56 protein-coding genes and 1 riboswitch are annotated in these 55,279 nt (G+C 64.3%); of the genes, 23 read left to right on the forward strand and 33 right to left on the reverse strand.

All coding sequences use genetic code 11. The features are described from left to right. Positions 1-87: 87 nt before the first annotated feature. The 7 genes from G6P99_RS08300 to G6P99_RS08330 form a co-directional block, all read right to left on the reverse strand. Positions 88-1,452, reverse strand: coding sequence for a M16 family metallopeptidase (locus G6P99_RS08300; protein ID WP_051346420.1), 1,365 nt, complete (start codon positions 1,450-1,452; stop codon positions 88-90). Next, on the reverse strand, positions 1,449-2,837 hold the full coding sequence (locus tag G6P99_RS08305; protein ID WP_035977132.1) for a M16 family metallopeptidase: 1,389 nt from the start codon (positions 2,835-2,837) through the stop codon (positions 1,449-1,451). Before G6P99_RS08305 ends, G6P99_RS08300 begins: the two co-directional genes overlap by 4 nt. A gap of 168 nt (positions 2,838-3,005) precedes the next feature. Continuing rightward, on the reverse strand, positions 3,006-3,737 hold the full coding sequence (locus G6P99_RS08310; protein WP_029081929.1) for a hypothetical protein: 732 nt from the start codon (positions 3,735-3,737) through the stop codon (positions 3,006-3,008). 100 nt (positions 3,738-3,837) lie between these two features. Beyond that, positions 3,838-4,359, reverse strand: a complete 522-nt coding sequence (gene lspA, locus G6P99_RS08315; protein ID WP_035977133.1) for a signal peptidase II — start codon at positions 4,357-4,359, stop codon at positions 3,838-3,840. After that, positions 4,332-7,331: an isoleucine--tRNA ligase gene (gene ileS / locus G6P99_RS08320; protein ID WP_029081931.1), complete on the reverse strand. Its 3,000-nt coding sequence runs from the start codon at positions 7,329-7,331 to the stop codon at positions 4,332-4,334. Before ileS ends, lspA begins: the two co-directional genes overlap by 28 nt. Positions 7,332-7,544: 213 nt before the next feature. After that, a complete protein-coding gene (locus tag G6P99_RS08325; protein ID WP_029081932.1) occupies positions 7,545-8,096 on the reverse strand; it encodes a sugar O-acetyltransferase in 552 nt (183 codons plus the stop codon). Continuing rightward, complete coding sequence (locus G6P99_RS08330; protein WP_029081933.1) at positions 8,093-9,064, reverse strand: bifunctional riboflavin kinase/FAD synthetase; 972 nt, start codon at positions 9,062-9,064, stop codon at positions 8,093-8,095. Before G6P99_RS08330 ends, G6P99_RS08325 begins: the two co-directional genes overlap by 4 nt. A 213-nt stretch (positions 9,065-9,277) precedes the next feature. Between G6P99_RS08330 and G6P99_RS08335 the strand changes: the two genes are divergently transcribed. After that, entirely contained in the window at positions 9,278-9,673 is a 396-nt protein-coding gene (locus G6P99_RS08335; protein WP_016844467.1) for a response regulator, read from the forward strand. 258 nt (positions 9,674-9,931) lie between these two features. Here G6P99_RS08335 and G6P99_RS08340 read toward each other — a convergent pair whose 3' ends face one another. From G6P99_RS08340 to uvrC, 7 genes are all read right to left on the reverse strand, one after another. Continuing rightward, a complete protein-coding gene (locus G6P99_RS08340; RefSeq protein WP_029081934.1) occupies positions 9,932-10,783 on the reverse strand; it encodes a TIGR01459 family HAD-type hydrolase in 852 nt (283 codons plus the stop codon). A gap of 15 nt (positions 10,784-10,798) precedes the next feature. Continuing rightward, positions 10,799-12,211 carry an EAL domain-containing protein gene (locus tag G6P99_RS08345; RefSeq protein WP_165127752.1) on the reverse strand — a complete coding sequence of 471 codons (1,413 nt, stop codon included), beginning with the start codon at positions 12,209-12,211 and terminating at the stop codon, positions 10,799-10,801. 179 nt (positions 12,212-12,390) lie between these two features. After that, positions 12,391-13,350 carry a 50S ribosomal protein L3 N(5)-glutamine methyltransferase gene (gene prmB, locus G6P99_RS08350; protein WP_165127754.1) on the reverse strand — a complete coding sequence of 320 codons (960 nt, stop codon included), beginning with the start codon at positions 13,348-13,350 and terminating at the stop codon, positions 12,391-12,393. Next, positions 13,350-13,817 carry a molybdenum cofactor biosynthesis protein MoaE gene (locus G6P99_RS08355; RefSeq protein WP_029081937.1) on the reverse strand — a complete coding sequence of 156 codons (468 nt, stop codon included), beginning with the start codon at positions 13,815-13,817 and terminating at the stop codon, positions 13,350-13,352. Before G6P99_RS08355 ends, prmB begins: the two co-directional genes overlap by 1 nt. 8 nt (positions 13,818-13,825) lie before the next feature. Continuing rightward, positions 13,826-14,077 (reverse strand): molybdopterin converting factor subunit 1, encoded by a 252-nt coding sequence (gene moaD / locus G6P99_RS08360; RefSeq protein ID WP_029081938.1) that lies wholly within the window; start codon positions 14,075-14,077, stop codon positions 13,826-13,828. Then, positions 14,074-14,688, reverse strand: a complete 615-nt coding sequence (gene pgsA / locus G6P99_RS08365) for a CDP-diacylglycerol--glycerol-3-phosphate 3-phosphatidyltransferase (RefSeq protein WP_029081939.1) — start codon at positions 14,686-14,688, stop codon at positions 14,074-14,076. Before pgsA ends, moaD begins: the two co-directional genes overlap by 4 nt. Positions 14,689-14,894: 206 nt before the next feature. After that, positions 14,895-16,982 (reverse strand): excinuclease ABC subunit UvrC, encoded by a 2,088-nt coding sequence (gene uvrC, locus G6P99_RS08370; RefSeq protein ID WP_165127756.1) that lies wholly within the window; start codon positions 16,980-16,982, stop codon positions 14,895-14,897. A gap of 263 nt (positions 16,983-17,245) precedes the next feature. On the opposite strand from uvrC, the gene G6P99_RS08375 reads away from it, so the two are divergent. Then, positions 17,246-17,869, forward strand: a complete 624-nt coding sequence (locus G6P99_RS08375; RefSeq protein ID WP_029081941.1) for an outer membrane protein — start codon at positions 17,246-17,248, stop codon at positions 17,867-17,869. A gap of 272 nt (positions 17,870-18,141) precedes the next feature. Here the strand turns inward: G6P99_RS08375 and G6P99_RS08380 are convergent, their stop codons facing one another. The 4 genes from G6P99_RS08380 to G6P99_RS08395 all read right to left on the reverse strand — a co-directional run bounded on the left by G6P99_RS08380 (position 18,142) and on the right by G6P99_RS08395 (position 21,031). Continuing rightward, positions 18,142-18,354 (reverse strand): cold-shock protein, encoded by a 213-nt coding sequence (locus tag G6P99_RS08380; RefSeq protein WP_016844477.1) that lies wholly within the window; start codon positions 18,352-18,354, stop codon positions 18,142-18,144. Between the two features lie 260 nt (positions 18,355-18,614). Then, positions 18,615-19,475, reverse strand: a complete 861-nt coding sequence (locus G6P99_RS08385; RefSeq protein ID WP_029081942.1) for a 23S rRNA (adenine(2030)-N(6))-methyltransferase RlmJ — start codon at positions 19,473-19,475, stop codon at positions 18,615-18,617. A 260-nt stretch (positions 19,476-19,735) separates the two neighbouring features. Then, complete coding sequence (locus tag G6P99_RS08390; protein ID WP_051346421.1) at positions 19,736-20,422, reverse strand: ribonuclease T2 family protein; 687 nt, start codon at positions 20,420-20,422, stop codon at positions 19,736-19,738. Positions 20,423-20,536: 114 nt separating this feature from the next. Then, positions 20,537-21,031: a hypothetical protein gene (locus tag G6P99_RS08395; protein WP_029081944.1), complete on the reverse strand. Its 495-nt coding sequence runs from the start codon at positions 21,029-21,031 to the stop codon at positions 20,537-20,539. A gap of 164 nt (positions 21,032-21,195) precedes the next feature. On the opposite strand from G6P99_RS08395, the gene G6P99_RS08400 reads away from it, so the two are divergent. Both G6P99_RS08400 and G6P99_RS08405 read left to right on the forward strand, forming a co-directional pair. Beyond that, positions 21,196-21,495, forward strand: a complete 300-nt coding sequence (locus G6P99_RS08400) for a hypothetical protein (protein ID WP_029081945.1) — start codon at positions 21,196-21,198, stop codon at positions 21,493-21,495. 44 nt (positions 21,496-21,539) lie between these two features. Continuing rightward, positions 21,540-22,070, forward strand: coding sequence for a DUF3617 domain-containing protein (locus G6P99_RS08405; protein WP_029081946.1), 531 nt, complete (start codon positions 21,540-21,542; stop codon positions 22,068-22,070). On the opposite strand, the gene G6P99_RS08410 is transcribed toward G6P99_RS08405, so the two are convergent. After that, the gene (locus G6P99_RS08410; RefSeq protein ID WP_156928675.1) at positions 22,024-22,530 is read right to left on the reverse strand and encodes a hypothetical protein; all 507 of its coding nucleotides are present in this window, start codon (positions 22,528-22,530) and stop codon (positions 22,024-22,026) included. The two genes, G6P99_RS08405 and G6P99_RS08410, sit on opposite strands and share 47 nt — an antisense overlap. Before the next feature lie 489 nt (positions 22,531-23,019). Here G6P99_RS08410 and G6P99_RS08415 point away from each other — a divergent pair, with 489 nt between their 5' ends. Then, positions 23,020-24,999, forward strand: a complete 1,980-nt coding sequence (locus G6P99_RS08415; protein ID WP_246709472.1) for a TonB-dependent siderophore receptor — start codon at positions 23,020-23,022, stop codon at positions 24,997-24,999. A gap of 38 nt (positions 25,000-25,037) precedes the next feature. Here the strand turns inward: G6P99_RS08415 and G6P99_RS08420 are convergent, their stop codons facing one another. The 3 genes from G6P99_RS08420 to G6P99_RS08430 are packed head-to-tail and all read right to left on the reverse strand — an operon-like array spanning position 25,038 to position 27,706. Beyond that, entirely contained in the window at positions 25,038-26,423 is a 1,386-nt protein-coding gene (locus G6P99_RS08420; protein ID WP_029081948.1) for an ATP-binding protein, read from the reverse strand. 9 nt (positions 26,424-26,432) lie between these two features. Next, the gene (locus tag G6P99_RS08425) at positions 26,433-27,137 is read right to left on the reverse strand and encodes a response regulator (protein WP_371261187.1); all 705 of its coding nucleotides are present in this window, start codon (positions 27,135-27,137) and stop codon (positions 26,433-26,435) included. 20 nt (positions 27,138-27,157) lie between these two features. Continuing rightward, positions 27,158-27,706, reverse strand: coding sequence for a MarR family winged helix-turn-helix transcriptional regulator (locus tag G6P99_RS08430; RefSeq protein WP_035977134.1), 549 nt, complete (start codon positions 27,704-27,706; stop codon positions 27,158-27,160). A 331-nt stretch (positions 27,707-28,037) separates the two neighbouring features. Here G6P99_RS08430 and G6P99_RS08435 point away from each other — a divergent pair, with 331 nt between their 5' ends. The 4 genes from G6P99_RS08435 (at position 28,038) to G6P99_RS08450 (ending at position 31,770) form a co-directional block, all read left to right on the forward strand. Further along, a complete protein-coding gene (locus G6P99_RS08435; protein ID WP_165127760.1) occupies positions 28,038-29,117 on the forward strand; it encodes a branched-chain amino acid aminotransferase in 1,080 nt (359 codons plus the stop codon). Between the two features lie 145 nt (positions 29,118-29,262). Continuing rightward, a complete protein-coding gene (gene hisS, locus G6P99_RS08440) occupies positions 29,263-30,867 on the forward strand; it encodes a histidine--tRNA ligase (RefSeq protein ID WP_371261185.1) in 1,605 nt (534 codons plus the stop codon). Between the two features lie 113 nt (positions 30,868-30,980). After that, entirely contained in the window at positions 30,981-31,184 is a 204-nt protein-coding gene (locus tag G6P99_RS08445; protein ID WP_018269806.1) for a tautomerase family protein, read from the forward strand. Positions 31,185-31,359: 175 nt separating this feature from the next. Beyond that, positions 31,360-31,770: a thioesterase family protein gene (locus tag G6P99_RS08450; RefSeq protein ID WP_029081953.1), complete on the forward strand. Its 411-nt coding sequence runs from the start codon at positions 31,360-31,362 to the stop codon at positions 31,768-31,770. Positions 31,771-31,904: 134 nt separating this feature from the next. On the opposite strand, the gene proC is transcribed toward G6P99_RS08450, so the two are convergent. Then, positions 31,905-32,669 (reverse strand): pyrroline-5-carboxylate reductase, encoded by a 765-nt coding sequence (proC, locus tag G6P99_RS08455; RefSeq protein WP_245284722.1) that lies wholly within the window; start codon positions 32,667-32,669, stop codon positions 31,905-31,907. 255 nt (positions 32,670-32,924) lie between these two features. Next, positions 32,925-33,425, reverse strand: coding sequence for a YbjN domain-containing protein (locus G6P99_RS08460; RefSeq protein ID WP_029081955.1), 501 nt, complete (start codon positions 33,423-33,425; stop codon positions 32,925-32,927). A gap of 444 nt (positions 33,426-33,869) precedes the next feature. Next, a riboswitch (FMN riboswitch) is annotated at positions 33,870-34,023 on the forward strand. 78 nt (positions 34,024-34,101) lie between these two features. Here G6P99_RS08460 and G6P99_RS08465 point away from each other — a divergent pair. The 10 genes from G6P99_RS08465 to G6P99_RS08510 all read left to right on the forward strand — a co-directional run bounded on the left by G6P99_RS08465 (position 34,102) and on the right by G6P99_RS08510 (position 44,222). Beyond that, positions 34,102-34,683 carry a 6,7-dimethyl-8-ribityllumazine synthase gene (locus tag G6P99_RS08465; RefSeq protein WP_029081956.1) on the forward strand — a complete coding sequence of 194 codons (582 nt, stop codon included), beginning with the start codon at positions 34,102-34,104 and terminating at the stop codon, positions 34,681-34,683. 97 nt (positions 34,684-34,780) lie between these two features. Beyond that, positions 34,781-35,977: an MHYT domain-containing protein gene (locus tag G6P99_RS08470; protein WP_029081957.1), complete on the forward strand. Its 1,197-nt coding sequence runs from the start codon at positions 34,781-34,783 to the stop codon at positions 35,975-35,977. A gap of 175 nt (positions 35,978-36,152) precedes the next feature. After that, positions 36,153-37,016, forward strand: coding sequence for an FAD binding domain-containing protein (locus tag G6P99_RS08475; protein ID WP_029081958.1), 864 nt, complete (start codon positions 36,153-36,155; stop codon positions 37,014-37,016). Positions 37,017-37,027: 11 nt separating this feature from the next. Then, entirely contained in the window at positions 37,028-37,528 is a 501-nt protein-coding gene (locus G6P99_RS08480) for a (2Fe-2S)-binding protein (protein WP_029081959.1), read from the forward strand. Beyond that, positions 37,525-39,951: an aerobic carbon-monoxide dehydrogenase large subunit gene (locus G6P99_RS08485; RefSeq protein WP_029081960.1), complete on the forward strand. Its 2,427-nt coding sequence runs from the start codon at positions 37,525-37,527 to the stop codon at positions 39,949-39,951. The genes G6P99_RS08480 and G6P99_RS08485 overlap by 4 nt, the downstream gene beginning before the upstream one ends. Continuing rightward, complete coding sequence (locus G6P99_RS08490) at positions 39,948-40,820, forward strand: AAA family ATPase (RefSeq protein WP_029081961.1); 873 nt, start codon at positions 39,948-39,950, stop codon at positions 40,818-40,820. Before G6P99_RS08485 ends, G6P99_RS08490 begins: the two co-directional genes overlap by 4 nt. Beyond that, positions 40,817-42,028: a vWA domain-containing protein gene (locus G6P99_RS08495; RefSeq protein ID WP_029081962.1), complete on the forward strand. Its 1,212-nt coding sequence runs from the start codon at positions 40,817-40,819 to the stop codon at positions 42,026-42,028. The genes G6P99_RS08490 and G6P99_RS08495 overlap by 4 nt, the downstream gene beginning before the upstream one ends. Continuing rightward, positions 42,028-42,864: an XdhC family protein gene (locus tag G6P99_RS08500; RefSeq protein WP_029081963.1), complete on the forward strand. Its 837-nt coding sequence runs from the start codon at positions 42,028-42,030 to the stop codon at positions 42,862-42,864. The genes G6P99_RS08495 and G6P99_RS08500 overlap by 1 nt, the downstream gene beginning before the upstream one ends. An 8-nt stretch (positions 42,865-42,872) precedes the next feature. Further along, complete coding sequence (locus G6P99_RS08505; protein ID WP_029081964.1) at positions 42,873-43,334, forward strand: SRPBCC family protein; 462 nt, start codon at positions 42,873-42,875, stop codon at positions 43,332-43,334. Positions 43,335-43,415: 81 nt separating this feature from the next. Further along, positions 43,416-44,222, forward strand: a complete 807-nt coding sequence (locus G6P99_RS08510; RefSeq protein WP_029081965.1) for an SDR family NAD(P)-dependent oxidoreductase — start codon at positions 43,416-43,418, stop codon at positions 44,220-44,222. 162 nt (positions 44,223-44,384) lie between these two features. On the opposite strand, the gene G6P99_RS08515 is transcribed toward G6P99_RS08510, so the two are convergent. From G6P99_RS08515 to G6P99_RS08550, 8 genes are all read right to left on the reverse strand, one after another. Next, entirely contained in the window at positions 44,385-45,338 is a 954-nt protein-coding gene (locus G6P99_RS08515) for a ribose-phosphate pyrophosphokinase (protein ID WP_029081966.1), read from the reverse strand. 178 nt (positions 45,339-45,516) lie between these two features. Beyond that, positions 45,517-46,125, reverse strand: a complete 609-nt coding sequence (locus G6P99_RS08520) for a hypothetical protein (protein WP_165127762.1) — start codon at positions 46,123-46,125, stop codon at positions 45,517-45,519. Between the two features lie 102 nt (positions 46,126-46,227). Then, entirely contained in the window at positions 46,228-47,160 is a 933-nt protein-coding gene (locus G6P99_RS08525) for a MerR family transcriptional regulator (protein ID WP_029081968.1), read from the reverse strand. A 73-nt stretch (positions 47,161-47,233) separates the two neighbouring features. Continuing rightward, complete coding sequence (gene pgeF / locus G6P99_RS08530; RefSeq protein ID WP_165127764.1) at positions 47,234-48,001, reverse strand: peptidoglycan editing factor PgeF; 768 nt, start codon at positions 47,999-48,001, stop codon at positions 47,234-47,236. Further along, positions 47,998-49,056, reverse strand: a complete 1,059-nt coding sequence (locus tag G6P99_RS08535; RefSeq protein WP_051346430.1) for a class I SAM-dependent methyltransferase — start codon at positions 49,054-49,056, stop codon at positions 47,998-48,000. The genes pgeF and G6P99_RS08535 overlap by 4 nt, the downstream gene beginning before the upstream one ends. An 83-nt stretch (positions 49,057-49,139) precedes the next feature. Then, a complete protein-coding gene (gene lgt / locus G6P99_RS08540; RefSeq protein WP_029081971.1) occupies positions 49,140-49,982 on the reverse strand; it encodes a prolipoprotein diacylglyceryl transferase in 843 nt (280 codons plus the stop codon). A 5-nt stretch (positions 49,983-49,987) separates the two neighbouring features. Beyond that, positions 49,988-50,479 carry a GNAT family N-acetyltransferase gene (locus tag G6P99_RS08545; RefSeq protein WP_035977140.1) on the reverse strand — a complete coding sequence of 164 codons (492 nt, stop codon included), beginning with the start codon at positions 50,477-50,479 and terminating at the stop codon, positions 49,988-49,990. Between the two features lie 16 nt (positions 50,480-50,495). Beyond that, positions 50,496-51,227 carry a dienelactone hydrolase family protein gene (locus G6P99_RS08550; RefSeq protein ID WP_029081973.1) on the reverse strand — a complete coding sequence of 244 codons (732 nt, stop codon included), beginning with the start codon at positions 51,225-51,227 and terminating at the stop codon, positions 50,496-50,498. Positions 51,228-51,404: 177 nt separating this feature from the next. Between G6P99_RS08550 and G6P99_RS08555 the strand changes: the two genes are divergently transcribed. The 4 genes from G6P99_RS08555 to ychF all read left to right on the forward strand — a co-directional run bounded on the left by G6P99_RS08555 (position 51,405) and on the right by ychF (position 54,581). After that, a complete protein-coding gene (locus G6P99_RS08555) occupies positions 51,405-51,668 on the forward strand; it encodes an accessory factor UbiK family protein (protein ID WP_029081974.1) in 264 nt (87 codons plus the stop codon). A 294-nt stretch (positions 51,669-51,962) separates the two neighbouring features. Further along, a complete protein-coding gene (locus G6P99_RS08560) occupies positions 51,963-52,691 on the forward strand; it encodes a 50S ribosomal protein L25/general stress protein Ctc (RefSeq protein ID WP_029081975.1) in 729 nt (242 codons plus the stop codon). 55 nt (positions 52,692-52,746) lie between these two features. Next, positions 52,747-53,352, forward strand: a complete 606-nt coding sequence (pth, locus tag G6P99_RS08565) for an aminoacyl-tRNA hydrolase (RefSeq protein ID WP_029081976.1) — start codon at positions 52,747-52,749, stop codon at positions 53,350-53,352. A 131-nt stretch (positions 53,353-53,483) separates the two neighbouring features. Next, positions 53,484-54,581 carry a redox-regulated ATPase YchF gene (ychF, locus tag G6P99_RS08570; RefSeq protein ID WP_029081977.1) on the forward strand — a complete coding sequence of 366 codons (1,098 nt, stop codon included), beginning with the start codon at positions 53,484-53,486 and terminating at the stop codon, positions 54,579-54,581. 369 nt (positions 54,582-54,950) lie between these two features. Here the strand turns inward: ychF and G6P99_RS08575 are convergent, their stop codons facing one another. After that, entirely contained in the window at positions 54,951-55,226 is a 276-nt protein-coding gene (locus G6P99_RS08575) for a metal-sensitive transcriptional regulator (RefSeq protein ID WP_029081978.1), read from the reverse strand. Positions 55,227-55,279 lie beyond the last annotated feature (53 nt).

Raw genomic sequence — 55,279 nt, forward strand, 5'->3', positions numbered from 1 at the left:
GCTCCCTCCCCCCTTGCGGGGGAGGGTTGGGGGAGAGGGGTGGCCACAACGGAGGTGTGTGTAGAAGTCGGTACGTGCCGAAGCGCGTCAGTTCGCCTTCGGCGGCGCCGACGCCGGTTGCGCCGCGGCCTGCGGGGAGCGGCCGACGATCACGGTGAGCAGGCCGTTGCCCCAGAGCTTTTTGGCGACCCGCTTGGCGTCGTCGAGCGTCACCGCATCGACGATCGCGTTGCGCTTCTCGATGTAATCGATCGGCAGCTTGTCGAGCTGGTATTGCAGCATCGCCTGCGCGAGCTTGGAGGAGGTGTCGAGTGCCAGCATCTGCGAGCCCTTCAGATAGGACTTCGCCTCGTCCAGTTCCTTCTGCGTCGGGCCTTCCTCGGCGATGCGGCGGACTTCGGCATCGATCGCATCGACGGTCTCGCCGGCGCGATCGGCGCGGGTGCCGGTGTTGCCGATGAACAGCGCGGAGTGATCCATCCAGACCAGCGCTTCATAGATCGAATAGGCCAGCCCGCGCTTCTCGCGCACTTCCTTGTAGAGCCGCGACGACGACCCGCCGCCGCCGAGAATGTGGTTCACCACATAGGCCGGCATGAAATCCGGGTCGTGCCTATTGATGCCGGGGCCGCCGAAAGTGACGACAGTCTGCGGCACGTCGAGCGGGACGAAGGCGCGCTGCGGCGGCTTGGTCGCCACGACGTCGGCAATCGGCGTCAATTCGGCCTTCGCCGGCAGGCCGCCAAAGGTCTTGTCCAGGAGCTTGCCGAGCGTCTCAGGGTCGACGTCGCCGACCACGGCGATGCGCAGCGTATCCTTGGCGATGATGCGGCGGACATAGTCCTTCAGGTCAGCGATCTCGATGGTCGGCACGCTCTCGAGCGTGCCGGTGGCGGTCCTGGCATAGGGATGATCGCCGAATGCGAGCTCGAGGAACTTGCGGCCGGCTAGCGACGACGGATTGGTCGATTCGCGGCGCAGGTTCGAGATCGTCTGGGCGCGGATGCGCTCGACGTCCTTCGGCTCGAACCGCGCCGAGGTCAGCGCCATCCGCAACAAATCGTAGGCTTCGTCCTTGTTGTCCTTGAGCATGCGCAGCGAGCCGCGGAATTGATCGCGGTTCGACTGGAAGCTGAGCTCGATGGCGCGGCGCTCGAGCCGCTCATGATAGCTCTTGGAATCGAGATCGCCGGAGCCCTCGTCGAGCAGGTCGGCGACCAGATTGCCGACGCCGGGCTTGCCGGGCGGATCCTGGCTGGCGCCGCCGCTGAAGGAATACTCCATCGCGATCAGCGGTACGGTCGCATCTTGCACGAACCACGCCTCGATGCCGCCGGGCGACACCAGCCGCTGGATCTTGGCCGCGGCCTGCGAGGGCGCCGATGACAGCGAAAGCAGCGCGGCGCAGGCGCCGCCGATCAGCGCCGCACGGCGGGTCAGGGAATAGATCACGAGCGCTTCTCCTCGCGTTTCGGCGCAGTATCCTTGATCAGATAGCCGGTCACCGACCGCTTCTTGTCGAGCCAGGTAGCGGCTGCGGCACGCACCTGCTCGGCGGTGACGGCGCGAATGCGATCCGGCCAGCTCCTGATGTCGTCGATGCTGAGCCCGGTGGTCAGCGCCCCGCCATACCAGCGAGCCAGCGTCGCCTGATTGTCCTGGGCGTAGATCGCTTCCGCGATGAGCTGGGTCTTGACCCGTTCGAGGTCCTCGGCGCGGGCCGGGTTCTGCGCGAGGTCGGCGATCACCTTGTCGATCGCGTCCTCGATCTGTGCGAACTCGACGCCCGCCTTGGGCGTCACCGAGATCGAGAATTGCGACGGATCGAGCGAAGTGCCCTGGTAGCCGGCGCCGGCTGAGATCGCGAGGCCCTTGTCGATCACCAGCGAGCGATAGAGGTAGGAGTTGGCGCCGCCGCCCATCAATTGCGCGAGCACATCGAGCGCCTGGCTCTCACCCGATGCGGCTGTGGTCGCCGAGGGCACCAAATAATAGCGGCGAAGGCCCGGCTGTTCGACCCGCGGATCGGACAGCGTCACGGTGCGCGGTGCGGCCGGCGTCGGCTCCTGCGGCCGGACGCGCTTCTCGGGGATCGCCTTCTGCGCCGCGATCGGGCCGAAATTCTTCTCGACCAGCGGGCGGATATCCTTGACGTCGACGTCGCCGGCGATGACCAGGATCGCGTTGTTCGGCGCGTAGAAGCGCCGGTAGAAGGCGAGCGCATCCTCGCGGTCGAGCTTCTCGATCTCCTGGTGCCAGCCGATCACCGGCCGGCCGTAGGGATGGTTGAGATAGAGCGCGGCCATGATCTGCTCGGTGAGCCGGGCGTCCGGGTTGTTGGCAACCCGCATGTTGTACTCTTCGAGCACGACGTCGCGCTCGGGCAGCACATTCTCGTCCTTCAGGATCAGGCCGGTCATGCGGTCGGCCTCGAACTCCATCATGGAGGCGAGCTGCTCGCGCGGCACGCGCTGGAAGTAGCCGGTATAGTCAACCGAGGTGAAGGCGTTCTCGTTGCCGCCGACCCGCAGCACGGTCTTCGAGAACTCGCCCTCCGGATGCTTGGCGGTGCCCTTGAACATCAGATGCTCGAGGAAATGCGCCAGCCCTGATTTGCCGGGCGTCTCGTCGGCGGAGCCCACCTTGTACCAGATCATCTGCGTCACGACCGGCGTGCGGCGATCGGGGATCACCACGACCTGCAGGCCGTTGTCGAGCGTGAAGCTGGCGGGGCGTTCCGAGGTGACGGTGGTCTGGGCGCGGAGGCTGGCGCCCGACAGCGGGATCGTGGAAAAAAATGCGGCAGCAAACAGGGCAATCGATCGGCGTGAGGGCATCATGATCCTTGTTGAAGCCCGGACACACAGCCGGGGCGCGAAAGCAAGCCATCGTACACGGTCGTATCCGTGCCCGTCGTCACGAAGCGGAGAGACGCCCGTCACCCCGCATTAAGCTTTGCTCATGTCAGCCTTCGCCCGCACAGGCCAAGTGATTGGGCCAAACGATCACTGCACCGGTTTTCCGGACATGACGTCGAACTGGCCCTCTTTCGCCACCGGCTGCATCGGTCCAGTGCCATAGGCAAAGCCCGATGATGGCGTCTGGTAGCCCGGCGGCGGCTCGGTCAGGGAATCGCGCGTCGGCTCACCCTTGAACGGCTTGGACTCGCTGCTGTTTCCCTTGAACATGCCGAGCAGGCCGCCAGTGTAACCGAGCTGGCTCGGCGACAGCGCCGGATTCGTGTTCGCACCAGGCTCGAGCGGTTCCCGCTTGCCGTCGGTGGCCGTCTGCTGCTTGCGGCCGGCCTCGATCTCGGCCTGCGTCAGCGGCATCGCCGACTCCCAAGACTCTTTCTTGACTTCCTTCTTGCGCGCCGCAATCGCGGCCTTGCGCCTGGCGATATCGGGGTCCTTCGGCCAGTTCGGCGCATTGGCCTGGGCGGCCGAGGCCGGCGGGGGCAGGTCGAGCTTCGGCGGCACCACCAACGGCGAGCGCTCGCGGTAGTCGATGCCCTTGCTGGCCGCGCTCTTGGCGCCGAGCCCGGTCATCAGATTGTCGACGATCCGCTCTTCGAAGGTCAGGCCGTCATCGCCATCGTCGTCATCGTCGCCGGCGCGCACCGGGCCGGCCGTCATGACAAGGCCGATCCCGGCCGCAACGAACGCCAGGCGGAGGCCGCGCATCAGCGGCATCCGGGAGGTCTCGATCAGGTAACCGCGGGCTTTGGTGTTGCGCATCGCGCTATTTCCATCTCAAAATTCGCCCGAGCGATCACTGGCTTAGCGCTCAGTTCCGCTGGGTGCAAGTCGGCCGCCGACCGGTTCGTATCGGCCGGGATCAGGGCGCTTTTACGGCGGGGGTCCCCATCACGGAATCATACAATAGGGCGGCCACACCAGCAACGATCGCCACATCGGCGAGGTTGAATACGTACCAATTGAAGGTTTTTCCCCCGATCTCGACATGAAACAGGACGAAATCGACCACGGCGCCATAGGCGAAGCGGTCGATGCCGTTGCCGATCGCGCCGCCGATGATCAGCCCCAGCGACAGCGTCGCCAGCCAGGTCCGCGACCGCGCCATCCAGATCGCCAGGGCGATCACGGCGGCGGCCTTGATCACCATCAGCAGAATCTGGGCCGCCGGGGTCTCGCTCTGAAACCAGCCGAAACTGATCCCGGGATTCCAGGCCAGCACCAGGTCGAAGAACGGCGTCACCTGCACCGCGCCGCGGTGGGCAATGCCAAAGACGTACAGCAGCCAGAGCTTGGAGGCCTGGTCGGCGATCAGGGTGATGACCGCCGCCAGCACACCCGCGCGAACGGGCGAGCTCAAGCCGTCCCCCCCAGCGCCTTCCATTCGCGCAGCGCTTGCGCGTCGCGCGGCGAGACGTCGGGATATTCGCGATCCTCGCCGACCGTGGGCAGGATCTTCCACGAGCGCGCGCATTTGGTGCCGACCGCCTTCTCGACCACGACGGCAACGCCGGGCACGGCATCGAGGCGGAAGGCATTGGCCGGCGCCTCGCCCTCGCGCACCTCGTAGTTCGAGGTGATGCAGACTTCGGCGAGGTCGATGTCGAACAGCGTTGCCAACATCTGCCGGTCGGCGACGTAGATCACCGGCGATGCCTCGAGCGAGGAGCCGATCCGCTTGGCGGCGCGTTCGAGCTCGAGCGCGCCGGTGACGACGCGGCGGACGTTGCGGATCGTCTCCCACTTCGCTGCGAGGGCGTCGTCGCGGAACTGCTCGAGACCTTCGGGGAACAGCGTGAGGTGCACCGATGGCTCCGCGTTCGGCCGGTACATCCGCCAGGCTTCGTCGGTCGTGAAGCTCAGGATCGGCGCCAGCCATTTCAGGATCGCGTCGCACAACAGGTCGATCGTGGTCAGCGCCGCCTTGCGCGCCACCGACGACGGCGGATCGCAATACAGCGTGTCCTTGCGGATATCGAAATAGAACGCCGATAGCTCGGAGTTCATGAAGGCCGCGAGGCTTGCGACCACGGTCTTGTAGTCGAACTCCGCATAGGCCTTGCGGATGGTCTCGGCGTGCCCGGCCAGTTCGTGCAGCATCAGCCGCTCGAGCTCGGGCATCTCGGCAAAGCCGACCTTCTCGCTCGGCTTGAAGTGATGCAGCGTGCCGAGCATCCAGCGGATCGAGTTGCGCAGCTTGCGATATGTCTCGATGGTGTTCTTCAGGATCTCCGGGCCGATGCGCTGGTCGTCGGCATAGTCGGTGGCGCAGACCCACAGCCGCAGGATATCCGCACCGGAATCCTTGATCACCTTCTGCGGCTCGACGGTGTTGCCGAGTGACTTCGACATCTTGCGGCCGTTCTCGTCGAGCGTGAAGCCGTGGGTCAGCACGATGTCGTACGGCGCGCGGCCGCGCGTGCCGGCGCTTTCCAGCAGCGACGAGTGGAACCAGCCGCGATGCTGGTCCGAACCTTCCAGATACATCACGGTGTCGTCGCCGCCATCGATCTTGCGAACGATGTTGCCGAGCTGCGGGAAGTTCTGGCGGTCTTCCAGCACGAAGGCGTGCGTCGAACCGGAATCGAACCAGACGTCGCAGATGTCGTCGACCTTCTTCCAGTTCTCCGACGCGCGGGCCCCGAGGAAGCGCTCGCGGGCGCCGTCCATGTACCAGGCGTCGGCGCCTTCTTCCATGAACGCCTCGGCGATGCGCTGGTTGACGACCTCGTCCTGCAGGATCTCGGCCGAGCCGTCGCTGTTCTCGCGCACGAACACGGCGATCGGCACGCCCCAGGCGCGCTGCCGCGAGATCACCCAGTCCGGACGGTTGGCGATCATGCCGTTGATGCGGTTCTCGCCGGCCGGCGGTACCCATTGCGTGACCGAGATCGCGTGCAGGGCGCGGGCGCGCAGCGTGTCGCCCTTCTTCGCATGGCCGTTCTCCGCGATGTCCTTGTCCATCGCGATGAACCATTGCGGCGTGTTGCGGAAGATCACCGGCTTCTTGGAGCGCCAGGAATGCGGATATTGGTGCTTGAGGCGGCCGCGCGCCAGCAGCTTGCCGGCCTCGATCAGCGCCTTGATCACGGCCTCGTTGGCGTCGCCCTTTTCGCCCTTGTCGTTGATCACGCGCTTTCCGGTGAAGCCCGGCGCCTGTGCGGTGTAGGCGCCGTTCTCGTCGACCGTGTAGGGGATCGCAGTCGGGATGCCGCGCGCGTCGAGCTCGCGGGTGTTGGCCGTCCAGACGTCGAAGTCCTCGCGGCCGTGGCTCGGCGCGGTGTGGACGAAGCCGGTGCCGGTGTCGTCGGTGACATGCTCGCCGGCGAGCAGCGGCACGGTGAACTCGTAGCCGCCACCGAACCCGCGCAGCGGATGGGCGCATTCCACGGCGTCGAGCGTGTCGCCGGGGATATCGCGGACCTTCTCATAGGCCGTGACGCGGGCCTGCTTGAACACCTCGGCGGCAAGCGCATCGGCCAGGATCAGGAGATCGCCCGTCTTCGCCCAATTGTCCGCAGGCGCATCCGTGACCTTGTAGAGGCCATAAGCAATCTTCGGCGAGAACGAGATCGCGCGGTTGCCGGGCAGCGTCCACGGCGTGGTGGTCCAGATCACGACCGAGGCATTGGCCAGCGCGCCATGCGCCGGCGAGGTGACCGGGAATTTCACCCACACCATGTCGGAGGTGTAGTCCTCGTATTCGACCTCGGCTTCGGCAAGCGCGGTCTTCTCGACCACGCTCCACATCACGGGCTTCGAGCCGCGATAGAGCGTGCCGTTGGCGGCGAATTTCATCAGCTCGCGGGCGATCGCAGCTTCCGCCGGATAGCTCATGGTCTGATAGGGATGGTCCCAGTCGCCGATGATGCCGAGCCGCTTGAACTCCTCGCGCTGCACGTTGATCCAGTGCGTCGCATAGGCGCGGCATTCCTTGCGGAATGCGACCATCGCGGCGGAGTCGCGGAAGTCGGGCTTCTGCTTGCCCTTGGAGCGGTAGTTCTCCTCCTCGATCTTCCATTCGATCGGCAGGCCGTGGCAATCCCAGCCCGGCACGTAGTTGGAGTCGAAGCCGAGCATCTGCTGGCTCTTGGTCACGACGTCCTTGAGGATCTTGTTCAGCGCGTGCCCGATATGGATGTTGCCGTTGGCATAGGGCGGGCCGTCATGCAGCACGAATTTGGCGCGGCCCTCGGCCTCTTGGCGCAGCTTGGTGTAGAGGCCGATGTCGTTCCAGTATTTCAGGATTTCCGGCTCGCGCTGAGGCAGGCCGGCGCGCATCGGGAATTCCGTCTGCGGCAGGTAAAGGGTCTTGGAATAGTCGTTGGCGTCGGTCTTTTGCGGCTTGTCGGACATGAAGGCTCTGATTTGGCAGGTGAGGGCGCGGATACGCGATCAATCGCGGGTGAAACGGCGAAAGTCCCGGTCTTGCGCCGAGCCTTCAGGCTCAGGCGGAAGCCGGGCCGCTAATCCGTATGATGCGCCGCGAAAACATGGGGTTTCCATAGCAGCCAAGCGGGGAAATCGCAAAGCCTCCGCCGCCGGCAAATCCGGACCTGCCGGGGTGCCCTAGGTCTGCCGCGGCCGGGCCGGATTTCCCGCCACGGTCGCGCCGGCGGCGACGTCCCGGGTGACCACGCTGCCGGCCCCCACCAGCGCGCCGTCGCCGATCGTGACGCCGGGCAGGATGATGGCACCCCCGCCGATCCAGACGTCGCTACCGATCCGGATCGGGCGGCCGAATTCCAGCCCGGCGCGCCGGGTCGCGGCGTCGCGCGGGTGGTCGGCGGTATAGATCTGCACCGCGGGCCCGATCTGGGTGCGATCGCCGATCGCGACCTCGACCACGTCAAGGATGACGCAATTGAAGTTCAGGAACACGCCGTCGCCGAGGCTGATATTGCCGCCGTAGTCGCAGAAGAACGGCGGGCGGATCACGGCATCCTTGCCGACCCTGCGGAATCGCTCGGCGAGCAGCGCGTGCAGCTCGCTTGCGGAAGAGGCGCCTGACGCGTTGTAGCGCGTCATCCAATGTTCCGCCGCGGTATGGTCGGCGGCGAGCTCGGCATCGGGGCGATACAGTTCGCCCGCCAGCATCTTCTGCTTCTCAGTCCTGTTCAACCAATCGCTCCGAGCTGCGGGAACGCATCGGGTGCCGCGGCCAGCACCGCGCGCGCCTTGGCGCTGTCGTCGTCCATCTGGCGGATCAACGCCTCGATGGTGTCGAATTTCAGCTCTTCGCGAATGAAACCGATGAATGCGACATCAAGGACCGTGTCGTAGAGATCGCCCTTGAAGTCGAACAGGAACACTTCGAGCAGCGGCGCGCCGTTGTCGAAGGTCGGACGCCGCCCGAAGCTTGCGACCCCGTCGAAACGTTGCGAGCCCTTGCCGACCCGCACCGCATAGATGCCGTGCTTCAGGCCGCAATGCTTGTCGAGGCGGATGTTGGCGGTGGGGTAGCCGAGGTCGCGGCCGCGCTTCTCGCCGTGGATCACCTTGCCGGTGACGAACCACGGTCCGCCCAGCATCGTGGTGGCGTCAGTGACCTGGCCCTCGGCGAGCGCCATGCGGATGGCGCTGGAGGAAACCGGACGCTCCTCGATATCGACATGGGCCTGCACATCGACCTCGATGCCGAGCCGCGGCGCTTCGCTGACCAGCAGGCTCGGCGAGCCGACCCGGCCCTTGCCGAAATGGAAGTCGTAGCCGACCGCGATTCCGCTGATGCCGAGCCGGTCAATCAGGTCATGGTGAATGAAGTCCTGTGCCGAGGTCCCGGCGCGCGCCTTGTCGAAGGTCATGACGACCGCGCCGGCAAGCCCCGTGGCCGCGAGCAGCCGCAGCTTGTTGGTCTCGTCCGTGAGGCGGAATTGCGGGGTGTTCGGGCTGAAGAAGGAGCGCGGATGCGGCTCGAAGGTCACGGCCAGCGCGGGCACGCCATGCGCCTTTCCCATCGCGAGCGCCGCGCCGATCACGGCGCGGTGACCGAGATGGACGCCATCGAAATTTCCCATCGCAACCACGGCGCCCTTCGGAATGGCGCTGGCGGGGGTGTTGTCGCGGATAACGATAAAGCCGGTGCTCATTTCAGGGATTCTTCGAGGATTCTTAAGCATGATTGTTGCGGGCCGGACCGTGACGCGGCGGCGGCGTGGAAGTCAAGCGTAGCGAAAATCGCGTCAAATCCGTAACAATCCGGATTCAGCCGGTTAACGCGCTGTTTAACGCCTGCTGTTAGTCGTTGGCGGAAAGCTGCGTTTGTGCAGAAGCCAGTTGCGTCAGTTGTTTTGGGGGGAAAGATGGCGGTTGATTTGTCCATGCCGGTTCTGGTGGTTGATGACTATAGCACCATGATCCGCATCATCCGGAATCTTCTCAAGCAGCTTGGATTCGAGAATATCGACGATGCCTCCGACGGCTCGGCGGCGCTGAACAAGATGCGCGGCAAGAAGTATGGACTGGTGATTTCCGACTGGAACATGGAGCCGATGACCGGCTACGACCTGCTCAAGGAAGTCCGCGCCGATCCCAACCTCGCGACCACGCCCTTCATCATGATCACGGCGGAATCCAAGACCGAGAACGTGATCGCGGCCAAGAAGGCCGGCGTGAATAATTACATCGTCAAGCCGTTCAACGCCGCCACGCTGAAGACCAAGATCGAGGCGGTCTTCCCGGACATGGCGACGGCGTAAGACGCCCGTTCATCGCACCATCTGAATATCTCGTCATGCCCGGGCAGAAGCGCGAAGCGCGTCTTCGCGCTAGACGTCCCGGGCATTTGCGTCAAATGCCAATGCGAAAGCCTTAGCGGGAGGGTGTGCCTGCACGATTTCGGAATATTGGAAGAATGTCCCTGAGTTGCCCGACGTGTCAAGTCGCCTGGTCGACCGTCAGCCGCCGGCGGCTACTTTGCATGGGGTTGTTTTCGATATTTTGGCTGTGAAGCGCCGCTACCACTTCAGGTCGCGCATCAGCGCGCGCGGCGGATGGCCGAACAATTCCTTCACCGAGGCCTGATCGAGCTGCTCGATGCCCTCGAACTGATCGGAATGGATGCCGCGGGTGACGAACAGCAGATCGATGCCGAAGCCATGGGCGCCGGTGAGGTCGGTGCGCACGGAATCGCCGATCGCGAGCACGCGGCTGAGTTCGGTCGGACGCCCGCGGCGCTCAGTGGCCAGCGCCATTGCGCGTTCATAGATCGGCCGGTGCGGCTTGCCGTAGAAGATCACCTCGCCGCCGAGTTCGCGATAGAGCTCGGCGACCGCGCCGGCGCAATAGATCAGCCGGTCGCCGCGTTCGACCACGATGTCTGGGTTAGCGCAGATCAGCGTGAGCTTGCGCTCGAGTGCCTTCAGCAGGGTGTCGCGATAGTCTTCGGCGGACTCGGTCTCGTCGTCGAACAGGCCGGTGCAGATGATGTAGTCGGCCTGCTCCAGCGGCACCATGGTGGCGTCGAGGCCGCGATGGATCGAACTGTCGCGCTCCGGGCCGATCCAGAAGATCTTCTGGCCGGGATGATCAGAAACAAAATGACGCGTCAGGTCGCCCGAGGAGACGATCGCGTCATAAGTCTCGTCGGCGACGCCGAGCTTGCGCAGCTGCCGCTGCACGGAATCGGCCGGCCGCGGCGCGTTGGTGATCAGGATGACGGTGCCGCCCTGCTGGCGGAAGGTGTGCAGCGCCGCGCAGGCCTCGGGAAAGGATTCGAGCCCGTTGTGCACGACGCCCCAGATGTCCGACAGCACGACGTCGACGCCGTCGACGAGATCGCGCAGCCGCTCCACAAAACGCAGCGTCATGAGGCGAACCGTTGGTTAGTTCGGACCGAGCGCGCGGCGCGCCAGCGCAGCGCTGCCGGTCGTGCGCGGTGGCGCTGCGGGGCTGGAGACGGGTGCGGAAGTGCTGGCGCCATTGAGGTCCTGGGGCTTGGTCTGTGCAGTCTCGGCGGTAGCAGATGCCCCTTCCGGCCGCAACGGCCGGGGCGGGGCGAACAGGAAGCCCTGGCCGAACCGGACATCGAAGTCGAGCAGATCGACCACCGAGCGCTCGCCCTCGATCCGTTCGGCGATCAGGTCGATACCGTAGCGGCCGAGCAGGTCGGACAGATCGGAGGGATGGATATCGGTGGTTGCGTTCTGCCTCGCGTCGAGCAGCAGCGCCGCCGGCACCTTGATGAAGCGGACGCCGCGATCGGCGAGCTCGCGCGGCTCGAGGCGGAGGTCGCTGACATGGTCGATCGAGAAGCGGTAGCCGCGCTGCGCCAGCGCCGCGAGGTTCTCGCTTTCGACCGCGCCGAGATTGCGGAAGGTCGCCTGCTTGAACTCGAGCACGAAGGACGGCGCCAGCGCGCGGTTGGCCTCGAGGAAATCGAGGCACTGGGTGAAATGTGCCGGGTTGGACAACGTCGCCGACGCCACGTTGCAGAACACGCCGACATCCTTGCTGCGGATCATCAGGCGGCGCAGCACCTGGACGCAGCGAAGCATCACCATGTGGTCGATACGGCCGATCAGGCCGCCGACCTCGGCTGCCTCGATGAAATCGTCGGCGGCAAGGACCTGATCGCGCTCGTCGCGCAACCGCGTCACCGCCTCGTAGTACCGTACCTTGCGCTGCGGCAGCGTCACCATCGGCTGCAGGTAGATGTCGAGGCGGTTCTCGTCGAGCGCGTGCCTGATCGCGCCGATGAGTTGGGTCTGGCTGCGTGATATCGCTGACGGAGGGGCAGGTGGCGGCGGGGGCGCAAACACGACGGTCGGTGCCGGCGGGACGGGCTGCAGCAGATCGTCGCGCAATGAGGCGACCGGCTGCGCCACGGGAGCTGCGGCCAGCAGATCCTCATGATGGGCGACGGACGCCGCAAGCTGCTTCACCAGTCCGCCAAGCTCGCTGATCTCGCCGGCCATGCCCTGGATCCGGTCGGCGCCGGTGGAGTTGGCCGAAGCGACGCGGCCTTCGACCGCGGCCAGCCGGCGGCCGAATTCGGCGACCTGGCGAGCGAGGTCGGCGGTGCCGCGCGACAGATCCGCGATCTGGCCGCCGACATCGCTGCGGTCGCGCAACCGCATCGAGACGGCGTTGTAGAGGATCAGGCAGGTGAGGGCGGTGAGCGCCACGATCGCCGATTCCGATCCGCTGATGCCCGCCACCGAATACAGCACGAAGCCCAGCGAGGCTGCGAGGAGCACCATGCAGATGGCGATGAAGATCGTCGAAATGCGAATCATGTCGCGCGCCCGCGCCCTCTCTCCGAATGTCCCCGGACCGCAACCTTAGCACCATTGTTGATTCGACGGGCCTGCGATCTTCGGAACCGGCTGGAACTGCACACGATTTTCGCTTCGTCCAGATCGGGCTCGGGAAGCCGGGGCTCCGCAATAATCCGGACCCGGCCGCGGCGCGCCGGTCAGAGGTCCGCGGCGGCGATCCAGAATACCTCGCCCTCGGAGTCCTCGGTGTCGAGCCAGAGCAGCGGCAGGTTCGGATAGGCAGCCTCGAGATTGTCGCGGCCGCGGCCGATCTCGCAGAGCAGGCCGCCCTGCGGGGTCAGATGTTGCCTGGCCTCGTCGAGCAGGCGGCGGACGATATCGAGCCCGTCAGTGCCGCCGTCGAACGCGATCTTCGGCTCGGCGCGGCACTCGCGCGGCAGCGCCGCCATGCCGCTAGCGTCGACATAGGGCGGGTTCGAGATGATGAGATCGTAGCGCCGGACGCCGAGCGGCTTGAACAGGTCGCCGCGATGGAGCGTCAGGCGATCGTCGAGGCCGTAGTCGGCGACGTTGCGCGCGGCGACTTCCAGCGCATCCTTGGAAATGTCGACCGCGTCGACCGCGGCGTTGGCGAAATGCCTGGCGGCCAAAATCGCAAGACAGCCGGAGCCGGTGCAGAGGTCGAGCACGCTTTCGACGTCCTCTGGGTCGCCGATCAACGAGGTGCCGTCCTCATCGCCGCGGAAATGCGAGTCCAGCAATTCACCGATGAAGGAGCGCGGCACGATGGTGCGCTCGTCGACATAGAATGGTAGGCCGCGCATATAGACCTTGTTGACGAGATAAGCGGCCGGCTTTCGCGTCGCGATCCGCCGCTCGATCAAGTCGAGGATCTGCCTGCCTTCGGCAATGGTGACGCGCGCGTTGGCAAAGCTCTCGAACTGGTCGGGGTGCAGGTGCAGCGTCTCGCAGATCAGGAATGCGGCCTCGGCCACCGGATCGGTGGTGCCGTGCGCGAACACGAGCTTTGCCGCGTTGAAGCGGCTGACCGCGTAGCGCAGGAAATCGAACAGGGTCTGAAGCTCGCCGGCGCCGACCTTGGGCGCTCTCGGCGCGGCGGGGCCGCGCCTGGCCGGCACTTTGCTGCGCTTGGCCATCAGGATTTGGTCCAGCGCGCGGCGGCCGCGTCGTCATGGTCGCGCGCCTCGATCCAGCCGGTGCCGCGCGCGCTTTCCTCGCGCTTCCAGAACGGTGCGTTGGTCTTGAGATAGTCCATCAGGAACTCGGCTGCCTCGAACGCGGCCTGCCGGTGCGCCGAGGCGGTCACGACCAGCACGATGTTCTCGCCAGGCGCGATGCGGCCGAAGCGATGGATGACGGTGAGGCCCTGCAATGGCCAGCGCGACAGTGCCTCGTCGGCGTGGCGCGCAATCTCGGCTTCCGCCATTTCAGGGTAGTGTTCGAGTGTCAGCGCCGCGATCGGCTCGCCCTGTTCGCTGCCGCGGCAGATGCCGCTGAAGCTGACGACCGCGCCGACATCGGTACGGCCCTTGCTTACGCCGGCGATCTCCTGCGCGACGTCGAAGTCGGCTTCCTGGATACGGATGGTCGCTGCAACGGTCATCGGAAGATTTAACCGCCGGTCATCGGCGGGAAGAACGCGATCTCGCGGGCGCCGGAGATCGCCGCGTCCGATTTGACGTGGGCGTGGTCGATCGCGGCCCGGATCACCGCGGGCTTCTCGAAGGCATAGGCATAGGCATCGTCGCGCGCGGCAAGCCAGCCGATCAGGTCGCCGACGGTGCGCACCCCGGCCGGCGGCTCGATGATCTCTTCGGCCTTGCCGACGCGTTCACGGACCCAGGCGAAATATTTCAGCTTCATCCCTCATCCTCCTTGATGAGGTGATGGATGCCGGCGCGGAAGTAATCCCAGCCGGTGTAGATCGTGAAGATCGCCGACATCCAGAGCAACACGATGCCGATCAGGGTGGTCGCCGGAACGACCTGCTCGCCCGCTTCGCCGGCGATCAGGAAGCCGATCGCCACCAGCTGGATCGTCGTCTTCCATTTCGCAAGCTTGGTGACGGGAACGCTGACCCGCAGTCCTGCGAGATATTCGCGCAGGCCCGAGACCAGGATCTCGCGGCACAGGATCACGATCGCCGCCCACAGCGTCCAGCCATGGATCGAGTTGTCGGCGGCCAGCATCAACAGGCTGGAGGCGACCAGAAGCTTGTCGGCGATCGGATCAAGCATCCGGCCGAATGCGGACTGCTGGTCCCACATCCGGGCGTAGTAACCGTCGAGGTAATCGGTGATCCCCGCCGCGATGAATACCGCCAGCGCCACCCAGCGCAGCCACAGCGGGCCGTCCAGGATCGATTGCCAGTAGACGCAGCCGATCACCACCGGGATGGCGGCGATCCGGGCATAGGTCAGGATATTCGGGAGGGACAAGGTCTTGGGCTGTCCCCGGGTCGTGGCGATGTTCATCCGTTCTACCAATACCGCTGAAGCAAGAAGGTCAACCGTGCGCAGGCCAAAGCGCGGTGAGATTACGCCGAATCCTCATGGCACTTTAGCTCCTTGTTTATGCATGATCTCCGCGCAAACGCCTCGCGTTTGTCGCGAGGGAACATTGCCCGCATCATGCCCTAGTTGCCCCGTCGCGGGCGACGCCCTGATGACTCGTCTTTCGTTTAACCCGGCTGGGCGTGGAAAAACTCGAAAATCTTGCGGGCGCTCTCGGCGCTGACGCCGGGAACCTTGCCGAGGTCGGCGATCGAGGCCCGCTCGATCTCCTTGAGAGTTCCGAAGTGGTGCAGCAGGGCACGTTTGCGCGACGGGCCGATCCCTGGGATCTCCTGCAGGCCGGCCTCGCGGATGTCCTTTTTGCGCAGCTTGCGGTGCGAGCCGATCACGAAGCGGTGGGCCTCGTCGCGCAGCCGCTGGATGAAATAGAGCACCGGGTCCCGCGGCTCCAGCTTGATGGCCTCGCGGTCCGGCATGAACAGGGTTTCGCGCCCGGCGTCGCGCTCCGGTCCCTTGGCCACCGCCATCAGCGAGACCTGGGTCAGCCCGAGATTCCCGAAAATTTCCCTGACCGCGTTGAGCTGGCCGCGGCCGCCGTCGATGATGACGAGGTCGGGCCATTGCGGGAACGAATCGTCGTCCGCCTTGGTCTTTGCGCCGTCCTTGGCGGCGGCCTCGCCCTCCGGCGGCTTCAGCAGCCGCTTGAAGCGGCGCTCCAGCACCTCGCGCATCATCCCGTAGTCGTCGCCGGGTGTCAGGCCCTCGGACTTGATGTTGAACTTGCGGTACTGATTCTTCATGAAGCCGTCGGGGCCGGCCACGATCATTGCGCCGACCGCGTTGGTGCCTTGGATGTGGCTGTTGTCGTAGACCTCGATGCGCTTTGGCGTGTGCGGCAGGCCGAGCGTGGTGACCATGCCCTCGAGCAGCCGGCTTTGCGTCGCGGTGTCGGCGAGCTTGCGGCCGAGCGCCTCGCGCGCGTTGGTGAGCGCGTGGCCGATCAGCTCCTTCTTCTCACCGCGCTTGGGCACGGAGACCTCGACCTTCGATCCGGCCTTGACCGACAGCGCGTCGGCAAGCAACGCGCTTTCCTCGATCTCGTGCGACAGCAGGATCAGCTTCGGCGGCGGCTTGTCGTCGTAGAATTGCGCGAGGAACGAGGACAGCACCTCCTCGGGCGTAAAGCTCTTCTCGGCCCGCGGGAAATAGGCGCGGTTGCCCCAGTTCTGGCCGGTGCGGAAGAAGAACACCTCGACGCAGGAATAGCCGCCTTCCTGATGGATCGCGAACACATCGGCTTCTTCGACCGTGCGCGGGTTGATGCCCTGCTGCGACTGGATCGCCGACAGCGCCGCGAGCCGGTCGCGGTACAGCGCCGCGGTCTCGAATTCGAGCTCGCCGGAGGCTTTCTCCATCTCGGCCGCGAGCAGCTCCTTCACGGCGTGGCTGCGCCCGGAGAGGAATTCGGTCGCCTCGCGCACCAGCTCGCTGTAGCCGGGGAAATCGATCTCGCGCGTGCAGGGGCCGGCGCAACGCTTGATCTGATAGAGCAGGCAGGGCCTGGTGCGGCTTTCGAAGAAGCCGTCGGTGCAGGAGCGGATCAGGAAGGCGCGCTGCAGCGCGGTGATGGTGCGGTTGACCGCGCCCGCGTTGGCGAACGGGCCGAAATAGCGTCCGGGCCGCGACTGCGCGCCGCGATGCTTGAGGATCTGCGGCGCCCAGTGATCGCCTGATATCAGGATATAGGGAAACGACTTGTCGTCGCGCAGCTGCACATTGAAGCGCGGGCGAAGCTGCTTGATCAGATTGGCTTCGAGCAGCAGTGCTTCGGTCTCGGTCGTGGTCGAGACGATCTCGACATGCGTGGTCGCGGCGATCATGCGCAGGATGCGCGCCGGCAGCGGCGCGTTGGCCCGCGCATAGGACGACAGCCGCTTTTTGACGTTCTTCGCCTTGCCGACATAGAGCACGTCGTTGGCGGCGTTGAGCATGCGGTAGACGCCGGGCGAGGTCGGGGCGAGGCGAACCGCGTTCTCGATCGCGGCGTGCCCGACCGAGAGCGTGCCCTCGGCAACCGCCTCGGTGGCGTCGTCCGAAGCGTCCGGCAGACGCGCCTCATCCTCCTCCTCGGCTGCGGAGGTTTCGGGATCGACGTCGCTCGTGTCGAGCGTCGGATCGTCCTGTGGCAGGTCGGACTTTGAACCGCGCCGTGGCTTCGGGGCCGGCGTCGGACGTTCGGGAGAATCGTGAACCATGGGCCGTAAATTAAGCGCTTGGGCGACCGCTCGCCAGCGTTGGCGGCGCCAGAAAAACAAGCCCGATTGCAGGAGGTTACCGACCCCGCGGGTCGACCCGGGTGGGTGGGTAACACATTGTTAAGATTGATGAGCGGGCCGGTAACCGGGCTTAACAGCCCTTTAACTTAAAACTCTCGATAAACCTTAGCGAAAAAAGTGGAATTCCGTAACCACGCTGGCCTTGGCCGGCGGGCTGCGGCAGTTGCGTGGTGGAGAGTATAATGACCCGGTTGGTTGCGCGTGCGCTGGCACTGATCGTCGCAGGCTGGACGACCTCGGCGGCGTCGGCCGACCTCAACTACGGATCGCCCTATACCGTCCATCAGCCGCTCAACGCCTATAGCTGGGCCGGCCCTTACCTCGGCGGCAACATCGGCTATGGCTGGGGTTCGGTCGAGAACAACCCGACCAAGCCGTCCGGCTTCGCCGGCGGCGTGCAGGCCGGCTACAATTTCCAGAACGGCACCCCCTGGGTGTTCGGTATCGAAGCCGATATCCAGGGCTCCGCAGCGGACGATCGGTTCGCGCCCTGGAAGTTCTCCAATCCGTGGTTCGGCACGGTGCGCGGCCGCGCCGGCTATGCGGTCAACAACGTGCTGTTCTACGCAACCGGCGGTCTCGCCTTCGGCGAGCTGCGCGGCGAAACCTTCGGCATTTCGGAGACGCATACCAATGCGGGCTTCACCGTCGGCGCCGGCGCCGAAATGGGCTTTGCCCCGAACTGGAGCGCCAAGATCGAGTATCTCTACATCGATCTCGCCAGCAGCAACTTCACGATTACCGGCGGCGCGTCGAACGGCTACAGCTTCAGCCTGGTTCGCGCCGGCATCAACTATCACTTCTGAGAACAAGAAAACGTCAGATATCAACTCCCGGCCGCGCCTCGCGCGGTCGGGTTTTTCTTTGTGCTGATGACGTGGACATCATGCGCAGCAGCACGCACGCCACGGCGTTCGCGAAGCCAATCGCGCCGCACGTGTCGGTTATGCGGGCACCGCCAGTCGCGTCCGCATCATGCAGGTGGTCACGCAGCGAGCGCGAGCCCCGCGCCCGGCAGTCAAATCACACGCAACGCTTCATTTGGCGTTCATCACGAGCCGCGCGCCGCGAGCGCTCCTCATGAAACCACCAGGTTGACCGCCTTCGGGCCCTTGCCCTTCTTGTCTGGTTCAACCTCGAACGTAATGCGCTGTCCTTCAGTCAGGTCCTTCAATCCTGCACGCTCGACAGCTGTGATGTGAACGAACACATCGCGGCCGCCATCGTCAGGTTTGATGAAGCCGTAGCCACGCTCTCCGTTGAAGAACTTGACTGTCCCAGTCATGGCCATCGGGAAAACTCCTCCCCCGTATTGCTCCACCGCTACGCGCACGCCGCGTAGCGGTTGACCGACATTCGCTTGTCGGAAGCTTGGCCACCTGAACAGGCCGGTGTCACGCCGCCGGTCTGCCTGGATTTATTTCGGCCTTGTCACTCCGCCGCAACCATTCGCGGAAGCGGAACGTAAAGCCAGTCGTAACAGGATGAGCATAATACGGTTCCGCGCGCGTTGCCTACGATCAATTCGAACTTTTCAGTGGGTGCTGCGGATTAAGCCTTGAGCGTCTCGAGTCTGAAGCGGCCAGCGCCGCCTTGACCGAGCGGCTTCTCGAGTTCGGGCAGGATGATCTTCAGCTCACCTGCCAACGTCCACGGCGGATTCACCATCAAAAGGCCGGTGGATACGAGGCCGCCGTCGGTTTCTTGCGGTGCCACACTGAATTCCAAACGCAAGCATTTGCCGGCAGGCTGGCTTGTTGCTGCCGCTGCGGCAACGCTGTGCGCGAGCTCGTCGGTGGCCCTCCGGGATTTTACGGGGTACCACAAAAGATACGCGCCGGTCGGCCATTTCGCGAACGCTTCAGTGAAAGCACGGGCCAGTCGTTCGAACTCATCCTTTGCCTCGAACGGTGGATCGATCAGCACCAGACCGCGCCGCTCGTTCGGCGGCACGAATGCGGGCAGCGCCGTCCAACCATCGAGATCGACGACGCGCGCCTGCGCATCACGCCGCAACGCATCGATCAGTTGCTTGCGCGCCGTCGGTTCGATCTCGCAGGCGGTGAGGCGGTCTTGGGGCCGCAGCAGCGCACGCGCGATCAACGGCGAACCGGGATAGGATTTCAGTTCACCTCTCGAATTGAATGCCCTGACGATGTCGAGATACGGCGCGATCAGCGGCAGCGCCTTGTCGGAGAGTCGCGCCTGCATCAGCCGCGCGATGCCGGTGAGCCATTCGCCGCTGCGCTGCGCTTCGCTCGATGTCAGGTCATAGAGTCCGGCGCCGGCATGGGTGTCGATGACGCGGAACGGCGCCTGCTTTTCCTGCAGATAGGTCAGCATGCGTACCAGCACGATGTGCTTGATGACATCGGCAAAGCTGCCGGCGTGAAAGGCGTGACGGTAGTTCATGGGATAGCAATTACCACGTCATTGCGGGGGGAGCGACTTTGTCCGCCGAAGTCCGGAAAGCGAAGACGGAAGCAATCCGTCTCACCATGAGAAAGTCATGGATTGCTCCTCGCAATGGCGCGAAGCAATGGGCTGGAGCATTTTCGGTTCTGACTGAAATCAGAACCGGAGCTCCAGCTTCCTGTTTTGACGGGTTGTCTTCACGCGAAGCGGTGCCCATCCCGGATCAAGTCTGGGACAGGTTTTCGCTCAAAAACGCTCTAGCCGCCGCGAACCGGCGGCATCAGCACCTGATCACGGCGACAGGCACGGCGGTCGGTTTCCTCGCAGGAACGGAATTGCAGGTCCTTGCTCAGGCAGATCCGCACCTCGCTGAGCCGCCTGCTGTCGCAGGTCACCGCGATCGCCGAGCTGCTGAGTCCCGGATTGACCTTGATGAACGCCGCCTCCAGCTCGTCGGGCGCGATCGTCTTCGGCTCCGACAATTGCAGGAATTCCTCGGGGATCTTCACCGCAGCGCGGGCCTTGCGGATGGCTTCGAAATAGGCCCGCTCGCCGAGGCCGGAGCAGGTGCCGTGCTTGTCCCACTCGTTGTAGATCAGCCCGGGCGCCGGCATCAGGTCGAGCATCGAGGTCATGATGTTGCGGGCGAGCCGCGGCGAGGGCCGCTGGCAGTATTCCGGAAAGCCCCGCTCATATTGCGGCCATAGGCCGTGGACCACGAAGGAATACGGCCGTCCGCTGCACTGGGCCTGCGCGCCACGGCCATTGTTGCCGCGCTCGCTCGCCGCCTCGCAGAACGAAGGCGACCACGACAGCGACAATACGTAGAAATCGAACTCGCCCGGCGCATTCTGGCGGCGATCCTGGGCCGATGCCCCCACCGCACCGCATAGAACAAAGGCAATCGAAATCAGAAATCGGGAAATTGTGACCAACCGCGGCATCAAACGCTCCCCTCACTCGACCGCCCGGAGCCTAACAGGCCACCGGAACATTTCAAGAACAAAAGCCGCCGTCTGAATGGCGGCGGCTTCTGCTGTCAGCAATCTGGTCGGAGATTAGGGCCGGGCGGCCTTGCAGGACGGGTTGTAGGCCCAGTTGCGGTCGAGCCCGGTCACGCACCATTCGACGCCTGGGCTGAGGCTGAGTGAGTCGCTGACACCGGCAAAACCGCCGTCCTCGATGATCGAATAGTGTACGCCGCGCACCTTGCCGTCGCTCAACATCACGTCGCCCGAGCAATAGCGACGCGGAATATTGTCGGCCTGCCAGGGGCGGAAGGCGGTTTCGTGGATCCGGTTGAAGCCGGTGATCACGAGCGGCGAATTCCAGAAAGTGGCTTCCTTTTCCTGGAATTGCTCGCTGATGACCCTCAGCGCCCTCTCGCAGGGCGCCACATTGCCGTCATAGCGCGGGCCGGACAGCCAGAAATTCAGCTCGAACGGATTGGCGGCCTCGGCCGTACCCCCGAACGCCAGCAGGCCGACCACGAGTGCGGCGCCGAGGCCAAGCTTTTGGCCGAGTTTAGTGCGAGAGTTGAACAGGTTGCGCATGGGAATCCACCCGATGATCCGATGCGCGGACGGTGCCGCGAAGCCCCGGCAAGGTCAAGTGCAGCGCGGCAACACCTGCGGAGAAGTCCACTTCTAGCGACCGGCTCGTTCTTTTCACGGTGGCCGGCGCACTCTATGTTGCTTCAAGCGAAATGGAGTCTGCGATGCGAAGGAAATTGGCCGCGTGCCTGGTTGCCGTTTGCGGGATGCTGGCCGTCGTACCGGCGCGAGCCGATTGGATGCAGCCGGTGCCGCCGTTCAAGGGCAATGATACCGGCGGTATTATCGCCTATACGCTGGCGGTCCAGAGCGACGCCCGGCAGCTCGCTGTCGATCACTGCGCCTCCTACGGCAAGGTGGTGAAGTTCCTTGCGGTGCAGCGCTATCCGGGCGGCTATCTCTCCTTTGCGTGCCGCTGGGTGCCCTACGGCGCGGCTCAGAGGCCGGTGCGCACGCTCTACTGAGCGCGCCGCTCCATTCTCCGATCGTTCAGCCGGGAGCTCACCGCATGACCCGACAGCTTGCCTTGCTTGGTTCGGCTGTTTGCCTTGTCTTGTCCGCCGGCGCCGCAAGTGCCGTCGACCTGCCGACCCGCAAGGCCGGGCTGTGGGAGATGAAAATGCTGCGTACCGGCGGGCCGATGCCGGAAATCACCATGCAGCACTGCACCGACGAGACCACCGACAAGGAAATGAGCGCGGCGGCATCGCCGATGGCCAAGGAAGTCTGCTCCAAGCAGGATATCCAGAAGACCGCGACCGGCTATGTCAGCGATTCCGTCTGCAGCGTCGCCGGCATGACGGTGCAGAGCCACGCCGAGATCGTCGGCGACTTCAATTCCGCCTACATGGTCAAGAGCACCTCGCATTCCGAGGGCGGCGCGGCCGGCACCCGCGACACCACGATGACCATCGAGGCGAAATGGCTTGGCGCCTGCAAGGCCGACCAGAAGCCCGGTGACATCGTCATGCCCGGCGGCATGAAGATGAACGTCAAGGACATGGAAAAGCTGAAGGGCCTGCTGCCCAAGCAGAAGTAGGGCGCAGCGCACTGACGTCGCGCGCCTGAATGTATCGCCTCTCATCTCGAGAGGCTGTGACGCTTTGCACCACCTCCATTGCGAGAAGCTCGCGACAAAATTGCAAAGCAATTTTGCGCTGAAGCGACGACTTGTCCGCCGAAGCTCGGCGAAGGCGGACGCAATCCAATTCGCAGCTTGCTTGTCGAGGAGCGATGGCTGCTTCGCGCAGCCTAACATCGAGCGCACGTTCGCTCGCCCCGTTAGATGCGATGACATGGATAGCGCGCATCACTTGCGAGGTGTTGGCTTTGATCGCGCACAATGCCAAGGGGTTGCAGGACGAAATCAGCATCATTGAACGATCGCTGCGTGCCTCGCGATCGAGCAATCTGAGAGAGCGAAGACGCGCATCGCATTCTTCGCGCTGCAAGTGTGCTGCGACAGCATGTCGTTTTTGAATCGCTCCAGTGTTGCGCATCTTGAATCGTTCCAGTGTTTCGCATCGTGTGCGCTTCAATGGATTCTATTTTGCGCGTGTGGAATTTCGCTCAACCCGCCGATAAAAGTCCGCCCCAATCGATGCCCGCTGAGTTGCGAACGCGCGGCTCGGTCAAGATTTCCTGGGCAGTGTGGGGATTGTTTGGTGGGAATGGCTTCGTCGCGGAGCATGCGCGGCTTGCTCGGATCAACGGCTGCGATCAATGCGGCGTTTCTCGGTTCGGTGTTGCTCGTGCCAGCGGGGGCAAACGTCGCCAACGCTCAGGCGCAAACCAGTGCTCCGCCGAACAATGTAAGCGTGCTCCCTCCGGTGACGGTGAATCAACCTGATGTGGCAACGAAGCGCGGCGCCGTTGCTTCAAGTCAGCGCACCAGGACTTCGCGAACGACTGCTGTAAACCAGCGCCGCAATGCGGCGCCCGTTCAGAGCCAGGCTCCGCGGGCGCAAGGCGCCGGAGGCGCGATCGGCGTGACGACCGGATACGTGGCAACCAACAGCACCGCCGGCACCAAGACCAACACGCCGCTGCTCGAGACGCCGCAATCGCTTTCGGTCGTGACGCAGAAGGAGCTCAGGGATCGCAACGTTCAGACACTCAAGGACGCCGTCAACTACACGCCCGGCGTCACGACCACGGCATTCGGCTATGATCCGCGGTTCGATAGTTTCTACATCCGTGGCTTCGATGCGACCTATACGGGGATCTATCGGGACGGCCTGCGCCAGGGTGGCGGCAACTTCGCCATTCCCAAGATCGAACCCTACGGTCTCGACAGCTTATCAATCCTCCGTGGTCCCGCTTCGGGTCTCTACGGCCTTGGCTCTCCGGGCGGCATCGTGGATGTCACCACGAAGCGGCCGACGTTGACGCCGTTCGGCGAGGTGCAGCTGCAGGCCGGCAATTATGACCGTCACCAGGGCAGTTTCGATATCGGTGGCCCGGTGCCCGGCAGCGATCAACTGTACTACCGGCTGACGGGTTTGCTCCGTGATGCGAAGACCTGGTATCCCGGCAATGACGACGATCGCGCCTACATCGCGCCCGCTTTGACCTGGCGGCCGGACACCGATACGTCCTTCACCATCCTGAGCGAATATCAAACCAGCCGCACCGCCGCGAGCATCGGCAACTTCCGCACGGCTGACGGTCAATTGACCAACATCTACTCGAATGATCCGGCCTTCAGCGCCATGGACCAGAAGCAGTATCGGATCGGTTACGCGTTCGAGCACAATGTCGACGACGTGTGGACGGTGCGGCAGAACTTCCGCTTCTATCAGGTCGACGTGGACGCGAAATACACCCAGATCGATTCGATCGACAGCAGCACCAATCTGGCGTCGCGCTCCGCCTGGCGCATATTGGACAGCTTCAATACTGTGACGCTCGACAATCAGGCCGAAGCCAAGTTCATGCTCGGCGCGATCAGGAACACGGCCCTGTTCGGCGTTGACTACGGGCATTCCTACTACAACGACAAGATCGGATATGGCGCAGCTCCCGATCTCAATCTCCTGACCATGAACTACGGCGCCCAGGCCATCGCGGCGCCGGCATTCTCGATCTTCAACAAGCAGTCGACCGACGAGGTCGGTGTCTATGGCCAGGAGCAGGCCAGGCTCGGCGGCTTCGTCCTGACGCTCAACGGTCGCCAGAGCCGGGTATCGCAGACGACGACCGCGGGTCTCGACGGCTTGCCGTCAACGCAAAAGGCGACCGCCTTTACCGGCCGCGCGGGCCTCAGCTACGTCTTCGACAATGGCCTTGCGCCCTATGTCAGCTACGCGACTTCATTCAGCCCGCAGGTCGGCGTCGACGCATCGGGATCGCCGTTCAAGCCGACCACCGGCGAGCAAACGGAAGCCGGCATCAAGTACCAGATGCCGCATGTTCCGGTGCTGTTGACCGCCGCGGTGTTCGACATCACGCAGGACAATGTGCTGCGCACCGATCCCAACAACATGGCGTTCCAGACGGCAACCGGTCAGGTCGAATCGAAGGGCGTGGAGCTCGAGGCGAAGCTCGCGCTCAAGCAGGGATTCGATCTCACCGCCGCCTACACCCATCTCAACGTGGTGATCACGCAGGGCAATCCCGATACGACCGGCAATGAGCTCTCCGGCATACCGCGGAATTCCTTCGCCGCGTTTGGCAAATACACGTTCCAGTCCGGCGTCCACGTCGAAGGGCTCGGGCTCGGCTTGGGTGTCCGTTACATCGGGACGAACTTCGGCAACGACCAGAACACGTTCCAGAATGCGGCGACAACATTGTTCGATGCCGTGATCGATTACGAGCTCGGCAAGCTGGACCGGCGATTGCTCGGAGCCACGATGCGGCTGAACGCCACCAACCTGTTCGACAAGCACTATCAGACCTGCCAGTCCGGCTATTGTTATGCCGGCGAACGGCGTCAGGTCATCGGCACCTTGTCCTATCGCTGGTAGCGGCCATTCCTGAGCTTCGAGCCGAAGGCAGAGCTTTGCTACACCGGCACCCGTACCGCCGCCCGCAAGCCACCCATCGGGCTCTCGCTGAGCATGATGTCGCCGCCATGCGAGCGGGCGATGTCGCGGGCGATCGCAAGTCCGAGCCCGCTGCCACCTTCGTCCTGGTTGCGCGCATCGTCGAGCCGCAGGAACGGCTTGAACACTTCCTCGCGCATCGCGGCGGGGATGCCGGGCCCGTCGTCGTCGATCGTGACGTTGAGATAGCGATGGTCGCGATGACCGGTGATCGAGATGGTGTTGGCGTGGCGCGCCGCGTTGGAAACGAGGTTGGCGAGGCAGCGCTTGAATGAGGCCGGCTTCACCGTCACGACCGGCAGGCCGCGGAATGCCACCGTCGCGGTGTGGCCGTGGCGCTCGGCGTCGCTGCGCAATTCCTCCAGCGCCATCGCCATGTCGGTCGGCTGCGCCACCTCGCCGGAATCGCCGCGCGCGAAGGCGAGATAATCCTCCAGCATCATCGACATTTCGTCGACGTCCTTGCGCATCGCGTCGATCTCGGGACCTTCGCCGATCAGGGCGAGCTCGAGCTTGAAGCGGGTCAGGATGGTGCGCAGATCATGCGAGACGCCGGCGAGCATGGCGGTGCGCTGCTCGATCGAGCGCTCGACGCGTGCCTTCATCTCGATGAACGCCTGTGCCGCGCGCCGCACCTCGCGCGCGCCGCGCGGCCGGAAGTTCGGCACCTCGCGGCCCTTGCCGAAACTTTCGGCGGCGTCGGCAAGCCGCAGGATCGGTTTGATCTGGTTGCGCAGGAACAGCACGGCGACGATCAACAGAATCGTCGAGGTGCCGAGCATCCAGAAGATGAAGATCTCCGAATTAGAGGCGTAGGCCGCGCTGCGCTGGGCGAAGATACGCATCACCGAATCGTCGAGCTGCACGCGGATCTCGACCAGGTTGGATTTGCCGACAGTGTCGATCCAGAACGGACGGCTGATCTGGCGGCCGAGCTGCACCGAGAGCGTCTGGTCGAGCAGCGAGAAGAACGGCTTCGGTCCCGGCGGCGGCATGTCGCCGGTGGGGAGGAAGTCGACCACCAGCTGCAGCTTTTGGGCGATGCGGCGCAGCTGCGCGCGATCCTTGTCCTGCGGATAGGTCTTGTAGACGTCGATCAGTGCGGCAATGTCAGATACCACCGCGGCCGACAGCCGCCGCGTCACCGTGTTCCAGTGCCGCTCCATGAACACGAACGCGACCACGGTCTGCAGGATCACCATCGGCACGATCATGATCAGCAGCGCGCGGGCGTAGAGGCCGGTCGGCATCCAGCTCTTGAACGCATTGCCCATCCAGCCGTTCGCCTTCGAGACGCGCTGCGAGGCGTTCTTGATCAGGGTCAGGCCGGTGTCGAGCGTGCTCATGGCTGCATCTTACGGCGAGGCCACCAGGCGATAGCCGATGCCGCGCACCGCCTGCAGGAACAGCGGATTGGCGGGATCGTGCTCGATCTTGCGGCGCAGCCGGTTGATCTGCACGTCGACCGCGCGCTCATTGACGGTGCCGCCAGAGGTCAATTCGGCGCGCGGCACGGTCTCGCCGGGCGCGCTCGCAAGGATGCGCAGCATCTCGCGCTCGCGATCGGTGAGATGGATGATCTCCTCGCCCTGGCGCAGCTCGCTGCGCTCGATGTGGAAGATGTAGGGGCCGAACGCGATCTGCTCGACGGTTACGACCTGCGGCGGCGCGGTGCGCTTGAGGATGTTGCCGATGCGCAGCACGAGCTCGCGCGGCTCGAACGGCTTGGCGACATAATCGTCGGCGCCGATCTGCAGGCCCTCGATGCGGGCTTCCGCCTCGTGGCGGGCGGTCAGCATGATGATCGGCACCGTCGACGAGCTGCGGATGAAGCGGGCGAGGTCGAAGCCGTTTTCGCCCGGCATCATCACGTCGAGGATCAGCAGGTCGAAATGCAGCCCGAGCAGCTTGGCGCGGGCGTCGGTGGCGCTCATCGCCGTGGTGACACGATAGCCCTCGCCGGACAGAAAGCGCGACAACAGGTCGCGAATACGCCGGTCGTCGTCGACCAATAGCAGATGCGGTGCGTCGTCGGCCGGCTCGGCCGGTGTCCGCAGCATGGTTGCAGCCTGCACCAGGTTCACTCCCTCGTTTTCTTGCCGACGCCGAAGATCGCTTCGAGCACCTTGTCGGGATCATCGCGGTCGATCATCGCGCGGAGGAACTGGCGAACTGTCTCCACACCGGCCGGATCGATCCCGGCGATTGCGCGGTTGATGCGGTCGGTCTGCAGCCCCGCGAGCTTGCCGACCAGCGCCTCGCCCTTCGGCGTGGCGTAGAGCAGGCGCTGCCGGCGGTCATTGTTGCCGGTCTTCTGCACGATGTAGCCCTCGTCCAGGAGCTGCTTGAGCACGCGCCCGAGCGACTGCTTGGTGATGCGCAGGACGTCGAGCAGGTCGGCGACCTTCAGGCCGGGATATCGGGTGACAAAGTGGATGACGCGGTGGTGGGCACGGCCGAACCCGAACGCCTCCAGCTCCTGGTCGGCGTCGCCGACAAAGTCGCGGTAGGCGAAGAACAAGAGCTCGATGATGTCCCAGCGCAGATCGCGCCCGCCCGCCGCAGATGCGTGGTCATCTCCCTGCGAATCGGGCTTGGCAGCCATGCCTGAGAAATTTATGTCAGTCATATTGACGTATCTTGGGTTCAATGTTACAAAACTGCCTGTTACGACGAAACATTAGGTCGTTTTGTCTTCGACAGCGTTTGAGACGGCCTGAAAGAGCCTGTGAGGCGGTTTGGGCCGCAAATTGGACTACCGTGCGATTGTCGAGCGGCATTTCGGCAAACATACTGGACTTCAGCATTCCGCAAAAGCATGTCTAAACGGCATGTTGGCGCAGGCAACCGGCCGCAGGGCCGGTGGTGGTGAAGTTCGGGCCAAGCCGAGCCGGGAGGCTCCGGGGGAAACAGGCCGGCGCCAGACATTGCGTCGGTTCCGACAGCGGAAAGCAAGAAAAATGACTTTGAACTTCGACATCCAGCCTTCGCCGAATGCGACGCCCGACAAGGAGCGCGCGGCGAGGCTCGTGGACCCGGGCTTCGGCCGGGTCTTTACTGATCACATGGCGATCGTCCGCTACAGCCAGGGCAAGGGCTGGCATAGCGCGCGCATCGAGGCACGCGCGAATTTCCCGCTCGATCCGGCCGGTGCGGTGCTGCACTACGCCCAGGAGATTTTCGAAGGTCTCAAGGCCTACAAGCGCGACGATGGCGGCGTGAACCTGTTCCGTCCGGACGCCAATGCCCGGCGCTTCCATAATTCGGCCGAGCGCATGGCGATGGCGCCGCTGCCCGAGGACGTGTTCATGGACGCGGTTGAGCAGCTGGTGCGGATCGATCGTGCCTGGATCCCGGGCGGCGAGGGCAGTCTCTATTTGCGGCCTTTCATGATCGCGAGCGAGGTCTTCCTCGGTGTGAAGCCGTCGGCGGAATACATCTTCTCGGTGATTGCGTCGCCGGTTGGCTCCTACTTCAAGGGCGGTCCGGCGCCGGTGTCGATCTGGGTGTCGGAAAATTACACGCGTGCCGCGATCGGCGGCACCGGCGCAGTCAAGTGCGGCGGCAATTACGCCGCAAGCCTGCGCGCCCAGGCTGAGGCGATCGATCGTGGTTGCGACCAGGTCGTGTTCCTCGATGCGGTCGAGCGCCGCTATATCGAGGAGCTCGGCGGCATGAACGTCTTTTTTGCGTTCGACGACGGCTCGCTGCTGACCCCGCCGCTCGGCACGATCCTGCCCGGCATCACCCGCGACTCGATCATCGCGCTTGCCAAGGATGCCGGCACCCGCGTGCGCGAGGAGCCCTATACGATCCAACAGTGGCGCACCGATGCCGCGAGCGGCAAGCTGAAGGAAGCGTTCGCCTGCGGCACCGCGGCCGTCATCTCGCCGATCGGCAAGGTCTGCTCGGCGAGCGGCGACTTCCAGATCAGCGGCGGCGCGGCCGGCCCGGTCGCGATGGGCCTGCGCAAGAAGCTGGTCGACATCCAGTACGGTCGCACCAACGACCCGCATAACTGGATCAGAAACGTCGCCTGACCAGCGACGAACTTCGCCGTGTCTCGGCCGTCCTATCTTCGCGCACCGTCATTCCGGGATGGTCCGCAGGACCAGACCTCAGGTGCGCAATTGCGTACCGGGGGAATCTCGAGATTCCGGGTTCGCGTCTTCGACGCGCCCCGGAATGACAATCTGGGAATGGAGGCCCCGGTTGCCGCCTTGCGCGCCGGCTGGTAAACGGCCGCTCATGGCCGAAAAACCCAAAAAACCCCAGAAACTGAAGGCGCGCCTGCCGCGCGGGCTGGAAGATCGTGGCCCCGCCGCGATCAATGCCACGCGGCAGATGGTCGAGAAGATCCGCGCCGTCTACGAGCTCTACGGCTTCGAGCCGGTGGAGACGCCGGCGATGGAATATACCGACGCGCTCGGCAAGTTCCTGCCCGACCAGGACCGTCCCAACGAGGGCGTGTTCTCGTTCCAGGACGATGACGAGCAGTGGATCTCGCTGCGCTACGACCTGACCGCGCCGCTCGCGCGCTATGTCGCGGAAAACTTCGACGCGCTGCCGAAGCCCTACCGCTCTTATCGTTTCGGCTACGTGTTCCGCAACGAGAAGCCGGGTCCCGGCCGTTTCCGCCAGTTCATGCAGTTCGATGCCGATACGGTCGGTTCGGCGACACCGGCGGCCGACGCCGAGATTTGCATGATGGCGGCCGACACGATGGAAGCGCTCGGCATTCCGCGCGGCTCCTATATCGTGAAGGTAAACAACCGCAAGGTGCTCGACGGAGTTCTAGACCGCATCGGTCTTAGCGGACAGGAGAATGCGTCTCGCAGGCTGACGGTACTCCGAGCCATCGATAAGCTTGATAAGTTTAAGCCAGAAGAAGTTCGCCTTCTGCTCGGCGAGGGGCGTAAGGACGAGAGCGGGGATTTTACTAAGGGAGCCCAGCTCAACGAGGCTCAGATTGAGACCGTCTTTCAGGCCTTAAAGTTCAGAGTCGAGACTAGCGAAAGTTCTGACGGAATTCAGAGACAATCTCTCGTGATCGATGCGCCAAGCATCTTCCTCGAAGGCCAGGAGGGAACAGACCTGCTTCATCAGGGAAGGTCTGAACTGGTTGAGATAGCGAAGCTTGCGGCGGCGGCGGGCTATGGTGAAGATCGCATCCGCATCGATCCCTCCGTCGTCCGCGGCCTCGAATATTACACCGGCCCGGTCTACGAGGTTGAGCTGCTGCTCGATACCAAGGACGAGAAGGGCCGTCCCGTGCGGTTCGGCTCGGTCGGCGGCGGCGGCCGCTACGATGGCCTGGTCTCGCGCTTCCGCGGCGAGCCGGTGCCGGCAACCGGCTTCTCGATCGGCGTGTCGCGCCTGCAGGCGGCGCTCACGATGCTCGGCCAGCTCGACACGCAGGCCGGGTTCGGCCCCGTCGTCGTCACCGTGTTCGACCGCGACCGTGTCGCCGACTACCAGAAGATGGTCGCCGAGCTGCGGCAGGCCGGCATCCGCGCCGAGCTCTATCTCGGCAATCCGAAGAACATGGGCAACCAGCTCAAATATGCCGACCGCCGCAACTCGCCTTGCGTGATCATCCAGGGCTCCGACGAGAAGGCGCGCGGCGAGCTGCAGATCAAGGATCTGATCGAGGGCGCCAAGGCCGCAGCGGCGATCGCCTCGAACCAGGAATGGCGCGAGACACGTCCCGCGCAGTTCTCCTGCGCAGAGGCCGATCTGGTCGCCAAGGTCCGCGAGGTCCTGGCGCGGCATGACGTGACCTGGGGATAGCTGGATTGTCATGCGCGGGCTTGACCCGCGCATCCATCTTCAAAAAGATGGCGCGTCCGGCCAAGCCCGGTCAGCTGCAGTTGCGCGTCAACAATAACAAGGGAGTTCTTCCAATGCCTGAGATCACCGTGAGCATGGCCGCCGGCCGCACCGACGAGCAGAAGCTCGGCATGATGCGCGACATCACCCAGGCGCTGGTGAAGAATCTCGGCGTCGATGCCGACGCGGTCGTGATCCAGATCAATGAAGCGCCGCTGCATCACAAGATGAAGGGCGGCAAGTCCTTCGTCGAGCGCGCTGCCGCGGCGAAGAAATAGCCCCTGTCTCTCCACGGGTCGTCCCCGCCTTGTGCGCAATTGCGCACTGGAGCAGGGACCCATAACCACTGATGCCAGTCGTTGCGCTCGCTGAGGCCCCAGCCTTCGCAACAACCAGCTTTGGTGGTTATGGGTCCCGGCTCAAGGCCGGGACGACAGTCTTCTTGAGGCGCTAATGGACGCACGCGACTTCATCAAGGTCGGCATGAGCGCTGAGCGCACGCTCGTGGTGCCGCCGGAGCGCACGGTCGGGCATTTCGTGCCTGATATGCCGATGGTTTATGCGACCCCGATGATGATCCTCGAAATGGAGATGGCCTCGGGCGACGCCATCCGCGGCGCGCTGCAGCCCGGCTGGGTCACGGTCGGGACCGAGGTCGACATCCGCCACCTCGCGGCGGCGCTGGTCGGTGCCACGGTGCGAACCACAGCGAAGGTCATTGCGGTCGAGCGCCGCGTGATCCGTTTCGAGGTCGAGGCCTTTGAAGGCCCGCGCAAGCTCGGTGAAGGCCGCCACGCCCGCGGCCTGATCAATGTGGAGCGTTTCAACAAACGGCTCGCAGGGACCTCGGGCCAAACGCAATAGGCAGGCCCAGGCGCTGTGCGGTCCGCACGACCAACTCGTCATGCGCGGGCTTGACCCGCGCATCCATCAAGAAAGACAGCGTTGTCCACGTGAGATGGATTGCCGGGTCAAGCCCGGCAATGACGGTGGATGCTTTACTTCGCCAATTCCTTTGAGCGCCGGGTTGCTGCGGCGATGGCGCGGGTCATCAGCGGCTGCATGCCGTCGTTCGCCATCAGAACCTCGAGCGCAGCAGCCGTGGTGCCGCCGGGCGAGGTGACGTTCTGCCGCAAGGTCGCCGACGGCAGATCCGAGCGATGTAGCAGCTCGCCGGAGCCGGCGACGGTCGCCCGCGCCAGCGTGGTCGCAAGCTGCTCGGGCAGGCCGGCCGCGACGCCGGCGCGGGCCAGCTCCTCGGCGAGCAGGAACACGTAAGCCGGGCCGGAGCCGGAGACCGCGGTCACTGCGTCCATCAGGCTCTCATCGTCGACCCATTCGACGAGCCCGGTTGCCTTCAGCAGCGCATCGGTCGTGGCGCGCTGCGCGGCGGTGACGCGCTTTGACGGCACCGCGACCGTGATGCCGCGGCCGATCGCCGCCGGCGTGTTCGGCATCGCGCGCACCACCGCGCCGCCGACAACCTCTTCCAGCGCTGACATGGTCGTGCCGGCCATGATCGAGACCACCAGCGTCGACGGACCGACGAGCGCCTTCAGCGCGGCGCCAGCGTCGCGGAACGATTGCGGCTTCACCGCGACGACAAGCGTATCGACGGTGCCGAGATCCTTTGCCTGCGGATTGAGCTGCACACCCTTTGCGGCGAGCGCGGAGATCTCCGGCGAGAGATACGGATCGATCACCGCGACCTGCTTGGGCGCGAGGCCCTGTGCGAGCCAGCCGGTCAGCATCGCGCCGCCCATCTTGCCCGCGCCCGCAAGCGCGATGGTGCCGGTCGTGTTTGTCAATGCGCTGCTTGCGTTCACAGGTGTCACCGCTCGTGGTCCCGGCGGAGGCCGGGCGCCATAACCACAAGGGTTCTAGTGAAGCAGGGAGCGAGCCACAAGCACCCAGATGTCATTGCCGGGCTCGACCCGGCAATCCATCGGAACGAAAGCAGCTTTTGCCGGATGGATGCGCGGGTCTAGCCCGCGCATGACGATTGAATCCGTTGAGGCTTACGCCTCGCCCTCGGTATCGAACATCGCAGCCGCCATCGCCTCGGCGGTCGACTTGCCCGCCCACACCACGAACTGGAACGCCGGGTAGTAGCGCTCGCAGGCGTGGATTGCGTTGACCACCATGCTCTCGCATTGCGCGGTCGAGGCGGTGAGGCCGCCGGGCAGCACCAGCGCCTGGCGGTGCATGACCATGCCGGTGTGGGTCCACAGGTCGAAATGGCCGACCCATAATTGTTCGTTGATCGCGGCAACCAGTCGCTGCACTTCGGCGCGTCGCGCCTGCGGCATCTTCATGTCGAAGGCGCAGGCGAGATGCAGCGCCTCGATCTCGCCCATCCAGGTGAAGGAGAGCTGATAATCGATCCAGTCTCCCTTGGAGACGATCGTCACCTCGTCTTCGCCGGAACGCTCGAACGCCCAGTTGTTGTCGGTGGCGATATCTTCGACCACCGCAAGCGGGTTGTTCCGGGAATCGATAATGCTTTCGAGGAGGGACATGCCGTCTCGGACCTTGTTCTTATGATCGCTTGATACGCACACGGAAGCCGGCACCTGCGACATACTGCGTCGTGGCCGAGTGCAGTTCCTTGACCGGGCTTCCGGATGCTCCTGGACCTGACGCCGATGAAGTGATGTGATTTGCGGAATCCGCGCAACCGCACGCCGAGTCCGTCCACAGCCAAAGCGCGCATCGTCCACAGCTGATCTCCGCCACACTTGTGATTTTGCGAACAAATCGGAATCTTGGTGCGCGCGTAACGATTTGTTAACCATTTGCAGGCGCTTCGCCGCACGCGTGAATCAGCCTTCGAGCGCTCGCACCCTCCCTGCAAGAGCCGCATCGTGCTCATGGGGACATGCCGATTCCCCATGCCAAAGGACCTTGCCCGGCTGTCGCGGTTTGGTCATATTTCGTCTCAGGCACGTCCATCCCGGGCGTGCCGATGTTCTCAGGGCGGGGTGAAAATCCCCACCGGCGGTAAGGGTGATGAGCCCAAGCCCGCGAGCGCCTTCTTTCGCGAAGCCGGGAGAAGGGTCAGCAGATTCGGTGCAATTCCGAAGCCGACGGTTACAGTCCGGATGAAAGAGAACGGTTGCGGCGGCCAACGCGATTTTCGCGTCGGCTCGTGTCGTTGTCCGTGTGCCCTGATTCTGGTCCTGAAAGAGGAAAGCCATGAATCAGATGTTGCAAGACCAAGACGTTCAAGCTTCTCAAGTCCAAACCTCCGAAGCAGATAGCGCTTCCGATACGCCGGCAATTCCGCCGGCGCCGGAGCATCCGCACTTCGCCAAGCCGCAGCGCGTCGCCTTCGTGCAGTCGTCCTGGCATCGCGATGTGGTGGAAGAGTGCCGCATCTCCTTCCTGAAGGAGATCGAGGCGCGCCACATCACCAATGTCGACGTGTTCGAGGTGCCGGGCTCGTTCGAGATCCCGTTGCACGCGCAACTCTTGGCGAAGACCCGCCGTTACACCGCGATCGTCGCGGCCGGGCTCGTCGTCGATGGCGGCATCTATCGCCACGAATTCGTCGCCGACACCGTGATCAAGGCGCTGATGGACGTGCAGCTGCGCACCGAGGTGCCTGTGTTCTCGGCAGTGCTGACGCCGCAGCAATTCCACGAGACCGAGGTGCATTACGACTTCTTCCGCAAGCACTTCGTCATCAAGGGGATCGAGGTCGCGGAAGCCTGCGCCAACACGCTGCTCAGCCTGGAGCGTCTGCGCGGCCAGGTCGCGGCGGGGATCCCCGGCTAGCGCCTTCCAATCGTCTGATTGTCATTCCCACCGCCGCCTCTATAAAGTCGGCGGTGGGAGGAGGCCTCGCCGTGACGACGGCTTGGCCGAGACGATCATGTTCGAAGGACACGATCCCTATCTCGTCGCGCTCTCGGTGGTGATCGCGATTCTGGGAGGTTACACCGGTTTCGGCCTGGCCGCGCGCATCCGCGGCGGACCGGATTCCGCTCATCGCCTGTTGCTCGCGGGTGCAGCATTCTTTTTCGCCGTCGGCATCTGGACGATGCATTTTGTCGGCATGCTGGCCGCACCATTGCCGGTGGGCACTGTCTATCTGGTGTTGCCGACCATTATCTCCTTTCTGATCTGCGCGCTGGTGGTCGGCATATCGCTGTTCTTCGTCAGCGTCGGCGAGCCGTCGATGCTCCGCGTTGTTTCATCGGCCGTGTTGCTCGGCCTTGGCATTGCCAGCATGCACTATGTCGGCATGCACGGGCTGTCCGGCGACTTCGCGATGACGCACGCTCCGAGACTGGTTGTGCTCTCGATCGCGATCGCGATCGCCGCGGCCTATGGCGGCTTACGCGCATTCCTGGCGCGGCACGGGGGCGTCCAGTTGATGTTGAGTGCGGTGGCCTTCGGCTTTGCCGTCTCCGGGATGCACTACACGGCAATGGCCGGCATGCAGATAGCTCCATCTGGCGGCGAGGCTCATCACCACATGGATGGATTGGCGGCGTCGTCGCAGATGCTGTCGCTGGTCGTGACGTTGCTGTGCTTCGTTATTGCCGCAGGCTTCCTGCTGTCGTTGGTGCCTGATCCGCGGAAAACGGCCGTGGCAATTGCCGGCGCCGCCGGGGGAAGCTCCGATTCAGCCGAACTGGCGGGTGCCGCCACTGTTCAGGCCGATCCACCGCTTCGGCCGACCCCCTTGGGTGGAATTGGCCAGCCGCCCCGCGCCCCGCCGGCACGTCGGCTGCCTCTAGAAGGGGCGGACGGCACCCATTTCATCGATGCCGCAGACGTTCGCAGCGTGACGGCGGATGCCCACTACACCAAGGTGCATGACGGGACCCGGGAGAGGATGTGCCCCTGGTCGATCTCGGAGGCCGAGGCGCTGCTCGATCCCCGCCTGTTTCTGCGTGTGCACCGCAGCCATATCGTGGCGATACCGCATGTGACCCTGGTTCGGAAGGAGGGCGATGGCGCGGTCATTGAACTGGACGGTCCGTCGCCACATCGCGTTCCGGTGAGCCGAGCCAAGATCGCTGAGGTGAAGGCCCGACTCGGGCTCGCCCGCCGCACCGCCTGAACGCCTCCCTGGCCCGATGGGACGTAGGCGCTGACGCATTTCGTGCGCATCGGACGGCATTTCGTGCGAATTTTGCGTGCCCGTGCCGCATCTGTTGCGGGCGAATCCGCGCCCAGCCAGCCTCCCTCCAACGTCCGCCGGACCCTAAGGGCCGCAGGACGACATGGAGGAAACGATGATTCCCGGCTCGTTCAGCTATCACCGCCCGGCGACGCTGGCTGACGCGGTGAAACTGCTTTCGACACTTGGCGATGAGGTTCGTCCGCTGGCTGGTGGCCACAGCCTGGTCCCGATGATGAAGCTGCGGCTGGCTGCCCCCGAGCACCTTGTCGACCTGCATGACATCGCCGACCTGAAAGGCGTCCGTCGCGAAGGCAGCAAGGTCCTGATTGGGGCCATGACCACCCAGCACGACTTGCTTACCTCCGTCGAGATCGCCCAATCCATCCCCATTCTGCATGAGGCCGCGCTTCTGATCGCTGATCCTCAGGTGCGGTACCGTGGCACCGTGGGCGGTAATGTCGCCAATGGCGACCCGGGCAACGACATGCCGGCGCTTATGATGACGCTTGGCGCGACCTATCATCTCGAGGGGCCGCATGGCGGTCGTGAGGTTGCAGCCGCCGATTACTATCAGGGGGCCTATTTCACAGCGATCGAGCCAGGCGAGCTTCTGGCCTCGATCTCCATCCCGGTCCCCCCCGCGAGTCACGGCTACGCCTACGAGAAGCTGAAGCGGAAGGTCGGGGACTACGCCACCGCTGCCGCGGCGGTGGTGCTCACGATGTCCAGCGGCAAGGTTGCGACCTGCACGATCGGACTGACCAATCTTTCGGAAACGCCGCTACTGGCCGATGCCGCCGCCCAGGTGGTGATCGGCACCAGCCTCGACGCAGCCACGCTCAGGAAGGCTGCGGCCGCGGCGGAGGCGATCATGGCTCCAGCCGCGGATGCGCGGGGGCCCGTCGAATACCGCAAGCACGTCGGCGGCATCATGGTGATGCGAGCGCTGCAGCGCGCCGCCGCCAATGCGGCCTGAGGAGGGACCAGATGGCAAAGACGCATATCACGATGCAGGTGAACGGCGCCGAGGTCGAAGGCCTCGTCGAACCACGTACCCTGCTGGTGCACTTCATCCGCGAGAACCTGCAGATGACCGGCACCCATATTGGCTGCGAGACCACGCATTGCGGCGCGTGCACGGTTGATATCGACGGCATGTCGGTGAAGTCCTGCACCATGTTCGCGATACAGGCCAACGGCTCCGACATCACCACGATCGAGGGCATGGCGAACCCCGACGGTTCGCTCTCGGCGCTGCAGGAGGGCTTCCGCATGATGCACGGTCTGCAATGCGGTTTCTGCACGCCGGGCATGATCATGCGCGCGCATCGGCTTCTGAAGGAGAATCCGTCGCCGACCGAGCAGGAGATCCGGATGGGTATCTCCGGCAATCTCTGCCGCTGCACCGGCTACCAGAACATCGTCAAAGCCATTCAATACGCCGCAGCCAAGATCAACGGCGTGGAATTCCGGGAGGCCGCAGAATGAACGATATGACTCCCACGCGGGAACAACGCAGCGCTGCGCTCGAAGGTATGGGTTGCAAGCGCAAGCGGGTCGAAGACATCCGCTTTACGCAGGGCAAAGGCAATTACGTCGACGACGTGAAGCTGCCGGGCATGCTGCATGGCGATTTCGTGCGTTCGCCGCATCCGCATGCGCGCGTCAAGTCGATCGACGATTCCGAGGCGTTGAAGGTGCCGGGCGTGCTCGCGGTGATCACCGCCGAGACGCTGAAGACGGTGAATCTTGCCTGGATGCCGACCTTGGCAGGCGATGTGCAGATGGTGCTGGCCGACGGCAAGGTGCTGTTCCAGAACCAGGAGGTGGCCTTCGTCGTCGCGACGGACCGCTACGCCGCCGATGACGGTGTCAACAAGGTCAAGGTCGAGTACGAACCACTGCCGCCGCTGATCGATCCTTTCAAGGCAATGGACGCAGATGCACCGGTGCTGCGCGAAGATCTCGCCGGCAAGACCACCGGCGCCCACGGCCCGCGCAAGCACCACAATCACATTTTCGAGTGGACCGTCGGCGACAAGGACCTGACGGATGCCGCCTTCAAGAAGGCCGAGGTGACGATCAAGGAGATGATCTCCTACCATCGCACCCATCCGTCGCCACTCGAGACTTGCCAGTGCGTCTGTTCCTTCGACAAGATCAAGGGTGAACTGACGATCTGGGGCACCTTCCAGGCGCCGCATGTGATCCGCACCGTCGTGGCGTTGATCGCAAAAATTCCCGAGCAGAAGATCCACGTCATCGCGCCTGACATCGGCGGCGGCTTCGGCAACAAGGTCGGGGCCTATCCGGGCTATATCTGCGCCGCGGTCGCTTCCATCGTCACCGGCAAGCCCGTGAAATGGGTTGAAGATCGCATCGAGAACCTCACCGCGACGTCGTTCGCGCGCGACTATCACATGACGACGGAAATCGCCGCGACCAAGGAGGGCAAGGTTACGGGGTTGCGTGTCCATGTGCTGGCCGATCACGGCGCATTCGACGCCTGTGCCGATCCGTCGAAATGGCCGGCGGGTTTCTTCAATATCGTCACCGGGTCGTATGATTTCCCGACCGCGCATCTCGCGGTCGACGGCATTTACACCAACAAGGCCCCGGGCGGGGTTGCCTACCGCTGCTCATTCCGTGTCACCGAGGCGGCCTACTGCATCGAACGCGCGATGGATATCCTGGCGCAGAAGCTGGGGATGGATCCGGCCGAACTTCGGCTGAAGAATTTCATCAAGCCGGAGCAATTCCCTTATCACTCGGCGCTCGGCTGGGAATATGACTCCGGCGACTACCACACCGCGATGCGCAAGATGATGGAGTCGGTCGACTACGCCGGCTTGCGCAAGCAGCAAGCGGAGCAGCGCGCGGCGTTCAAGCGCGGCGAGACTCGCGAGATCATGGGTCTCGGCGTCTCCTTCTTCACCGAGATCGTTGGCGCCGGCCCATCGAAGAACTGCGATATCCTCGGAATTGCGATGTTCGACTCGTGCGAGATACGCATGCATCCGACCGGTGCAGGCATCGCCCGGGTGGGCACCAAGAGCCAGGGCCAGGGGCACGAGACGACCTGGGCACAGATCATCGCCACCGAGATCGGTATCCCCGCCGACAACATCATGGTGGAGGAAGGCAACACGGATACCGCGCCTTACGGCCTCGGCACTTACGGCTCGCGATCGACGCCGGTCGCAGGCGCCGCGATCGCGATGGCCGCGCGAAAGATCAGGGCCAAGGCGCAGATGATCGCCGCCTACAAGCTCGAGGTCCACGAGGACGATCTCGAATGGGACATCGATGGCTTCCGCGTCAAGGGCCTGCCCGAGAAAGTCATGTCGATGAAGGATATCTGCTGGGCCGCGTACAATTCGGTGCCGCCGGGCTTGGAGCCGGGGCTGGAGGCGGTCAGCTACTATGATCCGCCAAACATGACCTATCCGTTCGGCGCCTATATCTGCGTGATGACCATCGACGTCGACACCGGCGTGTACAAGGTCAAGCGCTTCTATGCGCTCGATGATTGCGGCACGCGGATCAACCCGATGATCATCGAGGGCCAGGTGCATGGCGGCCTCACCGAGGCGTTTGCGATCGCGATGGGACAGGAGATTCGCTACGACGCCGAGGGCAATGTCGTCACCGGCTCGTTCATGGACTTCTTCATGCCAACCGCGGTCGAGACGCCGCATTGGGAGACGGATTTTACGGTCACTCCGTCACCGCATCACCCGATCGGCGCAAAGGGTGTCGGTGAAAGCCCGAATGTCGGCGGCGTGCCCGCTTTCTCAAACGCGGTCAACGACGCATTCTCGTTTCTTGGATCGACCCACATCCAGATGCCGCATGATTTCTGGCGGAACTGGTTGGCGGCGAAGAACCTCGGCGTGTTCGCTACCCCATGAAGACCCGTGACGAGATCGCGCGCGCACTCGGCGACGCCGGCTATATCGCCGACGGCGAGCTCGCGATCGCGATCGCGCTGATGCAACAATTGCGGCGTCCGCTTTTGCTGGAAGGCGAGGCGGGCGTCGGCAAAACCGAGGTCGCCAAGGCGCTGGCCGCCGTTCACGCTACCGAATTGATTCGCCTGCAGTGCTATGAGGGGCTCGACCAGTCCGCGGCACTCTATGAATGGAACTACCAACGGCAATTGCTGTCGATCCAGGCGCACCGCGGCGCCGATGCGGATGCGGTCGAGGATCAGATCTTTTCCGAGAAGTATCTCCTCGAGCGGCCATTGCTCGCTGCGATTCGCCGAGAAAGATCGCCGGTTCTGCTGATCGACGAGATCGATCGCGCCGACGATGAGTTCGAGGCATTTCTGCTTGAGCTGTTGTCCGATTTCCAGGTCACGATACCCGAACTCGGCACCATCAGGGCGACTGCAATACCTCATGTCGTGCTGACGTCGAACGGTACGCGGGAGCTCTCGGATGCGCTGCGTCGCCGCTGTCTCTACCACTATGTCGACTATCCCGACGTCGACCGGGAAGCGCGCATCATCACGACGCGGCTCGAAGGCACCAGCGCCTCGCTGGCCCTGCAGATCGCGCGCATGGTCGAGTGCATCCGGAAAGAGGAATTGCGCAAGGTGCCCGGGGTCGCCGAGACGCTGGATTGGGCCGCTGCATTGGTCGGGCTTGAGGTGAAGGATCTGCACGATGCGCCCGAGACCGTGCACGAAACCCTGATGTGCCTGCTCAAGACGCAGGAAGACAAGGCGCGGGTCTCGCGCGAGGTCACGCAACGTCTGCTGGGGAGGGTCGCATGAGCTGCTGCGGCGCATCACCCGATCTTGACGACGTCAACGAGGTGTCCCGCCTCGTGTCCCGCAAGCTCGCGGCGTTTCTGCGGACCCTGCGGGATAGCGGCTTCGCCGTCGGTCTTGCCGAGGGTCAGGATGCCGCCACCCTGATGGCTGCGGGCTACGCGGCACGGCCGGGCCTGCTGCGTTCGGCGCTCAAGCACCTGTTTTCGACGCGCAAGGCCGATTGGGACAGGTTCGACGGAATTTTTGACGCTTTCTGGCTCGGCACGCGGGTGCGGTCGCGTTCGATCGCGACGGGTGCCGTGAAACCCGCGAACAATCCATCGCTGAAAAGTCTGCCCAACCAATCGGCCGAGCCCCGAGCCGGTGCCGAGACGGCGATCGATCAGATTCCCTCGGTTGATGGGGTCGAAAATGAACGCTCCGGCGATGGGCGCATGGAAGGCGCGTCGCGCGCGGACAATCTCGCCGAGGTGGATTTCCGCAATCTGGCAGATCCGCAGCAGGTTGAGCTGGCCCACCTCGCTGCGGCGCAACTGGCGCGCGTCATGCGCACGCGGCTGACGCGGCGCGATCTGGCGCGCCGCCGAGGCTATCGTCTCGATCTGCGTCGCACGATTCACGGCAACATCAGTCACGGCGGCGTGCCGCTCAGTCTGGTGAGACGCCAGCGCAAGCCGAAGCCCTTGCGCCTGGTGGTCCTGCTCGACGCTTCCGGCTCGATGAGCATGTACACGGGCGTTTTCCTCCGCTTCATCCATGGCGTGCTCGACGAGTTCCGCGAGGCCGAGGCGTTCCTGTTCCATACGAGGCTGGCTCACGTCTCGGACGCGATGAAGGAGAGGGATGCCGGCCGCGCCCTCGACCGGCTCTCGATCATGGCGCAGGGAGCGGGTGGCGGCACCAGGATCGGTGAGTGCCTGCAGACATTCAATCGTTGGCACGCAGCGCGCGTGGTTCATTCGCGCACCTGTCTGATGATCGTTTCCGATGGTTACGAGACGGGCGACGCTGCATTGCTCGGCCGCGAGATGGCGGCGCTCCGCCGGCGCTGCCGCCGTATCGCCTGGCTCAACCCGATGATGGGATGGCAGGGTTACGCGCCCGAGGCGCGCGGCATCAAGGCGGCGCTGCCGCATGTCGATCTCTATGCGCCGGCCAACACGCTTGCGAGCTTGAGGGCGCTCGAACCCTATCTGGCGAGGCTTTGATGGGCGTGCATGTCGAGATCATGGATCTGGTCGCGCAGCTGAAGGCCGCGGAGCAGTCGTTCGTATTGGCGACAGTCGTTCGCACGGTCTCGGTGACCGCCGCCAAGGCGGGAGCGAAGGCCATCATCCGTCCGGACGGTACGATCGTGGCGGGCTGGATCGGAGGAGGGTGTGCCAGAGGAGCGGTCCTGAAGGCGGCGCGCGATGCGTTGATCGATGGCGAGCCGCGCATGGTCTCGGTGCAGCCTGAGAATTTGCTCGCCGAGCTCGGCGTGAAGGCTGGCGAGAGCAAGGATGGTGTGCGCTTCGCCTCGAATATGTGCCCGAGCAAGGGGACGATGGACATTTTCGTGGAACCGGTCTTGCCGCATCCCTCGCTGGTCATCCTCGGCGCAAGTCCGGTCGCGCTGTCGCTTGCCGCCCAAGCGCGCCAACTCGGCTATCACGTGACGCTTGCCGCGCCCGCATCCGACCTCATTGTCCCGCCGGATGCTGACGTGATCCTCGATGGTTTCGAACCGAAAGATCTCCATCCGGCTCGTCGTTTCGTCGTGGTCTCGACCCAGGGCAAGGGTGACGAGATCGCGCTGAAGATGGCGGTTGCGATCGACGCTGCCTATCACGCCTTCGTCGGCAGCAAACGCAAGATGGCGGCGTTACGCAACAAGTTGATTGCCGACGGTCTCGAGGCTGCCGTGATTGATCGCGTGAAGGCGCCGGCCGGGCTCGATCTCGGCGCCATCACACCGGAGGAAATCGCGATGTCGATCCTCGCCGAAATCACCATTGAACGCCGCCGTGGCCAGCGTTCCACCGGCTCCATTGCAGGGAGGTAATCCGCAATATGCAGATGAACGACAGCCAGCGTATCCCGGCCACAAAAGAGAAGGTGTGGGCCGCGCTCAACGATCCCGAGATTTTGAAGCGGTGCATTCCCGGCTGCCAGTCGCTCGAGATGGCCTCACCTACCGAAATGACTGCTACCGTCGTGCTCAAGGTGGGGCCGGTGAAAGCGACCTTCGGCGGCAAGGTGACGCTGTCCGATCTCGATCCGCCGAACAGCTATCGCATCTCCGGCGAAGGTTCTGGCGGCATCGCCGGCTTCGCCAAGGGGGGCGCGATCGTCACGCTGACGTCGGAAGGGCCAGACCTGACCGTTCTGGCTTACGCGGTTGACGCGCAAATTGGCGGCAAGCTGGCGCAGCTTGGCGGCCGGCTGATCGATTCCACCGCGAGGAAGCTTGCCGGCGAGTTCTTCAAATCCTTTGGCGAGGTCGTCGGCGGGGCAGCGGCGGTCGGCGCCTGAGCTGGTACAGCGGCCTTGGTCTGATCGCATCTTCGGTTAAGCTGTCCGGTAACAAACTCACTGGATGGGAGTGATCGGACCATGACCAAGGAAGGCTCCTCCGACTGGCTCGGCCTGTCGGGCCGCGTAGCCGTCGTCACCGGCGGAGGCGGCGGCATCGGCCGCGCCACTGCGGTCAGCTTCGCGCGCGCCGGCGCCAGGGTCGCAGCCCTCGATCGCGACGAGCGCGGGCTTGCCGAGACCAAGGCAAAGCTTGGCGAGTTCGGCGATGGTCACCTCGTCGCGAGCTGCGACACCACTAGCGCGGAAAGTGTCGCGGCGTCCGCTGGGGCCGTCGAGCGCACGCTTGGGGCTTGCGACATCCTCGTCAACACCGCGGCGGTGCTGCGCCCGGGCGGGCTCGATACGCTCCCGCTCGCCGAATGGAATGCGGTGCTGGCGGTCAATCTCACCGGCTATTTCATCTGCGCGCAGGCGTTCGGCGGCCAGATGCGTAAAGCGAGCGGCGGCAGCCTCATCCACGTCGCCTCGATCGCCGCCAGCAATGCACAGGGGCAGAGCGGCGCCTACAGCGTCAGCAAGGCCGGCGTCGTGATGCTCTCGCAGCAGCTCGCTGCCGAATGGGGGCCGCACGGCATCCGCAGCAATGTGGTCAGCCCGGGCCTCGTCGTGACGCCGATGAGCCAGGCCTTCTACGATACGCCAGGGGTCACCGAGCGGCGCACCGCCGTGGTGCCGATGCGCCGGATCGGCGCACCGCAGGACATGGCGGATGCGATCCTGTTCCTGGCGAGCGACCGCTCGTCCTACGTCAATGGTGAGGAGATCATCGTCGATGGCGGCTATGCGCGGACGCTGATGAGCCACGTGCCGCGGCCGGGGTTTTAGCGGGGTGAGTGCCACAAACTGCGTGTCGTCCCTGCGAAAGCAGGGACCCATAACCACAGGATTACGTTGTGAGCGCCGGCGGCGGCCCCAATCTTCGCAGCAACAGTCATCGGTGGTTATGGGTCCCGGCTCAAGGCCGGGACGACAGTGAGTGTAGGTCCGCTAATCGAACAGGCTGGAGACCGACTCTTCCGCCGCGGTTCGGCCGATCGCTTCGGCGATCAGGCCGGCGACCGAGATCTGGCGGATGTTCGGTGCCTTGTTGACGGCCTCGGTCGGCAGGATCGAGTCGGTGATGACCAGCTCCTTCAGCCGCGACGATGCGATGCGCGCGGCGGCGCCGCCCGACAGCACGCCGTGGGTGATGTAGGCCGAGACCTCCTTGGCGCCGTGCGCGATCAGCGCCTCGGCCGCGTTCACCAGCGTGCCGCCGGAATCGACGATGTCGTCGACCAGGATGCAATTGTAGCCGGCGACGTCGCCGATCACGTTCATCACTTCGGATTCACCGGGGCGCTCGCGGCGCTTGTCGACGATCGCGAGCGGGGTGTTGATGCGCTTGGCGAGCCCGCGCGCACGCGCCACGCCGCCGACGTCCGGCGACACCACCATCACCTTGGCGAGGTCGAACTTTTCTCTGATATCGCGGACCATCAGCGGCGCTGCGAAGAGATTGTCGACGGGGATGTCGAAGAAGCCCTGGATCTGGCCGGCGTGCAGATCGAGCGTCATGACGCGATCGACGCCGGAGTGCGAGATCAGGTTGGCGACGAGCTTGGCCGAGATCGGCGTGCGCGAGCCGGACCTGCGATCCTGCCTGGCGTAGCCGAAATAGGGCACCACCGCGGTGATGCGGCGCGCCGAGGAACGGCGCAGTGCGTCGGTGATGATCAGCAATTCCATCAAATTGTCGTTGGCCGGATACGACGTCGATTGCAGGATGAACATGTCCGAGCCGCGGACGTTCTCCTGGATCTCGACGAAGATCTCCATGTCGGCGAAGCGCCGGACCACGGCCTTGGTCAGTTCGATGCCAAGTCCCTTGGCGATCTCCTGCGCCAGCGCAGGATTGGAGTTGCCGGCGACGAGCTTGATTGATCCGTTCTTTGCCGACATCGATGCTTCCCCCCGCGCCTTGCTGGATACGACGTTCAGCATCTCAAGTCCTTACAGAACCGGCGGGTTTTCGGTGCGCGAGGGAATATCAGGGAGGCGGCTTGGCTGGCAACCCATTAGCCCGCTTTCGCCGCCGTTTTCCTGGGCAAAAACGCCCTTCACCGGGACATAACGGGGTCTAATTGGCGGAATAGCCGAGCGCCACGGTCTCGGACCCGGCGGAGGACGGCGCGCTCGCGACGGTCGGCCCGCGGAGCTCCGGGGCCGGGGCGGGCGCCGGACCGCCATTGATCATGCTGGACAGGCCGCTGAACCCGGCCTGGGCGATCCTGCGCAGCACCAGATCGTCGGCGGTGGCCCAGGCGTCGCGGCCGGCCTTGCCCGCGGGCTCCTCGCCGGAGAGGCGGAGGGCACGTTGCTGATTGCTGTCATAGACGTCCCACACCCACGCGATCATGGTGCGGCCGCGTACCACCTGTGCCGACAGATAGCTGCGCACGCGGTAGGCCGCGGCGCCCTGGCGCGACACGACCGACAGGCTGCGCAGCTTGGATTCGCTGTCGAGCACGCCGACCATGCGGTCGAACACCTGGGGCGGCGGGCCGTCGATCGATTCGAACGCAACGGTCGTGCCGCTGCTTGCCGGTGTGGCCATGGCATAGGAATCGGCCACATTGCCGCCGGCCGCGCATCCACCAAGCGCACAGGCGACCGCTAGCCACGTGATGGCGAGCGCGGCGCGCACGGCTGTCCCAGTTTGAAACTGGTGGTTTGACGCTTCCCTCATTGCGTCCTGCGATATCGTTAAAATGGCTTAACGTCTAGGGCAGGACGGCCACAGCCCTTAACCGATCCGGCGGCTGCGCCACGAGGTTTCGGATTTCCTTGCTCAGTCAGAGAGATGGTGCCGCATGGCTGCGGTGATCCAGGCCCATTCCCGGTTCGGGCTCGCGTCCGGCGACTGCCCCCGCATGATGGCGACGAGCTCCCAGTAACGCGCTGCGCGATCGTCGTGCAGCGCATATTTGCCGCGGATCCAGTTGCGGAATTCGAGATCGGGCTCGCGCTTCAGCAATCGCGCCGATGTCTCCAGCCAGTCGCGCGCCAGCGCCTGGCCCGCCTCCGACGTCGGTCCGAGGTCGCGCGCGATGATCTCTTTCGCCCTCGCCAGCACGGTCTCGTTGGCCTGTTGCCAGGCGGCGAGATCCAGCACCCGGTGATTCCAGACGTCCTCTGCGTTGGCACGGAGGTTGGCGACAAGGGAGGGATCATTGAGCATCTCCGAAAGCTCGATCCAGGCATCGCATTGCTCGGGCGTCGGCTCATCGGGCAATTCGGGCACGCTGGTTTCGATCATCTGCCGGACCCAATTCCGGTCGATGTTGATGCCGTCGGACACTTTCTCGAAAAAGCGTTCGACGACGTTGCGGCGCTCGGCGCGGGACAGCTGGGTCATGGTCAGGTATCTCCTCAAGTCTGCTTCGGTGAGTTGCGGTGAACGCAACGCAGCCCGCAGGGCCGAGGCGACGCGGCGCTGTGCCGCGATCTCCGCTTCCAGCGTCTCGAGGCGGAGCTTGAGCGCCTCGACCAGCGAGAGCTCCTTGGTCAGGACCTCACGAATGGCGTCGAGACCGAGCCCCGCATCGCGCAGGCAGCGGATCAGGTCGAGGCGAACCAGTTCGTCGTCGGTGAAGACGCGATAGCCGCTCGCGGTGCGGCCGGCCGGCGGCAGCAATCCCTGATCCGAATAGAAGCGGAGCTTGCGGACACTGATGCCGCTGAGCCGCGCCGCCTCGCCGATGCTGTAGGTGCGTTGTGTCATGCGCCGCTTGTCCGGTCTCCAGCAGGTGGAGAGTCAAGACGTTATCGCACAGCGACGGCTAAAAACGCTCGTCTCAGCGTTCCAGCGCGATGGCGTGAACGTGCCGGCCGTAATCGGCTTCCTTGCGATGCACGGAGCGGCGGTAGCTGAAGCAGCGTTCGTCGGAATAGGTGTCGATGCCGAGATCGTCGATCATCAGCACGCCGGCATTTTCCAGCCGCATCCGTATGAAGCCGGCGAGATCGAACATCGCGTGTCCGTCGCGTTCGCCGGGCATGAAGAACACGCCGTTCTCGGCATCGGCCTCGATGAAGCGCTCGACGAATTCGTTGCCGACCTCGTAGGACTCCTTGCGGATCATCGGCCCGATCGCCGCGACGATGACGCCGCGCTCGGCGCCGAGCTTTTCCATCGCATCGATGGTCGATTCCAGGATGCCGGTCAGCGCGCCCTTCCATCCGGCATGCGCAGCGCCGATCACCCGCGCATTGGGATCGACGAACAGGATCGGGCCGCAGTCGGCCGTGGTGACCGATATCGCAAGCCCTTCGGTGCGTGTGACGAGCGCATCCGCCTTCGGGCGCGGTGCGCCATTCCAAGGGCCGTCCACGACCACGACGTCGGGCGAGTGCACCTGATGCACGCTGATCAGGTGATCCAGCGGGACGACGAGTTGCGCGGCCATCCGCCGCCGGTTCTCCGCGACCCTGGCTGGATCGTCGTTGGAGCCAAGCCCGCCATTGAGGGCGGCGTAGATGCCCTCCGAGACGCCGCCCTCGCGCGAGAAGAAGGCGTGGCGCAGGCCCGGAATGGCCGACAGCAGCGATGATCCCAATGTCATTGTTCGGTCTCGTCAGGCTGATCGCTCAGTCCGGCGATCGAGGTGAGGCGCGGGTCGGAGATGGCTATCGTCTTGAACATCGAGCCCATCCCCCCGCGCCCGGAATCGGTCAGGCGCTTCAGCGCACCGGCGATGTCGGCGGACATTTCGGGGCTTGCCTTCGCCATCAACCCGGCGGCGCGGGCCTCGACGCCGAGGCGCTTGAGGAAGTCACCCTGCGTCGCCGGCCCGTGGACGCGTGCGCCGACATCCTCGGCGGCCCGCGCCAGGGCCTGGAAATCGACATGCGCCGTGATGTCGGCCTGTCCAGGATTCTTCAGCGGGTCGGCGAAACTGTGGCGCGCGATCGCCTGGAAGGTGTCGCCGGCGTCGCTGCGCAAATGGCCGTAATCGATGATCAGCGCGGCGCCGTCCTGGTCGCGCACCCGCGTTGCGAGCTTCATGATCTCGCTGTCGGGCCGCCATTCGAACACCGCGCCGAGCGGGGCGGCGCGCACCAGCGGCGGCAACAGCACCTCGAAGTGCGGCGTGGGCTCGGGAGCGGGAGCGAAATAAAGGCTGCCATTGGCATCCATCCCGACCGTGCGCTCGTGCCAGCCGGTCTCGCGGCGGACCATCTGGTGGATCGGCAGCACGTCGAAATATTCGTTGGCGAGGATCACCGCCGGCCCCTCGGGCACGTCGTCGATGCTGTCGTGCCAGGTGATGTTGCGCACGCCCGTCAGGGTCTCGTACTGCTTCTCCCGCAGCACCGGATTGACCTCGACGAGGTGGATGCTGAGCGACTGGTAGAGCGGCGGCACCACGCGAAGCGCCCGAAGCGCGTCGGCCATCATGGTGCCGCGGCCGGGCCCGAGCTCGATCAGGCGCAGCGTCTCCGGCGAGCCGATCGCGCGCCAGATCGAGGCGCTCCACAGCCCGAGCAGTTCGCCGAACATCTGGCTGACCTCGGGCGCCGTGGTGAAATCGCCCTCGCGGCCGAGCGGATCGCGCGACAAATAGTAGCCGTACTGCGGATGCATCAGGCACAATTCCATGTAGCGCCAGACCGGCATCGGCCCGGACAATTTGATCAGCTTCCTGATCTCGTCCAGCAACGGGGAGGGTTCGCTCACGGCGTTCCTTGGATTGAACTTGCTTAGGTTGCAGTCGGGGCCGGTCCGTTCGCCTTGCGACGGACGGAGGCCCTGATGATGATGACGCCTACAATAATCATTGGCACCGACAGCAGCATACCCATGGTTAATCCGCCCCACAGGAATCCGAGCTGCGGGTCGGGCTCCCTGAAGTGCTCGCCGATGATGCGGGCAATGCCATAGATCGTGATGAAGCTGCCGAGGATCAGGCCGGGCCGCTTCAGCGCCCCCATCCGGATCATGATGGCGAGCGCCACGAACAGCACGATGCCCTCAAGCCCGGCCTCGTAGAGCTGGCTCGGATGCCGCGGCAGCGGTCCGCCATTGGGGAAGATCATGGCCCAGGGCAGGCTCGCCTCGGCGTGACGGCCCCACAACTCGCTGTTGATGAAATTGGCGAGCCGGCCGAGGAACAGCCCGATCGGCGCCACCGCGGTGGTGATGTCGCCGAGCGACAGGATCGAAATGCCGTTGCGGCGGGCAAACAGCATCACCGCGGCGACGCAGCCGAGGAAGCCGCCGTGGAACGACATGCCGCCCTTCCACAATTCGAGGATCTCGCCAGGATGCGCGATGAAGAAGGGCAGGTTGTAGAACAGCACATAGCCGGTGCGGCCGCCGACGATGATGCCGATCGTGACCCAGAGGATGAAATCGTCGAGCTGCGGCAGCGTGATCGGCGCCGGGCCGTCCCACAGCCGCTCTTTCTTGATCAGTGAGCGGGCATAGATCCAGCCCAGCACGATGCCGACGATATAGGCGAGCGCATACCAGCGGATCACGATCGGCCCGAGCGAGAGCGCCACGGGGTTGAACACCGGGAAGTCGATCAGCAGGAACGGCATTTGGATCAGAGTGCTTTCGTGTAGACGGCGTAGGGCACGCCGTGAATGGGCGGGGCGTCATGCAGCTTGCTGAAGCCCATCCTGAGATACATCGGCAGGGCGACCGTCATGATGGGGCTCGTGTGAAGCGCGATGGTCTTGCACCGGTCGCGCCGCGCTCTGGCAAAGCATTCCGACGTCAACGCATGCCCGAGTCCTTTCCCCCTGTCGACGGGGTCGACGACCAGCATGCGAATGATCGGCCATGCCTGATCGAAGAATGCGGCCTTTTTGACGCCGGGCCCAAAATAGCCGACCGCGCCGGCAAGCCGGTCGCCGAGATCGGCGACGATGATCTCGCCGCCGGAACTCAGCTCGGAGGTTTTTGAGAGGCCGGCGCGCATCGCCGGCCAGTCGTGGAAGGCATCGCGGAATTGGTCAAAGGCTGTAACCGCAAGCCGGTTCACCTCGTCCGCATCGGAGCTTCGATAATCTCGAATGCGTACGCTGTCGGCCATCCGCGTGGTTCAGGCCTCAAACCAGATTGCGGCGATAGAGCGCGAGCAGCCGCTCCCAATGGCGTTCGGCGGCGTCGCGATCATAGACCGGGCGCTTGGGGAAGGCGAAGCCGTGATGGGTACCGGGATAGATCTCGACCTCGTTGTTCGAGCCCTTCATGCCGGCCTTCACCTGCTCGATGATCTCCGCGGGCGCGTAGATGTCGGTCTCGGCGCAGGCGAAATAGAGCTCGGCCCTGGTCTTCTGCGCGGCGAGATGCGGGCTGTCCGGCTGGTCGGTTGCCAGATGGGTGCCGTAGACCGAGGCGGCGGCCTTGACCCTGTCGGGAAAATGCGTCGCCGCGTTGACGGCGTAACGGCCGCTCATGCAATAGCCGACCGTGCCGATGATCTTGGTGTTGGCGGCCTTCTGCGTCTCGGCATAGGCGAGCAGGCCCCTGGTGTCTTCCATGACAAGCGGAATGTTGAGCGAGTGCATCAGCTCGAACATGCGCTTGCGCTCGGGTGATTCCGGATCGGGATTGATCGGGCCGAGCTCCATCGCGCCGGCGCGGTAATACATGTTGGGCAGCATCACATAATAGCCTGATGTGCCGAGCCGCCGCGCCATGTCGCGCAATTCTTCGCGGATCGCCGGCGCATCCATATAGAAGATCACGACAGGGAAGGGGCCGCCGCGCTCGGGATGGGTGATGAAAGTGGTGGTCTTGCCGTCCTTGGTCGGGATATCGACCGTATGCTCGATCATGGCGTCTCTGCTCGCGTTATGTGTGCGATTTCTGTTGTGAGTTCATACGATTGCAAGGAAACCGGAGCATGACAAGGCAAGCCGCCGCAAGGTCTGCCATTCGCGGCGGACTTGAACCGGATGGCGGGGATCGCCATTGTCTTCTGGCAATCCAGTGAACGCGGAGAGTTTTGCGAGATGACCCAGACCAGCAACCGGTTTTTCGATGAGATCGGCCGTCTGATGAACGATGCCGCGGGCGCCGCCCAGGGCGTCAAGCGCGAGGTCGACACGGTCATGCGCAACCAGGCCGAACGCATCCTGCGCGACCTCGACGTGGTCAAGCGCGAGGAATTCGACGCGGTCAAGGACATGGCCCGCCTGGCGCGTGAGGAGAACGAGGCCCTGAAGGCCCGGATCGCGGTGCTGGAAGCCAAGCTCGGGGTAGGCGGCGCAAGCTGATCTTGCTCCGATCGTCATGGCCGGGCTTGACCCGGCCATCCATCCTCCTACGAGAGCGTCCTCTTTTTGATGGATGCCCGGGTCATCTAGCGCGAAGACGCGCTTCGCGCTTCTGCCCGGGCATGACGAGTTTGAGAACTCCGCAGAAAAATCCCTTCATTTCCTTGTCATTTCGGCCCTTTGGGGCTAAAAGCCCGCCACGTCCGCGGCCCCCGCACCCCTGGAGGCTTGCTGTGGACCTGAGCATGGGCCGCGCTGCGGCCTTTAACTTTTTAAATACAAGGACTTAACGCTATGGCGACCGTCAAGGAATTGAAGGCGACCGCGCGTCCGAAGAGCGGCAAGGGGGCCGCCCGGGCAGAGCGTCGCGCCGGGAGAGTTCCCGGAGTGATCTACGGAGACAACCAACCCCCCGTCACCATCTCGGTCGACGATCGTGAACTGCGCCAGCGCATCCTGGCGGGCCGGTTCCTGACCACGATCTATGACATCGACCTCGAGGGCAAGAAGCACCGCGTGATTCCGCGCGACTTCCACCTCGATCCGGTGAAGGACTTCCCGCTCCATGTCGACTTCATGCGGCTCGGCGAAGGCGCCACCATCCGCGTCAGCGTGCCGCTGCACATCGTGAACGGCGAAAGCTCGCCGGGCGTCAAGCGCGGCGGCACCGTCAACATCGTCACCCACACGCTCGACCTCGAGTGCTCGGTCGACAACATCCCGCAATATATCGAGGCCGATGTCGGCGCGCTCGAGATCAGCTACTCGCTGCATCTCTCCGAGGTCAAGCTGCCCGCGGGCGTGAAGTCGCTGACCCGTGAGGACGCAACGCTGGTCACCATCGTGCCGCCGTCCGGCTACGCCGAAGAGCAGAAGGCCGCGGCTGCGGCGGCTGCTGGTGGCGCTGCGGCTCCGGCTGCGGGTGCTGCGGCTCCGGCCGCCGCGGCGGCTCCGGCTGCCGGTGCTGCGGCTCCGGCCGCGGGTGCCAAGGCTCCGGCCGGCGGTGGCGACAAGAAGAAGTAATCGATCAGGTCGGCGCGCCATCGTCTGATGGCGCACCGACGCGGGATGCCGCGCCATGCGCCTTTTTGTCGGTCTCGGTAATCCCGGCGCGAAATACGCCAGCAACCGGCACAATATCGGTTTCCTGGCGGTCGACGAGATTGCACGGCGTCATGGTTTCGCACCATGGCGCCGTCGCTTTCAGGGCGAGGCGTCTGAAGGCGTGGTCGACCGTGAGAAGGTCGTGCTGCTGAAGCCGACCACCTTCATGAACGAGTCCGGGCGCGCGGTGCAGGAAGCGGCGAACTTCTTCAAGCTTGCCCCCTCCGACATCACCGTGTTCCAGGACGAGCTCGAACTGCCGCCCGGCAAGGTGCGCGTCAAGACCGGCGGCGGGATCGCCGGCCATAACGGGCTGCGCTCGATCTCCGCGCATATCGGCAACGAATATCGGCGCGTGCGGATCGGGATCGGTCATCCCGGCGTCAAGGAGCTCGTGCACAGCCACGTGCTGTCGGACTTCGCCAAGAGCGACCGGGCGTGGGTGGAGGCCTTGTGCCAGGCCATCGCCGACAATGCCGGCCTGCTGGCGACGGGGCACGACGCGTCGTTCGCCAACAAGGTGCATCTGACGATGCAGGCGAAGGGATTTTTCGACACCAAGGACGAGGGCACGAAGTAGACCCTCGTCGTCGCCGGGCTCGACCCGGCGATCCATTTTCCAAGTGGGATGGATACGCGGGTCAAGCCCGCGTATGACGACCTCAGTCAATTCAACCGCGCAGCGTGAGCGCGCGAGAGATCGGGACGAACATGGGATTCAAATGCGGGATCGTCGGGCTGCCTAACGTCGGCAAGTCGACGCTGTTCAATGCGCTGACCGAGACGGCGGCCGCCCAGGCGGCGAACTATCCGTTCTGCACCATCGAGCCGAATGTCGGCGAGGTGGCGGTGCCCGATCCGCGGCTGGAGAAGCTGTCGGCGATCGCCAAGTCTGCACAGATCATCCCGACCCGGCTGACCTTCGTCGATATCGCGGGCCTGGTCCGCGGCGCGTCGCAGGGCGAGGGCCTCGGCAACCAGTTCCTCGCCAACATCCGCGAGGTCGATGCCATCGCCCATGTGGTGCGCTGCTTCGAGGATTCCGACATCACCCATGTCGAAGGCAAGATCGCGCCGCTCGCCGATATCGAGACCATCGAGACCGAGTTGATGCTCTCCGACCTCGACAGCCTCGAGAAGCGCGTCGACAACCTGTCGAAGAAGGCCAAGGGCAACGACAAGGAAGCCAAGGAGCAGCTCGAGCTCGTCAACCGCGCGCTGGTGCTGCTGCGCGACGGCAAGCCGGCCCGCGGGCTCGAGCGCAAGCCGGAGGAGGAGCGGGCGTTCCGCATGCTCGGGCTCTTGACCTCGAAGCCCGTGCTCTATGTCTGCAACGTCGAGGAAGGCTCGGCCAAGGACGGCAACAATTTCTCGAAGGCGGTGTTCGAACGCGCCAAGGAGGAGGGCGCGGTCGCGGTCGTGATCTCGGCCAAGATCGAATCCGAGATCGCGACGCTGTCGCGCGAGGAGCGGGTCGACTTCCTGGAGACGCTGGGCCTCGAAGAGGCCGGGCTCGATCGGCTGATCCGCGCCGGCTACCAGCTGCTCGACCTCATCACCTATTTCACCGTCGGCCCGAAGGAAGCGCGTGCTTGGACCATCGACCGCGGCACCAAGGCGCCCGCCGCCGCCGGCGTGATCCATACCGATTTCGAGAAGGGCTTTATCCGCGCCGAGACCATTGCGTATGAAGATTATATCGCCGGCAACGGCGAAGCCGGCGCCCGCGATGCCGGCAAGCTGCGGCTTGAAGGCAAGGACTACGTCGTCGCCGACGGCGACGTCATGCACTTCCGCTTCAACACCTGAGCTTGATCTTTCCCCACGTCGTCCCGGCGAAGGCCGGGACCCATAACCACAAGTCTCTGTGATTAACGGGGCTGTGGCCCCAGCGATTCCTCACGGCAGGCAGCGGTGGTTATGGGTCCCTGCTTTCGCAGGGACGACACTGAATGTGAGGCGCCGCTTTCTCCCCACGTCGTCCCGGGCAAGCGAAGCGCGACCCGGGACCCATAACCACCAGCCGTGGTTATGAAGCACGCTGGGGCCCCACCTCGCACAAACAACCACTCCATGTGGTCATGGGTCCCGGCTTTCGCCGGGACGACACTGAATGTGAGGCGCCGCTCTCGACTCCGTCGGAAGCGGCGAGGTTAGCTGCCGTAGAAGGGCTGCGCCCTAGCGATCCGCGCGGCCGATCACATCCATCAGCTCGGTGATCTTGCGCCGCTGGTCGGCCTTGTCGCCGGACGAGATCGCATGCTCCACGCAATGCGCCACATGATCGCGCAGGACCTCCTCCTCGACGCGGCGCAGCGCCGCGCGCGCGGCCGCGATCTGCGTCACCACGTCGATGCAATAGCGGTCGTCCTCGACCATGGCGGCCAACCCGCGGATCTGACCCTCGATCCGTTTGAGCCGTTTTAAACAGGATGTCTTGACCTCTTCTCTCATAGGTCTCATATACCCCCCTAGGGTATATTAATCAAGAGGCCGGGATACCGGCC

It is taken from the genome of Bradyrhizobium sp. 6(2017), assembly GCF_011058295.2.
Lineage (GTDB): Bacteria > Pseudomonadota > Alphaproteobacteria > Rhizobiales > Xanthobacteraceae > Bradyrhizobium > Bradyrhizobium septentrionale.

Excerpts from the sequence above, each read along its gene's own strand:
- G6P99_RS08305 (WP_035977132.1), bottom strand. The coding sequence starts at position 2,837 with ATGCCCTCACGCCGATCGATTGCCCTGTTTGCTGCCGCATTTTTTTCC.
- G6P99_RS08310 (WP_029081929.1), bottom strand. The coding sequence starts at position 3,737 with ATGCGCAACACCAAAGCCCGCGGTTACCTGATCGAGACCTCCCGGATG.
- lspA (WP_035977133.1), bottom strand. The coding sequence starts at position 4,359 with ATGGAAGGCGCTGGGGGGGACGGCTTGAGCTCGCCCGTTCGCGCGGGT.
- ileS (WP_029081931.1), bottom strand. The coding sequence starts at position 7,331 with ATGTCCGACAAGCCGCAAAAGACCGACGCCAACGACTATTCCAAGACC.
- G6P99_RS08330 (WP_029081933.1), bottom strand. The coding sequence starts at position 9,064 with ATGAGCACCGGCTTTATCGTTATCCGCGACAACACCCCCGCCAGCGCC.
- G6P99_RS08335 (WP_016844467.1), top strand. The coding sequence starts at position 9,278 with ATGGCGGTTGATTTGTCCATGCCGGTTCTGGTGGTTGATGACTATAGC.
- G6P99_RS08340 (WP_029081934.1), bottom strand. The coding sequence starts at position 10,783 with ATGACGCTGCGTTTTGTGGAGCGGCTGCGCGATCTCGTCGACGGCGTC.
- G6P99_RS08345 (WP_165127752.1), bottom strand. The coding sequence starts at position 12,211 with ATGATTCGCATTTCGACGATCTTCATCGCCATCTGCATGGTGCTCCTC.
- prmB (WP_165127754.1), bottom strand. The coding sequence starts at position 13,350 with ATGGCCAAGCGCAGCAAAGTGCCGGCCAGGCGCGGCCCCGCCGCGCCG.
- G6P99_RS08355 (WP_029081937.1), bottom strand. The coding sequence starts at position 13,817 with ATGACCGTTGCAGCGACCATCCGTATCCAGGAAGCCGACTTCGACGTC.
- moaD (WP_029081938.1), bottom strand. The coding sequence starts at position 14,077 with ATGAAGCTGAAATATTTCGCCTGGGTCCGTGAACGCGTCGGCAAGGCC.
- pgsA (WP_029081939.1), bottom strand. The coding sequence starts at position 14,688 with ATGAACATCGCCACGACCCGGGGACAGCCCAAGACCTTGTCCCTCCCG.
- uvrC (WP_165127756.1), bottom strand. The coding sequence starts at position 16,982 with ATGGTTCACGATTCTCCCGAACGTCCGACGCCGGCCCCGAAGCCACGG.
- G6P99_RS08375 (WP_029081941.1), top strand. The coding sequence starts at position 17,246 with ATGACCCGGTTGGTTGCGCGTGCGCTGGCACTGATCGTCGCAGGCTGG.
- G6P99_RS08380 (WP_016844477.1), bottom strand. The coding sequence starts at position 18,354 with ATGGCCATGACTGGGACAGTCAAGTTCTTCAACGGAGAGCGTGGCTAC.
- G6P99_RS08385 (WP_029081942.1), bottom strand. The coding sequence starts at position 19,475 with ATGAACTACCGTCACGCCTTTCACGCCGGCAGCTTTGCCGATGTCATC.
- G6P99_RS08390 (WP_051346421.1), bottom strand. The coding sequence starts at position 20,422 with ATGCCGCGGTTGGTCACAATTTCCCGATTTCTGATTTCGATTGCCTTT.
- G6P99_RS08395 (WP_029081944.1), bottom strand. The coding sequence starts at position 21,031 with ATGCGCAACCTGTTCAACTCTCGCACTAAACTCGGCCAAAAGCTTGGC.
- G6P99_RS08400 (WP_029081945.1), top strand. The coding sequence starts at position 21,196 with ATGCGAAGGAAATTGGCCGCGTGCCTGGTTGCCGTTTGCGGGATGCTG.
- G6P99_RS08405 (WP_029081946.1), top strand. The coding sequence starts at position 21,540 with ATGACCCGACAGCTTGCCTTGCTTGGTTCGGCTGTTTGCCTTGTCTTG.
- G6P99_RS08410 (WP_156928675.1), bottom strand. The coding sequence starts at position 22,530 with ATGCGCAACACTGGAGCGATTCAAAAACGACATGCTGTCGCAGCACAC.
- G6P99_RS08420 (WP_029081948.1), bottom strand. The coding sequence starts at position 26,423 with ATGAGCACGCTCGACACCGGCCTGACCCTGATCAAGAACGCCTCGCAG.
- G6P99_RS08425 (WP_371261187.1), bottom strand. The coding sequence starts at position 27,137 with ATGCTGCGGACACCGGCCGAGCCGGCCGACGACGCACCGCATCTGCTA.
- G6P99_RS08430 (WP_035977134.1), bottom strand. The coding sequence starts at position 27,706 with ATGACTGACATAAATTTCTCAGGCATGGCTGCCAAGCCCGATTCGCAG.
- G6P99_RS08435 (WP_165127760.1), top strand. The coding sequence starts at position 28,038 with ATGACTTTGAACTTCGACATCCAGCCTTCGCCGAATGCGACGCCCGAC.
- hisS (WP_371261185.1), top strand. The coding sequence starts at position 29,263 with ATGACAATCTGGGAATGGAGGCCCCGGTTGCCGCCTTGCGCGCCGGCT.
- G6P99_RS08445 (WP_018269806.1), top strand. The coding sequence starts at position 30,981 with ATGCCTGAGATCACCGTGAGCATGGCCGCCGGCCGCACCGACGAGCAG.
- G6P99_RS08450 (WP_029081953.1), top strand. The coding sequence starts at position 31,360 with ATGGACGCACGCGACTTCATCAAGGTCGGCATGAGCGCTGAGCGCACG.
- proC (WP_245284722.1), bottom strand. The coding sequence starts at position 32,669 with ATGGGCGGCGCGATGCTGACCGGCTGGCTCGCACAGGGCCTCGCGCCC.
- G6P99_RS08460 (WP_029081955.1), bottom strand. The coding sequence starts at position 33,425 with ATGTCCCTCCTCGAAAGCATTATCGATTCCCGGAACAACCCGCTTGCG.
- G6P99_RS08465 (WP_029081956.1), top strand. The coding sequence starts at position 34,102 with ATGAATCAGATGTTGCAAGACCAAGACGTTCAAGCTTCTCAAGTCCAA.
- G6P99_RS08470 (WP_029081957.1), top strand. The coding sequence starts at position 34,781 with ATGTTCGAAGGACACGATCCCTATCTCGTCGCGCTCTCGGTGGTGATC.
- G6P99_RS08475 (WP_029081958.1), top strand. The coding sequence starts at position 36,153 with ATGATTCCCGGCTCGTTCAGCTATCACCGCCCGGCGACGCTGGCTGAC.
- G6P99_RS08480 (WP_029081959.1), top strand. The coding sequence starts at position 37,028 with ATGGCAAAGACGCATATCACGATGCAGGTGAACGGCGCCGAGGTCGAA.
- G6P99_RS08485 (WP_029081960.1), top strand. The coding sequence starts at position 37,525 with ATGAACGATATGACTCCCACGCGGGAACAACGCAGCGCTGCGCTCGAA.
- G6P99_RS08490 (WP_029081961.1), top strand. The coding sequence starts at position 39,948 with ATGAAGACCCGTGACGAGATCGCGCGCGCACTCGGCGACGCCGGCTAT.
- G6P99_RS08495 (WP_029081962.1), top strand. The coding sequence starts at position 40,817 with ATGAGCTGCTGCGGCGCATCACCCGATCTTGACGACGTCAACGAGGTG.
- G6P99_RS08500 (WP_029081963.1), top strand. The coding sequence starts at position 42,028 with ATGGGCGTGCATGTCGAGATCATGGATCTGGTCGCGCAGCTGAAGGCC.
- G6P99_RS08505 (WP_029081964.1), top strand. The coding sequence starts at position 42,873 with ATGCAGATGAACGACAGCCAGCGTATCCCGGCCACAAAAGAGAAGGTG.
- G6P99_RS08510 (WP_029081965.1), top strand. The coding sequence starts at position 43,416 with ATGACCAAGGAAGGCTCCTCCGACTGGCTCGGCCTGTCGGGCCGCGTA.
- G6P99_RS08515 (WP_029081966.1), bottom strand. The coding sequence starts at position 45,338 with ATGTCGGCAAAGAACGGATCAATCAAGCTCGTCGCCGGCAACTCCAAT.
- G6P99_RS08520 (WP_165127762.1), bottom strand. The coding sequence starts at position 46,125 with ATGAGGGAAGCGTCAAACCACCAGTTTCAAACTGGGACAGCCGTGCGC.
- G6P99_RS08525 (WP_029081968.1), bottom strand. The coding sequence starts at position 47,160 with ATGACACAACGCACCTACAGCATCGGCGAGGCGGCGCGGCTCAGCGGC.
- pgeF (WP_165127764.1), bottom strand. The coding sequence starts at position 48,001 with ATGACATTGGGATCATCGCTGCTGTCGGCCATTCCGGGCCTGCGCCAC.
- G6P99_RS08535 (WP_051346430.1), bottom strand. The coding sequence starts at position 49,056 with ATGCCGGTCTGGCGCTACATGGAATTGTGCCTGATGCATCCGCAGTAC.
- lgt (WP_029081971.1), bottom strand. The coding sequence starts at position 49,982 with ATGCCGTTCCTGCTGATCGACTTCCCGGTGTTCAACCCCGTGGCGCTC.
- G6P99_RS08545 (WP_035977140.1), bottom strand. The coding sequence starts at position 50,479 with ATGGCCGACAGCGTACGCATTCGAGATTATCGAAGCTCCGATGCGGAC.
- G6P99_RS08550 (WP_029081973.1), bottom strand. The coding sequence starts at position 51,227 with ATGATCGAGCATACGGTCGATATCCCGACCAAGGACGGCAAGACCACC.
- G6P99_RS08555 (WP_029081974.1), top strand. The coding sequence starts at position 51,405 with ATGACCCAGACCAGCAACCGGTTTTTCGATGAGATCGGCCGTCTGATG.
- G6P99_RS08560 (WP_029081975.1), top strand. The coding sequence starts at position 51,963 with ATGGCGACCGTCAAGGAATTGAAGGCGACCGCGCGTCCGAAGAGCGGC.
- pth (WP_029081976.1), top strand. The coding sequence starts at position 52,747 with ATGCGCCTTTTTGTCGGTCTCGGTAATCCCGGCGCGAAATACGCCAGC.
- ychF (WP_029081977.1), top strand. The coding sequence starts at position 53,484 with ATGGGATTCAAATGCGGGATCGTCGGGCTGCCTAACGTCGGCAAGTCG.
- G6P99_RS08575 (WP_029081978.1), bottom strand. The coding sequence starts at position 55,226 with ATGAGAGAAGAGGTCAAGACATCCTGTTTAAAACGGCTCAAACGGATC.